46 protein-coding genes and 2 pseudogenes (1 of these 48 running past the window's edge) are annotated in these 57671 nt (G+C 46.3%); 38 read left to right on the top strand and 10 right to left on the bottom strand.

Features of this window, described 5'->3' with window-relative positions; genetic code table 11:
• A protein-coding gene (fabZ, locus tag A4U59_RS17040) for a 3-hydroxyacyl-ACP dehydratase FabZ (protein WP_066174958.1) crosses the window boundary here: on the top strand, positions 1 to 27 show its final stretch. 396 nt of this gene lie to the left of the window's left edge; only the last 27 of its 423 coding nucleotides appear in the window; the start codon falls outside the window, past its left edge; it ends in the stop codon at positions 25 to 27.
• Positions 28 to 220: 193 nt separating this feature from the next.
• On the opposite strand, the gene A4U59_RS17035 is transcribed toward fabZ, so the two are convergent.
• Entirely contained in the window at positions 221 to 1246 is a 1026-nt protein-coding gene (locus tag A4U59_RS17035) for a LacI family DNA-binding transcriptional regulator (protein WP_066174956.1), read from the bottom strand.
• A gap of 384 nt (positions 1247 to 1630) precedes the next feature.
• Between A4U59_RS17035 and A4U59_RS17030 the strand changes: the two genes are divergently transcribed.
• The 24 genes and pseudogenes from A4U59_RS17030 to A4U59_RS16925 all read left to right on the top strand — a co-directional run bounded on the left by A4U59_RS17030 (position 1631) and on the right by A4U59_RS16925 (position 32071).
• Entirely contained in the window at positions 1631 to 2917 is a 1287-nt protein-coding gene (locus A4U59_RS17030) for an ABC transporter substrate-binding protein (RefSeq protein WP_066174955.1), read from the top strand.
• 78 nt (positions 2918 to 2995) lie between these two features.
• Positions 2996 to 3880 (top strand): carbohydrate ABC transporter permease, encoded by an 885-nt coding sequence (locus tag A4U59_RS17025; RefSeq protein ID WP_066174953.1) that lies wholly within the window; start codon positions 2996 to 2998, stop codon positions 3878 to 3880.
• The gene (locus A4U59_RS17020) at positions 3880 to 4704 is read left to right on the top strand and encodes a carbohydrate ABC transporter permease (RefSeq protein ID WP_066174951.1); all 825 of its coding nucleotides are present in this window, start codon (positions 3880 to 3882) and stop codon (positions 4702 to 4704) included. The genes A4U59_RS17025 and A4U59_RS17020 overlap by 1 nt, the downstream gene beginning before the upstream one ends.
• On the top strand, positions 4704 to 6377 hold the full coding sequence (locus tag A4U59_RS17015) for a glycoside hydrolase family 13 protein (RefSeq protein WP_066174949.1): 1674 nt from the start codon (positions 4704 to 4706) through the stop codon (positions 6375 to 6377). The genes A4U59_RS17020 and A4U59_RS17015 overlap by 1 nt, the downstream gene beginning before the upstream one ends.
• Before the next feature lie 47 nt (positions 6378 to 6424).
• Positions 6425 to 8524, top strand: a complete 2100-nt coding sequence (locus A4U59_RS17010) for a Sip1-related alpha-galactosidase (RefSeq protein ID WP_066174947.1) — start codon at positions 6425 to 6427, stop codon at positions 8522 to 8524.
• A gap of 35 nt (positions 8525 to 8559) precedes the next feature.
• Positions 8560 to 10044, top strand: a complete 1485-nt coding sequence (locus A4U59_RS17005; RefSeq protein WP_066174944.1) for a glycoside hydrolase family 32 protein — start codon at positions 8560 to 8562, stop codon at positions 10042 to 10044.
• A gap of 120 nt (positions 10045 to 10164) precedes the next feature.
• Complete coding sequence (locus A4U59_RS21895; protein ID WP_169823997.1) at positions 10165 to 10338, top strand: hypothetical protein; 174 nt, start codon at positions 10165 to 10167, stop codon at positions 10336 to 10338.
• Between the two features lie 357 nt (positions 10339 to 10695).
• Positions 10696 to 10986, top strand: coding sequence for a hypothetical protein (locus A4U59_RS17000; protein WP_066174942.1), 291 nt, complete (start codon positions 10696 to 10698; stop codon positions 10984 to 10986).
• A gap of 419 nt (positions 10987 to 11405) precedes the next feature.
• The gene (locus A4U59_RS16995; RefSeq protein WP_066174940.1) at positions 11406 to 12383 is read left to right on the top strand and encodes a carbohydrate kinase family protein; all 978 of its coding nucleotides are present in this window, start codon (positions 11406 to 11408) and stop codon (positions 12381 to 12383) included.
• Complete coding sequence (gene gtfA, locus A4U59_RS16990; RefSeq protein ID WP_066174938.1) at positions 12374 to 13843, top strand: sucrose phosphorylase; 1470 nt, start codon at positions 12374 to 12376, stop codon at positions 13841 to 13843. Before A4U59_RS16995 ends, gtfA begins: the two co-directional genes overlap by 10 nt.
• Before the next feature lie 110 nt (positions 13844 to 13953).
• On the top strand, positions 13954 to 15654 hold the full coding sequence (locus A4U59_RS16985; RefSeq protein ID WP_066174936.1) for a glycoside hydrolase family 13 protein: 1701 nt from the start codon (positions 13954 to 13956) through the stop codon (positions 15652 to 15654).
• Between the two features lie 288 nt (positions 15655 to 15942).
• Positions 15943 to 17124 (top strand): galactokinase, encoded by a 1182-nt coding sequence (locus tag A4U59_RS16980; protein WP_066174934.1) that lies wholly within the window; start codon positions 15943 to 15945, stop codon positions 17122 to 17124.
• A complete protein-coding gene (gene galE, locus A4U59_RS16975) occupies positions 17121 to 18125 on the top strand; it encodes a UDP-glucose 4-epimerase GalE (protein WP_066174932.1) in 1005 nt (334 codons plus the stop codon). The genes A4U59_RS16980 and galE (A4U59_RS16975) overlap by 4 nt, the downstream gene beginning before the upstream one ends.
• Position 18126: 1 nt before the next feature.
• The gene (gene galT / locus A4U59_RS16970; protein ID WP_083270922.1) at positions 18127 to 19620 is read left to right on the top strand and encodes a UDP-glucose--hexose-1-phosphate uridylyltransferase; all 1494 of its coding nucleotides are present in this window, start codon (positions 18127 to 18129) and stop codon (positions 19618 to 19620) included.
• Positions 19621 to 19645: 25 nt separating this feature from the next.
• Complete coding sequence (locus A4U59_RS16965; protein WP_066174929.1) at positions 19646 to 20725, top strand: aldose epimerase family protein; 1080 nt, start codon at positions 19646 to 19648, stop codon at positions 20723 to 20725.
• On the top strand, positions 20713 to 21708 hold the full coding sequence (locus A4U59_RS16960) for a LacI family DNA-binding transcriptional regulator (RefSeq protein ID WP_066174927.1): 996 nt from the start codon (positions 20713 to 20715) through the stop codon (positions 21706 to 21708). Before A4U59_RS16965 ends, A4U59_RS16960 begins: the two co-directional genes overlap by 13 nt.
• Positions 21709 to 21884: 176 nt before the next feature.
• Positions 21885 to 22350 (top strand): annotated as a pseudogene (locus A4U59_RS22510) (MFS transporter).
• Between the two features lie 93 nt (positions 22351 to 22443).
• Positions 22444 to 23043: pseudogene (locus tag A4U59_RS22270) on the top strand (MFS transporter).
• Positions 23044 to 23331: 288 nt separating this feature from the next.
• The gene (locus tag A4U59_RS16950; protein WP_066174925.1) at positions 23332 to 25428 is read left to right on the top strand and encodes a M6 family metallopeptidase; all 2097 of its coding nucleotides are present in this window, start codon (positions 23332 to 23334) and stop codon (positions 25426 to 25428) included.
• A 450-nt stretch (positions 25429 to 25878) separates the two neighbouring features.
• The gene (locus A4U59_RS16945) at positions 25879 to 27153 is read left to right on the top strand and encodes an ABC transporter substrate-binding protein (RefSeq protein WP_066174923.1); all 1275 of its coding nucleotides are present in this window, start codon (positions 25879 to 25881) and stop codon (positions 27151 to 27153) included.
• A 179-nt stretch (positions 27154 to 27332) separates the two neighbouring features.
• On the top strand, positions 27333 to 28184 hold the full coding sequence (locus A4U59_RS16940; protein WP_066174919.1) for a carbohydrate ABC transporter permease: 852 nt from the start codon (positions 27333 to 27335) through the stop codon (positions 28182 to 28184).
• A 1-nt stretch (position 28185) separates the two neighbouring features.
• Positions 28186 to 29025, top strand: coding sequence for a carbohydrate ABC transporter permease (locus tag A4U59_RS16935; protein ID WP_245680581.1), 840 nt, complete (start codon positions 28186 to 28188; stop codon positions 29023 to 29025).
• 33 nt (positions 29026 to 29058) lie between these two features.
• Positions 29059 to 31149 carry a beta-galactosidase gene (locus A4U59_RS16930; RefSeq protein ID WP_066174917.1) on the top strand — a complete coding sequence of 697 codons (2091 nt, stop codon included), beginning with the start codon at positions 29059 to 29061 and terminating at the stop codon, positions 31147 to 31149.
• A 91-nt stretch (positions 31150 to 31240) separates the two neighbouring features.
• Entirely contained in the window at positions 31241 to 32071 is an 831-nt protein-coding gene (locus tag A4U59_RS16925) for an AraC family transcriptional regulator (protein WP_066174915.1), read from the top strand.
• Between the two features lie 45 nt (positions 32072 to 32116).
• Here A4U59_RS16925 and A4U59_RS16920 read toward each other — a convergent pair whose 3' ends face one another.
• Positions 32117 to 32452: a hypothetical protein gene (locus tag A4U59_RS16920; RefSeq protein ID WP_066174913.1), complete on the bottom strand. Its 336-nt coding sequence runs from the start codon at positions 32450 to 32452 to the stop codon at positions 32117 to 32119.
• A gap of 210 nt (positions 32453 to 32662) precedes the next feature.
• Between A4U59_RS16920 and A4U59_RS16915 the strand changes: the two genes are divergently transcribed.
• From A4U59_RS16915 to A4U59_RS16865, 11 genes are all read left to right on the top strand, one after another.
• Positions 32663 to 33835: an MFS transporter gene (locus tag A4U59_RS16915; protein ID WP_066174911.1), complete on the top strand. Its 1173-nt coding sequence runs from the start codon at positions 32663 to 32665 to the stop codon at positions 33833 to 33835.
• Between the two features lie 178 nt (positions 33836 to 34013).
• Positions 34014 to 35027 (top strand): sugar-binding protein, encoded by a 1014-nt coding sequence (locus A4U59_RS16910; RefSeq protein WP_245680580.1) that lies wholly within the window; start codon positions 34014 to 34016, stop codon positions 35025 to 35027.
• The gene (locus tag A4U59_RS16905) at positions 35024 to 36490 is read left to right on the top strand and encodes a sensor histidine kinase (protein WP_083270918.1); all 1467 of its coding nucleotides are present in this window, start codon (positions 35024 to 35026) and stop codon (positions 36488 to 36490) included. The genes A4U59_RS16910 and A4U59_RS16905 overlap by 4 nt, the downstream gene beginning before the upstream one ends.
• Positions 36487 to 38067 (top strand): response regulator, encoded by a 1581-nt coding sequence (locus A4U59_RS16900; RefSeq protein WP_066174909.1) that lies wholly within the window; start codon positions 36487 to 36489, stop codon positions 38065 to 38067. The genes A4U59_RS16905 and A4U59_RS16900 overlap by 4 nt, the downstream gene beginning before the upstream one ends.
• Before the next feature lie 318 nt (positions 38068 to 38385).
• A complete protein-coding gene (locus tag A4U59_RS16895) occupies positions 38386 to 39651 on the top strand; it encodes an ABC transporter substrate-binding protein (protein WP_066174980.1) in 1266 nt (421 codons plus the stop codon).
• 176 nt (positions 39652 to 39827) lie between these two features.
• Complete coding sequence (locus A4U59_RS16890) at positions 39828 to 40802, top strand: carbohydrate ABC transporter permease (protein WP_066174908.1); 975 nt, start codon at positions 39828 to 39830, stop codon at positions 40800 to 40802.
• Positions 40802 to 41623, top strand: coding sequence for a carbohydrate ABC transporter permease (locus tag A4U59_RS16885; RefSeq protein ID WP_066174904.1), 822 nt, complete (start codon positions 40802 to 40804; stop codon positions 41621 to 41623). The genes A4U59_RS16890 and A4U59_RS16885 overlap by 1 nt, the downstream gene beginning before the upstream one ends.
• A gap of 84 nt (positions 41624 to 41707) precedes the next feature.
• Positions 41708 to 42706 carry a Gfo/Idh/MocA family protein gene (locus A4U59_RS16880; protein WP_066174902.1) on the top strand — a complete coding sequence of 333 codons (999 nt, stop codon included), beginning with the start codon at positions 41708 to 41710 and terminating at the stop codon, positions 42704 to 42706.
• Positions 42707 to 42733: 27 nt separating this feature from the next.
• On the top strand, positions 42734 to 43459 hold the full coding sequence (locus A4U59_RS16875) for an SDR family oxidoreductase (RefSeq protein WP_066174900.1): 726 nt from the start codon (positions 42734 to 42736) through the stop codon (positions 43457 to 43459).
• 35 nt (positions 43460 to 43494) lie between these two features.
• Positions 43495 to 44403: an ROK family protein gene (locus tag A4U59_RS16870; protein ID WP_245680579.1), complete on the top strand. Its 909-nt coding sequence runs from the start codon at positions 43495 to 43497 to the stop codon at positions 44401 to 44403.
• Between the two features lie 372 nt (positions 44404 to 44775).
• On the top strand, positions 44776 to 45630 hold the full coding sequence (locus A4U59_RS16865) for a glycerophosphodiester phosphodiesterase (RefSeq protein ID WP_066174899.1): 855 nt from the start codon (positions 44776 to 44778) through the stop codon (positions 45628 to 45630).
• 518 nt (positions 45631 to 46148) lie between these two features.
• On the opposite strand, the gene A4U59_RS16860 is transcribed toward A4U59_RS16865, so the two are convergent.
• Entirely contained in the window at positions 46149 to 46790 is a 642-nt protein-coding gene (locus A4U59_RS16860; protein ID WP_083270917.1) for a hypothetical protein, read from the bottom strand.
• A gap of 632 nt (positions 46791 to 47422) precedes the next feature.
• Here A4U59_RS16860 and A4U59_RS16855 point away from each other — a divergent pair.
• Entirely contained in the window at positions 47423 to 48265 is an 843-nt protein-coding gene (locus A4U59_RS16855) for a nuclease-related domain-containing protein (protein ID WP_157888214.1), read from the top strand.
• Positions 48266 to 49060: 795 nt separating this feature from the next.
• On the opposite strand, the gene A4U59_RS16850 is transcribed toward A4U59_RS16855, so the two are convergent.
• Genes A4U59_RS16850 through A4U59_RS16820 form a run of 7 tightly spaced genes read right to left on the bottom strand, consistent with a single transcriptional unit; the run spans position 49061 to position 56135 of the window.
• A complete protein-coding gene (locus tag A4U59_RS16850; protein WP_066174896.1) occupies positions 49061 to 50047 on the bottom strand; it encodes an ABC transporter ATP-binding protein in 987 nt (328 codons plus the stop codon).
• Positions 50010 to 51023 (bottom strand): ABC transporter ATP-binding protein, encoded by a 1014-nt coding sequence (locus A4U59_RS16845; RefSeq protein WP_066174895.1) that lies wholly within the window; start codon positions 51021 to 51023, stop codon positions 50010 to 50012. The genes A4U59_RS16850 and A4U59_RS16845 overlap by 38 nt, the downstream gene beginning before the upstream one ends.
• Before the next feature lie 17 nt (positions 51024 to 51040).
• A complete protein-coding gene (locus A4U59_RS16840; protein WP_066174893.1) occupies positions 51041 to 51859 on the bottom strand; it encodes a creatininase family protein in 819 nt (272 codons plus the stop codon).
• 14 nt (positions 51860 to 51873) lie between these two features.
• Entirely contained in the window at positions 51874 to 52740 is an 867-nt protein-coding gene (locus A4U59_RS16835) for an ABC transporter permease (RefSeq protein WP_066174890.1), read from the bottom strand.
• 6 nt (positions 52741 to 52746) lie between these two features.
• Positions 52747 to 53697, bottom strand: coding sequence for an ABC transporter permease (locus A4U59_RS16830; RefSeq protein ID WP_066174889.1), 951 nt, complete (start codon positions 53695 to 53697; stop codon positions 52747 to 52749).
• Positions 53698 to 53746: 49 nt separating this feature from the next.
• Complete coding sequence (locus tag A4U59_RS16825) at positions 53747 to 55342, bottom strand: ABC transporter substrate-binding protein (RefSeq protein WP_066174887.1); 1596 nt, start codon at positions 55340 to 55342, stop codon at positions 53747 to 53749.
• A gap of 19 nt (positions 55343 to 55361) precedes the next feature.
• On the bottom strand, positions 55362 to 56135 hold the full coding sequence (locus A4U59_RS16820; protein ID WP_066174885.1) for an IclR family transcriptional regulator: 774 nt from the start codon (positions 56133 to 56135) through the stop codon (positions 55362 to 55364).
• A gap of 480 nt (positions 56136 to 56615) precedes the next feature.
• Here A4U59_RS16820 and galE (A4U59_RS16815) point away from each other — a divergent pair, with 480 nt between their 5' ends.
• On the top strand, positions 56616 to 57629 hold the full coding sequence (galE, locus tag A4U59_RS16815) for a UDP-glucose 4-epimerase GalE (RefSeq protein WP_066174883.1): 1014 nt from the start codon (positions 56616 to 56618) through the stop codon (positions 57627 to 57629).
• Positions 57630 to 57671: the final 42 nt, after the last annotated feature.

The following is a 57671-nucleotide window of genomic DNA, read 5'->3' as shown; positions in this document are numbered from 1 at the left end:
GCGGAGATTATGTTTGCGCTGCAGTAAAGAAATATAGGTGAAAAAGGGCAGCCCCAGTTATTGCTGGAGCTGCCCTTTTTACTGTTACAGGCGAGAAACTTCCACCCGAAGTAAGGCATGGCGGAGGAAGGTTAAGGCCAGATGATGTGTCAACGGTTTCCCGAAGTAATTGCCGGTGTAGGGCTTGTTTTTCATAAGTCACACCGGCGTATAATCTCAATCAGCCAGTTGTTTCTGCTGTTTGAACTGACAGTGGCCTCGTAGTATCCCCCTGAATCAAACTGACATCGATAATGGTATTGTTAATCGTTTCAGTGTCTTCCTTTTCAATTATTTTAATCAATGTGTTCGATAATACTTTACCGATGCGGTCAGTCGGCTGGCTGATTGTTGTCAGCCTCGGAGTTTGCAGCATCCTGGTGAAACTGTGATTGTCATATCCGACGATCTGTAAGTCTTCCGGCACTTTGATGCCGTTTTTTATTGCATAAATATAGAGGGCGTAAGCTACCGTGTCATTGCTGCAAAAAACGCCGTCTATATCGCGGAGATATTTGGAAACTTCCTTATTGATGAAATCCCAAAAATAGTCGAAGGTCAATTTGTTAAGGGCACCTTCCACTATCGTGAAGGGGATGTCATGTTTCATGCAGGTAAGTTTAAATGCATCTGTCCGCCGGTTAGGAAGTGAGTCAAGTTCTGACGGCCCGGAAATATGGAGCAGATTTTTACACCCGTTTTCAATCAGGTGCCGAGTAGCCAGTTCACCGCCCAAAAAGTTGTCTGACCCTACATAGGGAATATTATTGGACAAAATCCTGTCGAATGAAACGATCGGCAGGTTCGCTTTTTTATATTGCTCAACCTGCAGGGTATGGCTGCACATGATTATCCCGTCAACACGGTTTTGCCTCAGCATGCTGATGTAATTGGCTTCTTTTTCAGCATCTCCAAGTGAATTGCAGAGCAGTATCTTGTAATTTTTTTCACTTGCGTACATCTCAATATATTTAACAAGATCAGAGAAGAAGGGATGGTTGGAGTCTGGAACAATGACTCCAATCAAGTAGGACTGGCTTTTCTGGAGGGCTCTTGCAATTTGGTTCGGTTGATAGTCAACTTCCTCCATTGCTTTCATGACTTTTTCTCTGGTTTCCTTGCTGATATATCCTCTATTATTAAAGACCCTTGAAACGGTTGTTACGGAGACACCGGCCTTCTGGGCCACATCTTTGATATTTGTCATAACAGATCTCCCTTAGATCAATTCGTCGTTCTTTAAGGGGTTCACCGTTGGAACTCCTGAACATGTAAACGTTATCATACCTTATGATATACGAAAGGTAAAGAATAATGCAAGGAAAAGTAAACAATATCTCTGATTATATGTGGAAACCTTATCATATATATAGGTGAAATACAGAATAAATAAGGGCTGGATGGTTAATTACCAGAGGATAGAAACAAGAAAAAGGCTTGTAGGTCAAGCGTTTCAGAAAATAACTGGCAGGAGACAACATTTTTTCATGAAATAATTTATATGAAAACGTTTGACATATATGTGGAACACAGAGTAGAATGTCAATGTAAGCACTTACGAAAAACAAAGTGAAAAGGGGAGGCAATCAAAGTGCGCAAAATAGTATCATTGTTTCTTGTATTTTTGTTAACGGTTTCATTGCTGGCAGCTTGCGGCGGGTCTGAAGGAAGTTCAGGGTCTTCTAAAGATAAAACAAAGATTTCTGTTCTGATCGGTAAGCCGGAAGTTATCGGCCAGTTTGAAGATATGGTAAAAGAATTTAATTCGACTCATGATATCGAGGTATCTGTCATTCCGCTAGCGGGGCAGAACTCTTATGAAAAAATGACGTCGCTTTATTCTTCCAATAATGCGCCGACAATCATGATGATGGCGTCGGAGTTTGAAGAGTTCGGGGACAAGCTTCTTGATCTGTCCGACCAGGAATGGGTTGAGCATGCACAGCCCGGTTCACTTGAGTTTATGAAAAAAGATGATAAATACTATGGTATGCCTGTAACGGTTGAAGCTTTTGGCTACATCTACAATCAACAAGTTCTTGATGAAGCAGTCGGAAGCGAATTTGATCCGGCTACTGTGAAGACACGTGATGAACTGAAGGATCTATTCGATAAAGTGGCTGCACTTGATGGAAAAGAAGCCATTCATGTTTCACCGATGGATTGGTCACTTGGTGCGCACTTAACGAACATTCCGTTTGCGACCCAGTCAACAGAACTTGAGGAGCGTCACCAGTTCCTGCAGGATGCCAAGGATGGAAACGTTGAGTTTGCGAACAATGACAAATTCAACGGCTGGATGGACACTTTCGATTTGATGAAAGAGTATAACTCAACAAAAGATGCTCCGCTGGCACCGCAATATGATGAAGGTCCTCTTTCCCTTGCGAGTGGTGAAGTGGGACTCTGGTTCATGGGTAACTGGGCATATCCGCAAATCAAAGAAGTTGACCCAGAAGGAGAATACGGATTCTTGCCTGTACCGATCAGCAATAATGCAGAGGATTACGGCAACAGCGAAATCTCTGTAGGTGTCCCTTCTTATTGGACAGTCGATGAATCGCAGTCAACTGAAGAAGAGCAGCAAGCTGCACTTGAGTTCCTGGATTGGATGGTATTCGGAGAAGGCCAGGATGCTTACGTGAACGAACTGAATTTTATTCCGGTCTATGACAACATCGATGCAGCTCCGCAAGATACACTTTCACAATCAATTGTGGACTATATGGATGCTGGAAAGACGCTTGAGTGGGTAAACCTTTATTACCCGGCTGATGCATGGCCTGCAATGGGAGCGCCTATGCAGAAGTACCTGGCTGATGAAATCGACCGTGAAGGATTGTTCAAAGAGTTCAATGATTACTGGTCCAGTAAATAAGTAAATGGTATGGAAGGTGGGATAAGCGGCTAAGCTTATCCCACTCTCCTTAAGTAAGTCGTTTTGGAGGTAAAAGATATGTATAATCAGCAAAGTTTTTCCGAAAAACTGAAGGTTTTTTCCATGTTTGCCCTAGTTCCTCTCTTTGCTTTCTTCGTAGTGGTGATTGCTCCTTTCCTCCTGGGGATATTCATGACATTTACCAATTCGACAGGTTCCACTTTGTCTTTCGAATTCACAGGTTTCAGCAATTACGTGAGTGCATTTACTGATGCGAACTTCTGGCACTCGCTTGGCATCACGTTTAAATATACGTTCTACACATTGGTGTTGACGAACGTGATTGCGTTTGGATTGGCTTTGCTCGTGACGAGCGGCATGAAAGGCCAAAATGGTTTCAGGATGGGCTTTTTCACGCCTAACCTGATTGGCGGGATCATTCTTGGTTTCATCTGGCAGTTTATTTTTTCCCGTGTAATCGTTCACTTCGGAGATATGTTCAATATGCCGATTTTTTCAAGTTCATGGCTTGCGGATCCGGATAAAGCGTTCTGGTCCCTTGTTATTGTAGGTGTATGGCAATCATCCGGTTATATGATGCTTATTTACATTGCGGGATTGATGGGAATTCAAAAATCGTTGCTTGAGGCAGCAACGCTGGATGGGGCATCCGTTTGGCAGCAGCTTTTGAGAATCAAGATTCCGTTAATGATCCCTTCGTTTACGATTTCGTTGTTCTTAACGCTGCAGCGGAGCTTCATGGTGTATGACACGAACCTCTCCCTGACAAGAGGCGGCCCGTTCCGTTCAACGGAATTGATTGCAATGCATGTTTACAACGAGGCGTTCTTGTACCAAAACTTTGGCCCGGGACAGGCTAAAGCATTAATTTTATTCCTTGTTGTAGCCGTTATTGCCATTGGCCAGGTTGCAGTCATGAAGAAGATGGAGGTGGAATCATAATGTTGAAGAAAAAATTGAAGCCATATGCGATGTTTGCCATTTCATCCATACTTTTCGTCATGTACATTTTTCCCTTCATTCTGATTATCATGAACTCCTTTAAAGAGCGGCTTCCGATTATCAAAGACCCATTAGGTTTACCGGAAAAGTGGAGCTTCGACAACTATATCGAAGCGTTTGAGACGATGAAGTTCGCTTCGGCCTTTTGGAACTCGCTCGTGATTACGGTTGTATCCGTCACGCTGATCATTATTTTTGGCTCTATGCTGGCCTACTTCCTGGTCAGATGGAAATGGAAAATGAATAAATATATTTTGCTGATCCTGGTTGCGTCGATGATCATCCCATTCCAGGCACTGATGATTCCGTTCGTGAAAATTTACGGCGGGCTTGATATGCTTAACAGCAAATGGACCCTTTCGTTTTTCTACCTGGGCTTTGGTGTCAGTCTTGCCACCTTCATGTTCCATGGTTTCATTAAGAACATTCCGCTGGAACTTGAAGAAGCGGCACTCATTGACGGCGCGTCCCGATTCCAGGTGTTTTGGAAGGTTGTCTTTCCGATGCTGAAACCGATCACAACCACCATCGCAATTTTGGATGTACTTTGGATCTGGAATGACTTCCTGCTGCCATCCCTTGTGCTCGTTTCTGAAGAGACCAGGACGATTCCGCTGTCGACATTCTATTTCTTTGGAAAATATACATCTAACTATGGTTCAGCAATGGCGGCACTTGTGCTGGCAATCATTCCGGTATTGATCTTCTACTTCATTGCCCAGAAACAAATCATTAAAGGGGTAATCGAAGGGGCGATCAAATAATGGAACCACAGTGGTGGAAAAATTCGGTCGTATATCAAATTTATCCAAAAAGCTTCTACGATTCGAATAACGATGGAATCGGTGATTTGCCGGGGATTATTGAAAAACTGGATTACCTGAAGAATCTGGGAATCGACCTCATCTGGTTAAGCCCTGTCTATCAGTCGCCGATGGATGACAACGGATACGATATTTCCGACTATTATGCGATAGCGGAGCAATTCGGAACGATGGAAGATATGGAAAAAGTCATTGAAGAAGCTGGCAGGAGGAACATCAACATCATGATGGACCTTGTTGTCAACCACACATCCGACGAACACGAGTGGTTTATCGAATCACGCAGTTCAAAGGCCAGTGAAAAAAGAGACTGGTACATTTGGAAAGACCCGAAACATGACGGCTCGCCGCCGAATAATTGGCGGTCCATTTTTGGCGGGCCGGCCTGGGAATACGACGAAAAGACGAATCAATATTACCTCCATGTTTTTTCCAAAAAACAGCCTGACTTGAATTGGGAAAATCAAGATGTGAGGCAGGCTGTATACGGAATGGTTAATTGGTGGCTTGAAAAGGGGATTGCCGGCTTTCGCGTTGACGCCATCACCTTTATCAAGAAAAGAGCCGATTTCTCCAGCTTGCCTGCCGATGATAACGATGGTTTGGTGCAAGTTCAGGAGGGGAGCTTAAATCAGCCTGGAATTCACCCTCTTTTACGTGAATTGAAAGAGGAGACATTTGAAAAATACGAAATTGTTACGGTCGCTGAGGCACCCGGGGTGAAGGCTTCCGAACTGCCTCGATTTGTCGGGCCTGAAGGCCATTTTAATATGTTATTTGAATTTGACCATGTGGACCTCGACCTTGGCAAAGAAGGGAAATGGACCAGGCCTGTGAATTGGAGTCTGCTGGATTTGAAGCGGACCATCAATCAAAGCCAGCAAGTATTGAATGAGTCCGGATGGGGTGCCCTTTATATTGAGAATCACGATCATCCCCGTTCGCTGAACAAGTTTCTCCGGGAGCAAGGGGCTGGCGTGAAAGCCCAAAAAATGCTGGCGGCAATGTACTTTTTACTAAGAGGAACACCATTCATTTATCAAGGACAGGAAATCGGAATGACAAATGCCGATTACGGTTCGATTGACCGTTATGATGATATCAGCACCCACAATCAATATGCTCTGGCAATGAGAGATGGCTTCAGTGAAAAGGAAGCGCTTGATGCCGCAGGACGCAGAAGCAGGGACCATGCCAGGACCCCGATGCAGTGGAATGATTCAAAGAATGCGGGATTCACTGAAGGCGTGCCGTGGCTCGATGTAAACGAAAACGTGAAAGAGGTAAATGTCCAGAATGCCCTTAATGATTCTGATTCCTTATATTTCTTTTATAAGCGATTGATTTCTTTGCGGAAGGACAGTCCTTATTCAAATTGCATTGTTTTCGGAAAATATGAGCAGCTTGATGAGGATAATCCAGCCGTATTTGCTTATAAACGGTTCGATCATGATAAGACGATTGTCGTGGCATGCAATTTCACCAATGAGGAAGAAGCAGTGCAAATCGATTTGCCTGTCCAAAACGTCATCCTTTCAAATGATGTACTTTCTAAAACTGGACAGCGGCCGGTAAAACTTAAACCGTATGAAGCAATGGTTTACGAAGCTTGATCACGTGCTGCTGGAATCGATTACACGGAAAGGGGTTGAGGGGACACATGACATATCCTGCGTTATATTCACTAGATAAACATAATGTAAAGAATCAGATTAAAGTCAACGTTAAGCTTGATGACGGCAAAGTTTTCTCCCTGCCGGCCTCGAAAATAACCGGGGAATCAAGCGGGGACACCATTTTACATTGTATAGATGATGAGGCGGGAATCCTCGTAAAAGTGAAGCTCCAAATCTCTGCACGTTCCGTTACGGGATGGATTGAGGCGGCCATTGAACAGGAAGAGGTGTTTTTCTCGCAGAAATCTTTCGCTTCTGTTGATGCGGTAACAATTGAGATTAGTGAGGTTTTCCAGCCGGAAAGCCTTCTTGCTTTTTACCACTTCAATGATTGGTGGACACGGCCGGTATTTTCATCGTCGTTTACCGATTTGCCTGAACGGACCCAATCGGTTCTATGGCGGGAAAATGGGCTGTACACTTATTTGGTTCCGGCTGTAACGATGGACTGCAAGGCGGAATTGTCGGGCGGCGGTACGGGATTGATGATGCATCTTTCCCCTTATACGGAGGGGTGCGATAAACTTGATTCGTTCGTGTTTGCTCTAGTTTCCGGTGAAGATCCGTTTCGTCTGGTGACAGAAGCGACTGATATGGTCAGCGGCCATCTGGATGTGCCGGTCCGCAAAAGGGATGAACGCAATTATCCCGAAGTTTTCGAATATCTGGGCTGGTGCAGCTGGGATGCTTTTTATCATGAAGTGAGCGAAACGAAGCTCCTGGAGAAAATGGCTGAGTTGAACCGGCACGGCCTTCCGGTAAAATGGGTGATGATCGATGACGGATGGCAGGATACAGATAATAAAACATTACGGTCTTTTCAGGCGGATGAGCGTAAATTCCCGGAGGGCCTGTCTGCCGCCGTCAACCGCTTGAAAACAGAGCATGATGTAAACTGGGTCGGGGTATGGCATACGCTGTTTGGGTATTGGGGAGGCATCAGCCCGGACAGCGAGCTGGCCTCGGATTTAAAGAAGCACCTGTACAAGACCAATAACGGCAAGCTGCTGCCGGCACCAGACGGACCGGCCGGGTTTGGCTTTTGGAACCATTTTTATGAAACACTAAGGAATGCGGGCGTCGATTTTGTGAAAGTGGACAGCCAGAGTGCGGTCAATAACTTTTTCCGTCACCATTTTCCGGCCGGGAAAAGTGCGTATGGGACCCATACGGCAATTGAAGCGGCAGCAGGAAACCACTTTCGCCATGCGATGATCAATTGTATGGGTATGGCTTCCGAAAATATATGGTACCGGCCGGTGTCGGGTGTGTCCCGGAATAGTGATGATTTTGTGCCGGGAAAAGAGATCAGCTTTAAAGAGCATGCGCTGCAAAATGCATATAACAGCTTGTTCCATAGTCAGTTTTACTGGGGCGATTGGGATATGTTCTGGACGAACCACGATGAAGACGTACCGAATGCTGTCCTGAGGGCGGTGAGCGGCGGACCGGTATATTTCAGTGACCGGATCGGCGCAACGGACCCGGATAAGGTATGGCCGCTTATTTTGAAAGATGGCCGGGTGCTCCGCGCCGATCAGCCGGGATTGCCGACAGCTGATATGCTGTTTGTCAACCCCAATAAAGACAAAGTGCCGATCAAAGTTTGGAATAAACTTGGTGAAGCGGCAGCACTGGCGCTCTTTAACATTGATGAAGAAGGGGATACGTGTGCGGGCAGCTTTAAACCTGCTGATATTCCGCACCTTGAGAGCGGTACGTACGCTTTATTCAACTTCTTCACAAAAGAAGCCGAATTGATTGAGTTTGATGAGGAGAAAAGAGTCAGCCTTGCGAAAGACAAGGCTTTACTATATACCCTGGTTCCGTTTTCGGGCATCGCACCGCTGGGCCTCGTTGATAAGTACCTTGGGCCGCTGACAGTCGAGATACTGCTTCAGGAAGAAAACACGGCGGTATTTAAACTCATGGAAGGCGGAACGTTTGGATTCGTTTCCGGGAAAACACCTCAGGCAGTTTACGTGAATGGAATGGAAACTGAGGCGGCGAAGCAGGAAGGGAAGTATTATGAAGTGGACTGCAGCGGCATTGATACAGAACTTATCATAACGATTGAGTACTGAGAAATCGGCAACAGGAATAGTTGGAGTGATACGCAATGAAAAACCATGAAGAGTTACTGGAAAAGGCGCAACAATCTGTTCAAAAGGGAAAGGAAACAGCGGAAAAGAGCTACTGGAAGCCCCTTTATCACATAACGCCGCCGGCATACTGGATGAATGACCCGAACGGTTTCAGTTTCTTCAACGGGGAATACCACCTGTTTTATCAGCACCATCCTTATTCTGCGGAATGGGGGCCGATGCACTGGGGCCATGCCAAAAGCAAGGATTTAGCCGTATGGGAACACCTTCCGATCGCCCTTGCCCCCAGTGAAGAATATGACCGGGATGGCTGCTTTTCAGGGAGTGCCATCGAAAAAGACGGGAAGCTCTTTCTCATGTATACCGGCCATAAATGGACAGGGGATAATCCTGACATCGACCTCGAACAGGTTCAGTGCCTTGCAGTCAGCCGTGATGGCATCCATTTTGAAAAAATTGCGGGCAATCCGGTCATAGAGGCTGCGCCTGTAGGAGATGTCCATCCGGACCATTTTCGGGATCCGAAAGTATGGGAGCATGATGGAACCTATTATTGCGTGATCGGTTCGAAGACGAAAAATGATGCCGGCCAGGTTCTGTTATACCGGTCCGCTGACCTGGAAAATTGGGAATTTGTCAATATCCCGGCAAAAGGAGCGGGTAATGCAGGTTTTATGTGGGAATGTCCCGACCTTTTTAACCTTGGCGGGCATGATGTGCTGGTATTATCGCCTCAGGGGGTCAAGCCGGAAGGGTATCTTTATCAGAATGTGCACCAGGCGGGTTACCGGGTCGGTGAGTTGGATTATGAGACGGGTGTGTTCGAGCATGGCGATTTTCAGCTGCTTGATTATGGGTTTGATTTCTATGCCCCTCAGACCATGACAGACGATGAAGGCCGCAGGATCATGATTGCCTGGATGACGATGTGGGAAAACGATCTGCCTGAACAAGAATTTGGCTGGGCAGGTGCGATGACTGTGCCGCGTGAATTATCGATTGAGGATGGGCGCATGTACAGCAGGCCGGTTCCGGAGCTGCAAACGTTAAGGGGAAACGAGGTTGCCTATCAACAGGTAACCATTGATGGTGAGAAAGAACTCGAAGGGATAGCGGGCGACTGCTATGAATTGGAATTGGCTGTCGATATGACACAAAGCGCCGCGTTCACCTTGAAACTGAGGACAGACACCGCCGGAACTGAAGAAACGATTCTTTCCTTTGATAAAGAGGAAGGGTTCCTGACGTTTGACCGGACCAAATCGGGACAAGGTCCCCGCGGAATCCGGAAAGCACCGGTCGAACTGGAAAAAGGGAAACTGCATTTACATGTGTTTGTCGACCGTTCCTCTATTGAAGTGTTCATTAACAATGGCGAAAAAGTGATGACAGGCCGCATTTATCCGAAAGAAAGCTCGACTGGATTGCGCATGTCGGCTGAAGGGACAGCCATGGTCGATTCTCTGCGGAAATGGGAGTTGAAACAGGCGATTTCCTGATGGCTGATAAATAAGATTTTGGTTTTTGATCAAATCAAAGCCGGTTCCGTATACAGGGACCGGCTTTTTGTTTTATAGGAAAGTGTTAATTTCAAGCTGGGAAGCTTCGCCTATGTCTACTTGAAGACATACGAAGAGATGTGTGCTGGCGTGAAAGTGGGGACTTATGGCACGAAACAGTGGAGTTTCGGCGTGAATGGCGGGGTTTGGCGCGAAAGACTCGGTTCAAGGCGTGAAAAAGGGTCTGGTTGGCGTGAAAGTCTGGTTGTTCGGCGTGAATTACCCTGGATATAGCGTGAAAAGAGAATTCTTATTCCTATATGATGGGTTCTGCCGCTGAAATGAACCAGAGTCTTCTGTGAGAGTTGCAAATATCACGGCAAAAGACCTGTTTTGAGAGATGGAAACCGGTTTTTTATTCAGGGGATGTCTAAAAGGCAGCGGGTTCGATTAAGACGAATAGTTGTTTATTTGTGGTGCGGTTGCCCTTCCCCGCCTTTTACTTCATTTATAGCAAGTGATTTTGGGTGTGAAGCACCTCTAATCGGAGGAATAATGTATATTGCGTTCACCTCCTGAGAATACTACCTCTCGACTCCTGCGCTTACCAAACCGTTAGGAGGAGTCTACATAGAAAGGAGGCTATACACAATGGAAAAGAAATGGCTGCTGCGTATTTCCGCTTCTCTTCTTGCAGCGATGCTCATCACTGGCTGTGCGGATAACGCTGATCCTGCAGAAGAAGAAAACGGTGGCACAGAAGAACAAGCTCCTGAAGATGATACGATGGATGAAGGAACGGATGCTACAGAAGAAGGTACCGGAGTGGGCACTGATGAAGGTAACGGTGATGAAGGTGCAGATATGCAAGAAGGCGAGGGTACTGACGAAGGCACTGATGAAGATGCCGGCATGAATGGTGATAAAGAAGAGGAAGAATAATAAAATTGGCCGGGAGAAGGCGGGATGCCAAAATTGCCTTCCCGTTGATTTCCTATTGCCAGGCAATTGCCAGGCAATGACCAAGATGTAAGCCTGCGTTTTTACGAGCGCAGGCTATTTGTTTGGCTAAAAAGACATTTTGTATGAAAACCTTACCATATTAAAATACCGCGCCTGAATTATTGGGTTAATCATCAAAATAACCTTGTAAAATAAGGATATTAGATAGATGATGTAAATGGTTATCTTACACTTCTGTATGTCAAAATGATTTTAAATAGCACATGGATATGAAAACGTTTGACATATATATGACAGCATAGTATCATTCATTTGAAAGCACTTACAGGTGAGATATTTTATTTGGAGGCTGGAAGCTTTTTATTGCCGTACCTCCAAATGGCAGAGGAGTAACGGAGATGCTGAACTTTGAAGACAAATTTGAATTTCAAGAGAAAGAGAACGATATTTTAACGGTCGGTGAACTTCTGATTGATATGATATCTGATGCTTACGGAGAAAATTATGAGTGTGATTCATACAAACGTTATTTCGGCGGATCGCCTTCAAATATTGCAATGAATGTGAAGAGGCTGGGTATCAACTCCCTGGTTGCTTCAGCAGTCGGCCAGGACGGTTTGGGGACATACTTAATCAACCATTTGGACCGGGTCGGCATAGATACGAAGTGTGTGCAGCGGGTCGATTATTCAACAAGCATGGTGCTGGTGAACAAGAGCAAGCGGAGCCCGATTCCGATTTTTTACCGTGACGCCGACTATCATCTCGCTTATACGCCTGAACTTGAAAACGCGCTCACGCATTCGAAGATTGTCCACTTCTCCTGCTGGCCGATCTCCAGAAAACCTGTGCGCGAAACAATCGAAAAAGTCATTGCCCAAGCAAAAGAACATAACCTTCTCATCGGTTTCGATCCGAACTATCATCCGATGATCTGGGAAAAAGGGGAAAATGGCGCAGAGTATGTGAAGGATATCATCAGGAAGGTTGATATCGTGAAGCCGTCTGAAGATGATGCTGAAAGATTGTTCGGAAAAGACACCCATGAAAATCAAATCGCCAGGTTCCTGGAGCTTGGTCCGAAGCTTGTGATCATGACGCTGGGCGAAGAAGGGGCAATCGTCTCGAATGGGAAGGAAACCCTCCGTTTCAATACGTTTGCAACAGATGTGGTTGATACGACGGGGGCTGGAGATGCTTTCTGGTCCGGCTTTTATTCAGCCTTAATTAAAGGGCGTACCATAAAAGAAGCGCTTGAACTGGGCTTTATGGTCAGTGCGTATAAATTGAAATACACAGGTGCGGTTGTTGACTTGCCGTCACTTGAAACCATCGAACAACAATATAAAGCAGCGGGGGGACAGGCATGGCAGTGAAAAATAAAGTCCAACTTATCACGTACCCGGACTCAATGGGCGGTGACTTAAAGACGCTTAACAAGGTGCTCATGGAACACTTCTCTGATATATTCAAAGGCGGCATCCACATCCTTCCGCCTTTCCCTTCCTCAGGGGACCGCGGATTTGCACCGCTTACGTACCTTGAGATTGAGCCGGAATTCGGGACATGGGAAGATATCCGTAAAATAGGGGAGAATTTTGATATTTTGGTAGATCTGATGGTGAATCATATTTCGAAACAATCCCCGTATTTTCAGGATTTTCTCAAGAAGGGACGGAACTCGGAGCATGCGGACTTGTTCCTAACCCTGGATAAAATCTGGGAAGATGGTGAACCCGTTCAAGAAGATATTGATAAAATGTTCCTGCGCCGAAAAGTGCCGTATTCCACATTCACCATCGAAGATACCGGTGAAGAAGAAAGGGTCTGGACGACGTTCGGAAAAACGGACCCTTCCGAGCAAATTGATTTTGATGTCCATTCAGAGAAAGTGAAACAGCTTTTCACCGATTTCTTCATGAATTTCAAAGAGCAAAACATCAAGATTGTCAGGCTGGATGCGGTTGGCTATGTCATAAAAAAACTGGGCACAAGCTGTTTCTTTGTTGAACCTGACATTTTCAAGTTCATGGATTGGATTAAAGAACTGGCGGATTCCCTTGACATCGAACTGCTCCCGGAAATCCATTCCCACTTTTCCATTCAATATAAGCTTGCGGAAAAAGGCTACTGGATCTATGACTTTATCCTGCCGTACCGGATTTTAGAGACGCTGACAAATGGGTCCAGTGAAGCGCTTGTTTCCTACTTAAAGGACCGGCCGGAAAAACAGTTCACGATGCTTGACTGCCATGACGGCATTCCCGTCAAACCGGATCTGGATGATTTGATTGACACAAAAGAAGCACAGGTATTGGTGGATGTCTGTGTCGACAGAGGTTCCAACCTGAGCCTGATTTTATCAGATGAGCATAAGGCGGAAGACGGTTTTGATGTCCATCAAATCAGAGGCACCTACTACTCTGTGCTTGGCCGGGATGACGATGCGTACTTATCAGCCCGGGCTATTCAATTTTTCGCGCCGGGCGTCCCGCAGGTCTATTATGTCGGTCTTTTAGCCGGTGAAAATGATGAAGAAAAAATGAAAGAAACCGGTGACGGCCGTGAAATTAACCGCCATAATTTCAGCCTCGGAGAAATTGAGCAATCGCTTGGCAAAGACGTCGTTCAACGGCTGCTGAAGCTGATTCGATTCAGGAATGAATATGATGCATTTGATGGCGATTTTACCGTACTGGATTCCGCAAAAAATGAAGTCCGGCTTGCCTGGACGAAAGGTGAAAAACACTGTACATTAGTTGTTGATTTGAAGACGAATAAGTCTGTGATCGACTATGTTGATGAAAATGGGGAAACGGCCAGGTATTCGGTATAGGCCCTAATCAGTTGGCTTTCCTGGAATCAAATGAGAATGAACCCGCTTTTAAGGCGGGTTTCTGCTTTTCGGATATAGAAACATTCATAGAAGAGTTGGAGGAGATGCATATGGCAAACCAGTGGTGGAAAGAATCTGTCATCTATCAAATTTATCCGCGCAGCTTCCAAGATTCAAACGGAGACGGAATCGGCGACCTGCAGGGGATCATTTCCAGGCTTGATTACTTGAAAGACCTTGGCATCGATGTTGTATGGCTGTCGCCCGTTTATAAATCGCCGAATGATGATAATGGATATGACATCAGCGATTACCGCGGCATCATGGAAGAATTCGGGACACTTGAAGACTGGGACGAATTGATTGCTGAAATGCATAAAAGAGGCATCAAGCTTGTCATGGATCTCGTTGTGAATCATTCTTCGGATGAACATGAATGGTTTGTCGAATCCCGAAAATCCAGCGATAATCCTTACCGGGACTATTATATTTGGCGCAAAGGAAAAGAGGGCAAAGAACCGAACAACTGGGCCTCCTTTTTCAGCGGGCCGGCGTGGCAGTATGATGAACAGACGGGTGAATACTACCTGCATCTTTTTACAAAAAAACAGCCGGATCTAAACTGGGAAAACCCGGTGTTGCGCGGTGAAGTTTATGACATGATGAAATGGTGGCTTGACCGCGGCGTCGACGGGTTCAGGATGGACGTTATAAACATGATTTCCAAAGTCCCCGGTCTGCCGGATGCACCGGTTCAATCGGAAAATGACAACTATCAGCCGGGCACAGATTATTTCATCAACGGCCCGAAGCTGATGGACTACCTCGGCGAAATGAAGGAAACTGTATTTAACAGCTATGACATGATGACAGTCGGTGAAACACCTGGCGTCACGCCGGAGGATGCGGCCCGGTTCACGAATGAAGAAACGGGTGTCATGAGCATGCTGTTCCAATTTGAGCACATGGATGTGGACATCGACCCTGAGGGGGATAACGGCAAATGGTCCGTGCAGCCATGGAAACTGTCTGATCTGAAAGAAATCATGTCCAAGTGGCAAACAGGATTGTACGGAAAAGGATGGAATAGCCTTTACCTGGAAAACCATGACCAGCCGCGCTCGGTTTCCCGCTTTGGTGATGATGGCGAATATCATGTCGAAAGTGCCAAGATGCTGGCGACGTGGCTCCATATGATGCAGGGGACGCCTTACATCTATCAGGGGCAGGAAATCGGCATGACAAACGTGGCCTTTGAGTCGGTCGAAGAGTACCGGGATGTTGAAATTCACAATATGTACCGCGAACAAGTCGGGGAAAAAGGGAAAGACGCAAATGACATTTTAAAGGCGATCCATTACCGAAGCCGTGACAATGCCCGGACACCGATGCAGTGGGATGACAGTGAAAATGCCGGTTTTACAGCAGGTACTCCGTGGATCAATGTGAACCCTGCCTATAAACAGATCAATGTTAAAGAAGCGGTTGCGGATGAGAACTCTGTTTATCATTATTATAAAAAACTTATCAGGCTGCGCAAGGACTACCCGGTCGTTGTCCATGGGAAATACGAGTTGATTCTAGAGGATCATCCTCAGCTTTATGCGTACACGAGAAACGGTGAAAACGAAACATTGCTCGTCATCACCAATTTTTCAAAAGCTGAAGCGGGCTTCACGCTTCCAGATCACCTGAAAAATGTCAGCGGCAAGCAGCTGTTAATCGGAAACTATAAAGATGGGGATGCGGATCTTAAGAGCCAAATGACGATGAAGCCATACGAAGCAAGGATTTACTTGCTGCAGAAATAATCGATTCTGAATTTAAAGATCATACATTCAAAAGGGGCTGACCGGATTTTACTTTCCGGGGTCCCTTTTTTGTTGTACATAAGGCAAACTGCTTAGTAAAATTTTTAGTAAAATTTATTGACGTATTTTTACTCCTCCTTTATCATTAAGGTACGAAAACACTTTTGAAAAGTGGGGTTGAATCAATGGAACTACCTGTTGCATTGATAATAAGGCCCTCCAACAACGATACGTCATCAATGAGCGGACGGTAGAGAGGAGCGGGCCGTTCAGACTGGAGGAATAACATTGAATCTTCAACAGCTTTCAGAAAAATTCACTGATATTTTTGGTGCAAAAGATTTCCGGACCTTCTTTGCGCCCGGACGAATCAACTTAATCGGTGAACACACCGACTATAACGGCGGCAATGTGTTTCCGTGCGCGATCACCTTTGGGACATATGCCGTTGCCCGAAAACGCAGGGACGGCCTCGTTCGGATGTACTCGATGAATTTCGAAGAAAAAGGAATAATCGAGTTCGAGCTCACCAGCCTAAATTTTGATGAAGAGCATGACTGGGCCAACTATCCAAAAGGGATGATTCGCTTCTTGAAGGATTCCGGACACATGATCGACTCGGGCCTTGATGTCCTGTTTTACGGCAATATCCCAAATGGCGCCGGCCTGTCATCATCGGCATCAATCGAGTTTGTGACAGGGGTCATGCTTGAGAGGCTGTTCAACTTGGCGGTTGATCGGATTGATTTAATCAAAATCGGCAAACAAGTAGAAAACGAGTTCATCGGCGTCAACAGCGGCATCATGGACCAATTTGCCATCGGTATGGGTAAAAAAGGTGCAGGGATTTTGTTGGATACCCAGACACTCCGGTTTGAATATGCGCCAATTGATCTCGAAGACCATAAAATCATCATTATGAACACAAACAAACGCCGGGAACTGGCCGGGTCAAAATATAACGAACGGAGGCAGGAATGCGAAAATGCTCTTGCAAGCCTGCAACAAGTGACAGATATCAGCTCGCTTGGCGATTTGACAGAAGAGGAGTTTGAAAAACACAAACACGCCATCGAAAACGACACCGAACGGAAACGGGCAAAGCATGCTGTTTATGAAAACAGGCGCACCCTTAAGGCGCTCGAAGCGTTGAAGGGCGGCAACCTGGGTGAGTTTGGCCGGCTGATGAACGAATCCCACGTTTCACTCCGGGACGATTATGAAGTGACCGGAAAAGAACTTGATACCCTTGCCGAAGCGGCCTGGAAGCAGCCGGGTGTCATCGGTGCCAGGATGACTGGTGCCGGCTTTGGCGGCTGTGCAATTGCGATTGTCGAGAAAAATGAAGTAGATAACTTTGTAGAAAATGTCGGCGAATCATACAAGGGTTCAGTTGGTTATGAGGCAGATTTCTATGTGGCAAGCATCGGTGACGGTGCGAAAGAATTGGAAACGGAGATGATCGAATGAGCGTGTTAGTGCTTGGCGGAGCGGGATATATCGGATCACATGCAGTTTATCAGCTGATCGAGCGGGGCTACCGGACAATTGTTGCCGATAATCTGCAAACCGGACACAGGGATGCCATCCATAAGGATGCCGTATTCTACAACGGCGATATTCGCGATAAAGCCTTTTTGCGGACGGTTTTTGAAAAAGAAGAAATTGAAGGTGTCATCCATTTTGCCGCCAATTCACTTGTCGGCGAATCAATGGAAGTTCCACTGAAATACTTTGACAACAATGTATATGGCACCCAGGTCTTGCTTGAAGTCATGCAGGAATTTGGCGTAAAAAACATCGTTTTTTCTTCAACTGCCGCAACGTACGGCGAGCCGGATGAAGTCCCGATTACAGAAGATATGCCGACAAAACCTACGAATGCTTATGGCGAGACGAAGCTGGCGATGGAAAAAATGATGAAGTGGTGTGATTCCGCGTACGGCATCAAGTTTGTTTCCCTTCGTTACTTCAATGTAGCGGGAGCGCGGAGTAGCGGGGAAATCGGTGAAGATCACCATCCTGAAACGCATCTTGTCCCTATCATTCTTCAGGTCGCACTCGGCCAGCGTGAACATATCACTATTTTCGGCGATGATTATGACACGCCTGATGGCACATGCATCCGTGATTACATTCACGTCGAGGATTTGATTGATGCACACATCCTCGCATTAAGATACTTGAAAAACGGCGGGGACAGCAATATTTTCAACCTCGGCAGCAGCCAGGGCTTTTCGGTGAAAGAGATGGTTGATGCCGCCAGGGAAGTGACGGGACACCCGATTCCCGCCCAAATCGGGTCAAGGCGGGCCGGTGATCCGAGCAAACTGATCGCTTCATCCCGGAAGGCAAAGGAGACATTGCTGTGGAAGCCGGCGCGGACGTCCATCCGTGAAATTATCGCTGATGCCTGGAACTGGCACCAATCCCATCCGGAAGGGTATGCAGATGGAAAGGCAGGGGAGTGAAATGAGTGTTTATCAGACAGTTGATGCCCTTATTTTAAAAGGGCTTGAAGCCGGCCTGATTGAACATGAAGATGAGATATACACGCGCAACCGTGTTCTCGCCCTGCTGCAGCTTGAAGATTATCGGCCTGCAGAAACGGAGAAAGAGGAAAGCGGGGGAATTCCCGATCTCCTTGAGAAGCTGACGGAATACGCTGTTGAAAAAGGCATCACTGAAGACGTTCTCGACGCCAAAGAAATCTTTTCTGCGGCGGTCATGGACTGCTTTGTCGCGCGGCCTTCAGTCATAAACAAAACCTTTTTCGATTTATATGAAGAAAATCCGCATAAGGCTACAGACTACTTTTACAAGCTGAGCCGGGACAGCAACTACATCCAAACGAAACGGATCAGCAAAAATATCAGCTATAAAGCGGCTACAGAATACGGTGATATGGACATCACCATCAATCTATCCAAGCCGGAAAAAGACCCGAAGCAAATTGCGATGGAGCGGGCGATGCCGAAGCAGGATAACAAATACCCGGAATGCCTGCTTTGTGCGGAAAATGAAGGATATGCCGGGCGGATCGGGCATCCAGCGAGAGCAAATCACCGCGTCATCCGCCTTACTCTTGACGGGGAGAAGTGGATGCTGCAATACTCGCCGTATGTTTACTATAATGAACATTGCATCATATTGTCAGAGGACCACCGGCCGATGGAAATCAACCGCAGCGGCTTCAAGCGCCTGCTGGAGTTTGTCCGCCAGTTCCCGCACTATTTTGCCGGCTCGAATGCGGATTTGCCGATTGTCGGCGGTTCGATCCTTTCGCATGACCACTATCAGGGCGGAAATTATGAATTTGCAATGGCAAAAGCCGGGAAAGAATACGAGTTTACGATGGAAGCGTTCCCTGCCGTTGAAGCCGGAATTGTCAAGTGGCCGATGTCGGTTATCCGGCTGAGCAGCACGGATATCGACACACTTGTCGATGCGGCAGATCATATACTCAAAAACTGGAAAACATACACCGACGAAGGTGTCGGAATCCTTGCTTTCAGCGGAGACACGCCGCACAATACAATCACGCCGATTGCGCGCGTACGGAACGGCAAATATGAGTTGGACCTCGTCCTCCGCAACAATCGCACGAGCGACGAGCATCCGTACGGCATTTTCCATCCGCATGAAGATGTTCATCATATCAAAAAAGAAAACATCGGCCTGATTGAAGTGATGGGGCTGGCCGTCCTGCCGGCACGTTTGATGGATGAACTGAAGGAAGTGGAAAAAGCGCTGCTCGGCCAAAAACACGAGGCGGAAGCTCACCACCAGCCATGGATTGAAGAACTGAAGGATAAATATCAAAGCGATTTGAACGCGAATGAAGTCAGTGACATTGTACAGAAAGAAGTCGGCTTGAAATTTTCGCGTGTCCTTGAGGATGCCGGTGTGTTCAAACGCGATGATAAAGGGATCAAGGCGTTCAAGGCGTTCGTTTCAGGACTGTAATTTTAACAGATCGGGGCTGAAGAAAATGAAGATAACCAAAAGGCCGTTTGGCGAACTGGATGGAACCAGTGTAGAAGCATATACCCTTACAAACGATAACGGGATTGAACTCACATTCATCACATACGGCGGCACGATTACGAGAATCGTAACTCCCGACCGGGACGGCAAGATGGAGAATATCGTTCTCGGCTTTGACACCCTTGAAGAATACGTGCAGCATACCCATTTTTTCGGAGCGCTGATCGGCAGGACAGCCGGACGTATCGGCAAGGGGCGTTACCGATATAATGGACAAGACATTCAGCTGTCACAAAATGACGGCGAAAATAACCTGCACGGAGGGCCCATGGGTTTTGACAGGGTCATCTGGAAGGCGGAACCTCTAGAAGCTGCGGAAGACACGGTAAGTGTAAAACTTTTTTATAGAAGCGAGGATGGCGAGGAAGGGTATCCGGGCAATCTGGATACCATTGTTACTTACACGCTCACCAACGAAAATGAATTCCGTATCGATTATCTTGCCGAAGCCGATGAAGACACGCCTGTTACGATGACGAACCACAGTTATTTCAACTTGAGCGGCAATCTGAAAGAGGACATCCTTGATCACACCCTCACTATGAAAGCCGGCAGGTTCCTCGAACTTTCCGGCGATATGATTCCGACAGGGAAGGCAGAGGCAGTGGAAGGAACACCGTTTGATTTCCGGGACGGACAAAAAATAGCGGCCGGGGCTGCATCATCCCTTCCGCAAAATGTGATGGTTGGAAATGGATACGACCATCCGTTTGTACTGAGCGAAAACGGCAATCGGGAAATCATCCTTTCCCATGAAAAAAGCGGCCGTGGATTGACGATTGAAACCGACCAGAATGCCGTCATCCTCTATACCGGTAATCACCTGACAGCTGACCTTGATATCAGGGGGGTGCCTGCCCGCAAACATCTCGGTCTGTGCCTGGAAACACAAGGATATCCGGATGCGGTGAACCATCCGCACTTTCCGTCTGTGATGCTGAAAAAAGGTGATGTGTACAAAGCATCCACAACATACAGCTTTCATGCAGATAAGGAACAGGGGCGAAATGAATGGCAACGATAAAAGATATCGCAAAAAAAGCCGGCGTTTCGATTTCCACCGTTTCCAGGGTGCTCAATTATGATGCCAGCTTATCTGTAGCGGATAAAACGAAACAGAAAATTTTTGAAATCGCCGAGGAACTCGATTATAAAAAGAAAACGGCCCGGAAATCCCTGGATTCCCGCATCGCCGTTTTCAACTGGTATACGGAAAAAGAGGAACTCGACGACCTTTACTATATGTCAATCAGGCTCGGTGCTGAACAGCGCTGTCAGTATTACGGCCTGAACCTGGTGAAATATTTTCAAAATGACTTTGCCGAAATGAAAAAAGAAGAGGTCGACGGCATCATCGCGATCGGAAAATTCAGTGCCAAACAGGTGCAGGAACTGAGTCAAATCACGAACAACATCGTCTTTGCCGATTACAGCCCGGAAGGCGAAGCATACGATTCTGTCGTGACTGATTTTGCAAAAGCTACAGAAAAAGTCCTGGATCATTTCATTGAAAAAGGGCATGCGGCCATCGGCTATATCGGAGGCAAGGAAAAATTCAAAGGGGAGAGCGGCGAGTGGGTGCCTGATGACCGGGAAGAAACCTATCGAACATATCTTGGCGGGAAAGGCATGCTAAATGAAGAGGCAATGTACACGGGGGCCTTCACCGTAGACGATGGGTACAAGCTGATGGAAAAGGCACTTGACGAGCATGGAGACAACCTGCCGACCGCCTTCTTGTGCGGGAACGACTCGCTCGCGATCGGCGCACTCCGGGCCCTCCATGCCGCCGGCATCGCCGTACCTGACCGTGTCAGCATCATCGGCATGAACGACATCAGTGTCGCCAAATATGTCTTTCCAGCCTTGAGTACCATCAGGGTCCATACCGAACTAATGGGTGAAACGGCCGTAGACTTCCTGATGAAACGATTGAACGACGACCGGAAAATCAGCCGGAAGGTGCTGGTTTCTACGGAGCTTGTGATGAGGCAGAGCAGTCTCTGAGTTATACTTTTTAATGCCCGTGAACTACCTGGCAAATGCCAGGCAATTCACGGGCAGTTTATTTCCCCGATATTTCGTCAATCCCATGAAACTCCAATTTCATACAATAAACCAATCGCAAAATACGCTATACTCAAATAAGCGAACAAGTCCGTACAACTAAAGGGATCCTTGCCATGGTAACCAAACAATCAATTTTCTCCCTTAAAGCATTCCTATATTTCTTCAACTCTACCGTCACACTTATCATCAGCTTTCTGCCAATCTATTTCAGTGACAAGGGCCTCACAACTGCCCAAATTGGCATGCTTCTGTCAATCGGGCCTTTTGCCGCATTGCTGGTACAGCCGCTATCAGGCTATTTGAGTGATAAATTCAAAACTGTCAAAAAGGTGCTTATTGCCTGCCTTATCGGTGTGCACCATTCTCTTTCAAATGGAATCATACGTACCAATTATCATCATGGTCGCTGTGTTCTACACGTTTATGGGGCCAATCGGCGCCCTGGCCGACAGTCTTAGTCAGCGGGTCGCGAATATTGCCGGTGTTCCGTTCGGCAGTATCCGCATGTGGGGTTCGGTCGGCTTTGCCGTAACTTCACTCATCGGCGGCATGATTCTTGAAAAAAATCGTCATCAGTAATTTGATGTTCCATATTTGGTCCTGGCGGCAAGTGCGCTTGTCGCCGCTTTTCTCGTACGGTATGTGACCGTTTCAGCCACTCCCGTTACCCTGATGGACGCCTCGAAACTGCTGAAAAAACCTGAACTATTCATTTTCCTTGCCCTCATCATCTTCATTACCGTTGCTCACCGCACGAACGACTCGTTCATTGGTCTTTATATAGAAAGTCTCGGAGGCAAGGAGTCGATGATCGGTTGGGCATGGTTCATCGGTGTGGCGACTGAAGCTCTTGTGTTTGCAACAAGCGGCTTATGGTTCAAAAAATTTCACGAGCTGACATTCATCATGATTGCCGGCGTTATTTACGGGTTCCGCTTCATCTCAATGTCGCTCATCACCGACCCGGTGTTTGTCCTGTACCTGTAGCCGCTCCACGGTTTCACGTTCGGGCTGTTTTATACAGCTTCATTCCAATACGTGACCAAAATACTGCCTGAGCATTTGCTCGGAACCGGACACCTGCTGCTTGTCGCGACGTTTTTTAACGTCTCAGGTATCATTTCATCACTGGCAGGAGGTATCCTTTTTGACTGGGCCGGAGGGGATGCGCTGTATTGCCTGATCGGCATCAGTGCTTTGCTGGGAACAGTAAGTTTGTTTATTTATAAGCAGACGATGAGGCCGGTAAAAAAAACAGTGTTTGAGAGATAATCCAGCCCTACTGCTAAATATTAGGTAATGAGTCCGTACTATCAAAGTCCGGGCTTGTTTATTATCTCTTATTACTGCTTTAAACTAGTAAATTAGCAACATCAAAAATTACTTAATTAGTGAAAAAGTGCGATATCCAACAAACAAAGACATAAAATGCAGGTTGAGATATTCAAATTATGACAAAATTCAGATAAATATTCTGGTATCTTTTAAGAGAACGGTATACATAGAAGAGGGACAAGTCTAAATGCCTGTTCAAACAAAGACGGGAAGGGAGCAAATTTCGTGAAAAGAAAATGGATATCAGCACTATCTGCGGGGGTATTGTCTCTATCTTTGCTGGTGGGGGCAGCAGGAACGCCGAAAACGGAAGCGGCCGCTCAGGATTGGAATGCATCCCGGTATGGTGATACCCTTGATCTGAGTCATCAACTTCGTTTAAAAGAGCAGGATGGAGCGTATCAGAAAAAAGTGGAGGAGCAAATTCGGGAGGCGGCTGAAAAAGCGGACTTCGATAACCATGAATCATCAGGAAGTGAAGAAGGGGATAGTAATTTTACGGTCAACGAAGGAACAAAACTTTTCCTTGGCTATGATAACGGAGGCTATTATTTTAAAGAGTTTACTCTTAGAAGTATAGGCGAAAATGTAGAAGTATGGGTTGCCAATGATCTTTCTTTTCCGGAAGGTGATGACCGGCCAGCCCATGTTGTAACTCAGGAACAAGTAGATAAATTACGCGATGTATTCGATGAGAAAATCTATCCGATTGACACAGAGTTCTTTGGAATGCCTGATTTCCATGACGGCACACATTCACTTCTTGAAGCATGGGAATATGTCCCGAAAGGTTATTACGGATCTGAAGACGGTAAGAATATTATGCTTGTTGATAATGTGAGAGATGAAAACTATTATGACCCGGAATACCCATTCTTTATCGCCGGGTTTTATTCATCTACTTATGAGGCATATTTTGATCGTAATATCATCAACATCGACACAAATAATTGGGAAGAACGGCTCGAATCCACTTTCTTCGGCACTGTTGCCCATGAATACCAGCATCTGATCCATGACGACCTTGACAGCGATGAATCCAACTGGATCAATGAAGGGATGTCCGATCTGGCGGAATTACTGGTCTTTGACGAGCACCCAATGGGCCATGTAAATTTCTTCCTTGATCATCCGGAAAACTCCCTTGTAGAATGGGATGAATACTATACAGCTGAAACCGGACCGGAAACGCTGGCTGATTATGGACAAGCATACTTGATGATCCTTTATTTGATGGAACAATATGGACCGGAGTTTATCCAAACACTTGCAGCAGATGAAGAAAACAGCACCTTAAGTGTTGAAAAAGTGCTTGCTGAGTACAATGCGGATACAACCGACTTTAATGAAATTTTCAAGCGATTCTCCCTGGCAGTAGCCATGGATACACCTGATCTTGATGGAGGCATCTATAACTTCGACTCCATTGATCTCAATGTGAATTGGGAGTCAGCTGCCGCCACAGATAAAGACGGAGTTCCGGCATGGGGTGCAGATTACCTTGAATTGAAAGACGCAAAGAAAATCGAGAATATCACTTTTGATGGCGTTGATTTCCTGCCTACGCCTTGGAAAATTGTTGATGACCCGTCAGGTAGCGGCGATCAGGTTTACTGGGGCAATGAAGGCAACGAGAAAGACAACGGCCTTGTCCTCATGGCTGATTTAACAGGAGTGGAATCTCCGGAACTGACATTCGAAAACTTCATTGACATTGAAGAGAATTGGGATTTTGGAATTGTCCAGGTATCCACTGACGGTGGAGAAACATGGAAAAGTTTAAGCAATGAAAATACCACAGATGAAATTGTTCCAGAAGGCTATCCAAAGATCAAAGAAAACCTTCCAGGCTTCACAGGATATTATGAAGACTGGCAAACAGAAACCTTTGATCTTTCCGACTATGCTGGCGAGAAAATTATGGTCGCCTTCCGCTACATGACGGACTGGGGTTATAATGACACAGGCTGGTTCATTGATGATATTGCGATCACTGGAACGGATGTTACGTATGATGGATCCAGCATGGACGGCCTTAACAGCCTGGATGAAGTAACGAAGACATATGTGGATTACAACGTTTCATTTATCAATGAAAAATCGCTCGGTAAAGGGAACAACCAGCAAAATTATCAGGTCCTTAACATCGATCCGTTTAATGTAACCGAAGCGGATTCAATTCGGTTGAAAGAATTCTTGAGCGGAGGAAATAACTACATGGTAATCTGGTATTCTTCTCCTGAAGGCAAGCCGGGTGTTGTACCATATAGCTATGAAATCCAAACGAAGAGTGAAGCGAATAAGAAAAAAGGGAAGAAGTAAGAAAAAAGGTGCCTAATAAAAGTGACAGGCACCTGTCGAATAATCTTTATCATTACAACTGAATAAGCACCTATTAAAGCAGAGCCGCCGCGGCTCTGCTTTTTTGTGCTCTTCTGCCGTGGGCAACACATAGAGTTTAGATGGAGGAATCTTAAAACTGAACGCAGTTTTTTTGCAGCAACAGCCCTTTTTTATAAACAGCATTCAGGCAGTTTAAGGAAAAAAGAAGAAAATAAATTATATTGGTTTCTTAAATGTTTGCTCCTGGGATATTATCCCTCATAAATTACTTTCATATTTTTATATAAATTCAGCATTTTATTATATTTAAACTGATATGAAACCGCTTTATAATGGATTTGTAAATAAAAAAAGAGAGATTTGGTCTTTTTGAAAAAAGAGAATAAATCTTATTTTTTTTATAATCTACAGGAGAGGGCGGGTATTTAGATGAAAAAGTATTTACATGTGCTTAGTTATTTTTTGATTGCGACTCTTATATTGGCAGGTTGCGGAAATGAATCTTCAGGAGGCGAATCTGATGGTAAGGAAGGCAACGAACTGACCGTATGGGCAACGAACATCAATGTTCCAGTTCTTGAACAAGCGGCTGAGTTATATAAAGAGGAACATCCTGATTTCAAACTGAATGTTGTCGAAATGAATAATACCGATATTGATAAAAAGCTGAAAATCGGATTGCAGGCCGGCGGGAAAGGGTTGCCGGATGTGATGCTGAACGTTGATGATGGATTGTCAGGACTGTTCAACAATTTCCCGAATGCGTTTGTGAATCTTTCAGAGAAAGGGTTCGATGAGCATAAGGAAAATTTCCCTTCTTACAAGATGGACAGCGTGTCCTATGAAGGTGATGTATATGCTGTGCCATTTGATGCAGGTCCGGTAGGTTTATTTTATCGAACAGATCTGTTCAAAGAAGCTGGCGTCAATGCAGACCAAATCAAGACCTGGCAGGATTACATTGAAGCCGGCAAAAAAATTAAAGAAAAAACCGGTGTCAATATGTTGAGCTATGACTCGAATGAATCAACGGTTTACACCATTTTATTGAGCCAGCAAGGCAAAGGGTATTTTACGGAAGACGGTGAAGTCACGTTAGGTTCAAAAGAAGCGGAGAATGCTTCAAAATTAATGCAGGATTTATCCCAAAATGACATTCTGCTCGGTGCTAACGGCTGGAGCGCGTGGGTTACGTCACTTGCTGACGGACAGACGGCAACAGCTATGGCCGGTGCATGGCTGATTGGTACACTTCAGCAGCAGGTTCCGGATTCAGCCGGCAACTGGGGTGTTATGGCACTTCCTGCTTTTGGAGGGGAAGGATCTGGAGCGGCCAACCAGGGCGGAAGCTCATTCACAATAAATGCAAAGAGTGAAAATATTGATCTGGCCTATGATTTCCTTGAATACTTTGCAACTTCATTTGACGTTCAGGAAATTGCGATGGAAGGCGGCTTGTTCCCTACGTATGCGCCAGTATATGAATCGGAACTGTTCAGTGAGGAGGTAGAATACTTCGGCGGCCAAAAAGTGTGGAGCTTCTTTGCTGATCAGATGTCTAAAATCCCGGCAGTCCATTACACGGAGAACGATGTAGTGGCACGTGAGGAAGCCATCAAAGCCCAGGCGGAAGTCGTCAATGGCGCTGATGTTGAAAAATCACTGCAAGATGCGAAAAACCGGGTGCAAACAAGGTTGAAATAACACCAAAAGCTATTAGTGAAAATTCCGGCTGTATGAAGCTGGTGATGGCTGTCAGACAAAGCCGGCATACGTTCTCTTTCAAACAGGGGATGCCGGCTTTACTCTTTTCAGCCAGTCAAAGCCTGACATGAAAATTCAGCTTTGAACGTCAACTCATGTATGTAATGGAGGCAGACAGTATGTCATACAACAAATACACTCCTTTTTTGTTTTTAGCTCCAGCAGTCCTATTATTCTTACTCTTCACTGCCTATCCCATCATCTCTTCTTTAATGCTTAGTTTCCAAAAGCTGGAGGGCGGCGAATACGTATTTGCCGGGCTGTCAAACTATACACGGTTACTGCAGGATACGGTGTTTTTTGAGGCATTGAAGAACACATTCATCTTCTTGTTGATCCAGGTTCCGATCATGCTGTTCCTTGCGCTGGTGTTGGCCAATGCCCTCAATAGCCAGCTGTTGAAATTCAGGGGGCTATTCCGGGTCGGTTTCTTCATGCCGGCGGTCACATCCCTAGTTGCCTATGCGATCTTGTTTTCCATCATGCTGCAGGATACCGGCCTGATCAATCAGTTCCTGGGGATGATCGGCATCGGCCCGGTCAAGTGGCTGTCCGATCCGTTCTGGGCGAAGGTATCGATCATCATGTCGATGACATGGAGATGGACAGGCTACAACATGGTCATTTATTTGGCCGCCATGCAAAATATCCCGGATGAACTGTATGAAGCGGCTTCACTTGACGGTGCCGGCAAGTTCAGGCAGTTCATCAGCATTACGATTCCACAGCTGAAGCCGGTCATCGTTTTCACGGCCATCATCTCGACGATTTCAACGCTGCAGCTGTTTGACGAACCATACAACCTGACAAGGGGCGGCCCTGCCGACGCGACATTGACGCTTGGCCTGTATATCTACAGGGTCGGCTTCAGCTACTTTGAATTCGGCTATGCCTCGGCTATCGCGTATGTGATTGTGCTCATTGTAGCCGTCCTATCAATCCTTCAATTAAAGCTAACAGGAGATGAGTAGAATGGCAGAAAAGATTCGGAAAAATAAATGGCTGAAAAAGCTGGTGTTATATGGTTCATTGCTGATCTTTTTGTTCATTTCGATCTTCCCGTTTTATTGGATGTTCGTCGGTTCAACGAACCATACAAGTAAAATGTTCACCAATCCGCCGACACTCAAGATGGGCGACCAGTTTATGACCAATCTGAAAAACTTGAATGAAGCGATCGGAATTGACCGGGTCGTGTTCAACTCCCTGTTCGTTTCGCTCGTATATGTCGTCCTTGCCTTGCTTGTCAGTACGTTTGCCGCTTATGCGCTGTCGAAATACAAGTTCAGGGGCCGGAACACAATCTTTCTAATCTTTATGCTTTCGATGATGATTCCTTATCAGGCGACTATTATCCCGTTGTTCCGGATGATGACGGAGTTTGACTTGCTCAACACCTATTTTGCACTGATTGCACCGCAGCTGAGCTTTCCGTTTGCGATTTTCCTGATGAGGCAGAACTTCCTGGCTTTTCCCGATTCGCTGATCGAGTCTGCACGCATTGACGGGGCAGGGGAATTCAAGATTTTCTGGACGATTGTCCTTCCGTCTATGAAACCGGCACTGGCCGCCACATCAATCTATTTGTTCATGATGCAATGGAACAACTTCATGTGGCCGCTTGTCGCGACCACATCGCAGGATATGTACACCTTGCCGGTGGCCCTGTCCAGTTTGATCGGCATTTCCATGATCGACTACGGCCAGATCATGGTCGGCATCACAATTGCGACGATTCCGATCATCATTTTTTTCCTGCTGCTGCAAAGGCACTTCATTTCCGGCATGCTCGGCAGTGCAATCAAAGAATAATTGGGTAAAAAACACACAAGGAGACATGCACTTATGAAAAAAACATATCCAACTATACAAAAACACGTGAAGGGGTTCATGCATGGCGGAGATTATAACCCTGACCAGTGGCTCCGTTATCCTGACATCATAAAAGAAGATTTCCGCTTGATGAAACTGGCGAACACGAATACCTTTTCCGTAAACATTTTTGGCTGGAGCGCGATTGAGCCGGAAGAAGAAAAGTACCAGTTTGAATGGCTGGACCAGATCATGGATGAGATGGCAGCACGGGGCATGCACGTCATTTTGGCGACCCCAAGCGGCGCCCGGCCTGCCTGGCTGTCCCAAAAGTATCCCGAGGTGCTGCGGGTTGAAGCAAACCGCCAAAGAAATTTGCACGGTTTGCGGCATAATCACTGTTTCACCTCGCCTGTTTACCGCGAAAAAACGGAAAAACTGAACAGGGTGCTGGCGGAACGGTACAAGGATCATCCGGCCCTCATCATGTGGCATGTATCCAATGAATACGGCGGCGAATGCCATTGCGATTTGTGCCAGGACTCATTCCGGAACTGGCTGAAGGAAAGATACAACAACAACCTGGATGAGCTGAATCATGCCTGGTGGACAGGCTTCTGGAGCCATACGTTCAATGACTGGTCCCAGATCGAGTCGCCCGCCCCGCATGGCGAACACCTTGTTCACGGACACAATCTCGATTGGAGACGGTTCGTGACCGACCAGACGATCGACTTTTATAAAAACGAAATCGGCCCGCTGAAGGAAATCACTCCGGATATCCCGGTTACGACGAATTTCATGGGAGGTTATCCGCATATGAAGCCATATCTCGGATTGAACTATGACAAGTTCGCGAAAGAAGTCGATGTGGTTTCATGGGACAGCTACCCGGCATGGCATGGGAAGTACCAGGAAACATGGGAGCTGGCTGCAGATGTCGGTTTCGTTCACGATCTTTTCCGTTCACTAAAAGACGGGCAGCCATTTATGCTGATTGAATCCACGCCGAGCCTTGTCAACTGGCACGAAGTTAACAAACCGAAGCGGCCGGGCATGCATTTTCTATCATCGATGCAAGCTATTGCCCATGGCTCTAATTCCGTCATGTATTTCCAGTGGCGGAAAGGCCGGGGAGGTTCTGAAAAGTTCCACGGAGCGGTTGTCGACCATGCCGGCCATGAACATAACCGCGTCTTCCGGGAAGTGGCGGAACTGGGTGAAGCACTGGACCGGATCGGGGAAGTCACGCCAACAACGGTCGATGCGGATGTGGCGGTTATTTTCGACTGGGAAAACGATTGGGCAATCAATGATGCCCAGGCGCTGAAAAACGGGAACAAGGGCTACAGCAAAGCATGCCAGGACCATTACAAAGCCTTCTGGAAAAAGGGCATTCCGGTGGATGTCATTTCCATGGAGAAGGATTTTTCAAAATATAAACTGCTGATTGCCCCAATGCTGTATATGGTGCGGCCTGGCGTGGCTGAACGGATCGAGAAGTTCGTGGCAGACGGCGGCACGTTTGTTGCCACGTACTGGAGCGGAATTGCGGATGAACATGACCTTGCCTTCCTGGGCGGTTTCCCGGGCCCGCTCCGCAATGTACTGGGAATTTGGTCGGAGGAAATTGATACGTTATATGGAAATGAATATAATGAAGTGAGTTTTGATTCAGACAATGGTCCGGGTTTGTGCGGCAAATACAAGGCAACAGACTACTGTGAGGTCATCCATCCCGAAAGCGCCCGGGCGATTGCCAATTACGAGCATGATTTTTATAAAGGCACTCCTGCTGTAACCGAGAACGAATTCGGAGAAGGAAAAGCCTACTACATCGCTTCTAATAATGAACAGGCATTCCATGATGAGTTTTATGGAAAGCTCATTAAGCACATGTCCATAAAGCAGGGGCTTGTTGAGGAATTGCCTGAGGCGGTCAGTGTGCAGACGCGTACAGACGGAACGAACACGTACTATTTTGTCATGAACTTCAGTGAAGGAAACAAAACGGTTCAGCTTGAAGAAGGCCGGACTTATGATGAGTTGGTTTCCAGAAAGAAAATCGAGAATAGCATGGAACTCGAAGCATATGGAGTACGGATTTTAAAGGAGACAACGTAAGGACATAGGGAGGAGGTAAGGACTTGATGCCGATCAGGTTCTTGCTTTCTTTCATTTTTTCCTGGACTGTTTCGGTATATGGGAGGACGCTATGGAAAATGCCAAAATACGCTACACCTTTTCTTCTTTTGAAAAAACCCTGCCTTTGTTTATCGAAAGCATCGGTTATAATCCGCAAGAAGAAGACTTTGCCAGGCCGGAAGGATATCCGTATTTCCACTGGCTGCAAACAGTCCGCGGGGAGGGGACGTTTTCTTATATGGGGGAAAAACACATCTTGGGCCCTAAACAAGGAATCTTGCTGACACCCTTCACTCCGCATTCCTATACATCCAACAACTCTGAATGGTCAACCTTATATATCACTTTTGCCGGTTCCGCAGCGGAATCGATTCTGGACTCCCTCGGAATCAACCACAATGCGCTTTATTACGAATCGGCCGACCTGCCGTTTTCAACCATAATCCTGGATATGCTCAGGGTGATGGAACAGGATCCGGAATACTCTAATTTAGAGCTGTCTGAGTACCTTTATTCGTTTATCATCCTATTGAAAAAATACCAGAAACAGAAAAGCCAAAAGACATCAAGCAATGACAAAATCAGGTCCATCGCAAAATGGCTGGAAGAAGTGTATCACGAAAACATCGGGTTAAAGGAAATCGCCGAAAAAGCAAATATGAGCTCTCAAAACTTAAGCGCCCTTTTCAGGCGAACTTTCGGCACAAGCCCATACTCTTTCCTCATTCATTTGCGGCTGCGCGAAGCCAAGAAAAGACTTGTCGAATACCCGGAACTCCCATTACGGGAAATTGCACAATCAACAGGATTCAATGACCTGAGCCACTTTGTCGCCACCTTCCGGAAGGTCGAAGGGATCACACCGAAAAAGTATAGGAATTTATTTAACGAAAAGTCGTGAGGTGACTAGGCACCTGTCGAAAAATCTTTACGCCTGCTCTTGCCGCTATTCCTGGCGGATCCGCTTGATTTGCATGATTTTTGTACTGATCAAGTTCATGCAGTTTGGAAGATGACGCTTGAGGAATGGCATGATCTCTTCGGTATATTCTTCTACAGGTTTGTTCGGATCCGCTTCGGGAATCGTCAAAATGAATGTTGCCAGCACATCTGATTGCAGGGTTCTGGAATCTCCAGTTAGCTGCGGACTGGAAATCATGATAATCTTATCCACAATAACTTTACCATCCAAACCCTGGAGTTGATCGGTGATGATTTGTTCATACCTGTTCTCTGTATCTACTTTTATTAGAAACTCAGCATGAGTAATAACTTCAATCATTCTGATACGGCCTCCCTATGACAGTTTGTATGTTTCATTATAGTGGAGGTGACAGGCACCTGTCGAAAAATCTTTATCCCGTGCCGCCGCATTCCTCGGTCCCAAATCCCACAATCCCATGAATTCCCACCTCCACACAACAAATCTTCGCAAAAATAAGCTATACTCAAAAAACAAACATAAAACGTACCAGCCAAAGGAGTCCTCATCATGGTAAACAAACAATCCATATTCTCACTAAAAGCATTTCTATTCTTTTTCAACTCAACGGTAACGCTCATCATCAGCTTCCTGCCGCTCTATTTCCGCAACAACGGTCTAACCGCGGCGGAAATCGGCGCGCTGCTGTCGATCGGGCCGTTCGCGGCTTTGCTCGTCCAGCCGCTGTCCGGTTACTTGAGTGATAAATTCAAAACGGTGAAAAAAGTGCTGATCGCCTGCTTGATCGGCGTCATACTTGCGAGCACGGTGCTTTTCCAGATGGAATCCTATGTAATGATCATCATGATGGTCGCCATATTCTACACGTTCATGGGTCCAATCGGCGCGCTTGCCGACAGCCTGAGCCAGCGGGTCGCCGGCATTGCGGGTGTGCCGTTCGGTAGCATCCGCATGTGGGGGTCGGTCGGGTTTGCGGTCACTTCGCTTATTGGCGGGATTGTTCTTGAAAAAATCGGCATCGGCAACTTGATGTACCCTTACCTGGTCCTCGCTGCGGCGGCGCTTGCCGCTGCCTTTCTCGTCCGTGATGTGACGGTCTCGAGCACCCCCGTCACACTGAAAGATGCCTCAAGGCTGCTGAAAAAGCCGGAACTGTCCATTTTCCTGGCGCTCATCATTTTTATCACGGTTGCACACCGGACGAACGACTCGTTCATCGGCCTGTACATCGAAAGCCTCGGCGGCAAGGAATCATTGGTCGGCTGGGCATGGTTCATCGGGGTGGCGACGGAGGCGTTCGTGTTTGCGACGAGCGGCATATGGTTCCGCAAATATCACGAACTGACCTTCATCATGATTGCCGGTGTCATTTACGGTCTCCGTTTTATCGCCATGTCGCTCATCACCGACCCGGTTTTCATATTGTACCTGCAGCCGCTGCACGGTTTCACGTTCGGATTGTTTTATACGGCGTCATTCCAGTATGTGACGAAGATTCTGCCGAAGCACTTGCTCGGCACCGGGCACCTGCTGCTTGTCGCCACGTTTTTCAATGTTTCAGGCATCATTTCGTCACTTGCCGGCGGCATCATTTTCGACATGGCCGGAGGCGATATGCTGTATCGGCTGATCGGCATCAGTGCTGTGCTTGGGACAATCAGTTTATTCATTTACAAGCAGACCATGAGGCCGCCTGCAGCTGAAACAATCGTGGAGCAATAATAAGCGGCCGCCGTTTTTCTGAAAAAATGAAATCCTTCGGTGCGAGAGTCTGGCCTATGTGCCGGACTCTTTTTTTGGCGATTAATATTCTGATATGCCCCTGCTTACAAATAATAGGCATTAAGGTATAATTTTAAGATAAAAGAAAACCGAACAAAACGGCAAGGGGGAAATACCAATGGAGCACCGACAGCGCCGTTTAACATGGGGAACCTTCACATACATTCTTACGGTCATTGCGTTTTGTGTGATGATGGGCCTATCCATATATTTTTTCATGAAAGCGTTTTATTTCGACAGGGATGTCAAGGCGGATGCTGTTCCGGAGCCGGAATATCATTTCGTGCTCATCCCGGAGGAAATGAATAATGACTACTGGCGCCTCGTTGAGCAGGGTGCACGGGATGCCGCTGAGAAGTACGGTGTTTCCGTTGAATACACCGGCCCGCAGCAGGCCGATCTGGAGGAGCATATCGAATCTCTCGAAATGGCTGCCGCCGCAAAGGTGGACGGCATTTTGACACAGGGGCTGAAAAAGGAAGAGTTCACGCCGCTCATCAACAAGATCACCGCCAAAGGGATTCCGGTTGTGACTGTCGACACCGACGCACCCGGCAGTAACCGGGCCGCATATGTCGGCACCGACAATTATTATTCCGGTTATCTTGCCGGACAGGAGCTGATCGAGGATACCGGCGGACATGCGAAAGTTGCCATTATCACCGGCCGCCTTGATGCCTCCCACCAGAAACTCCGCGTCCAGGGCTTCAAGGATGCGGTCGCCAAAGCTCCGGGCATAGAAGTTGTGGCCGTTGAAGAATCGAATATCACACGGATCCAGGCGGCAGAAAAAACGTATAAAATTTTAAAGGAACATCCGGAAGTTACAGCCTTTTTCGGGACGAGCGCGCTTGACGGCATCGGCATCGCAAGTGTCGTGAAAAGCATGGACAGGAAGGGTGACCTTTACATCCTCGCGTTTGACACCTTGCCGGAAACGCTGCAGCTGATCCGGGAAGGCATCATTAACGGAACGGTCGTCCAGAGGCCGTATGAAATGGGCTATATGAGCGTAAAAATCATGCTCGATCTTTTAGAAGGAAAAACGGTGGAGGAGCAGAATTTCACCGAAACGAAGGTCCTCAATAAAGAGAATTTGAGCGAAAACGGAATCGGGGTGCTTGGCCCGTGATCCGAATCAGGACGAAACTCCTCATCTATTTTTCGATTCTCGTCATTCTCGCCAACGCCATTGCGCTGTTTCTGTTCTGGAGCAGCCAGAAAACGGTGAACGATTATCATGAAAGCCTTGAACGGTTCCTGCTGCTCAATGACATCACCCAGATGACGAGCGATGTCGATGAATCGCTTAATGCTTATATTATTGAAAAAGATCCGCGGCTCCTTGAAAAATTCCACGAGGACAGGGCCCGTCTCGCAGCCGAACAGGAGCGGATTTCGGCTGAACTTTCCACCGGGGAAAACTATTTGACGGTCGCCAATTACACAAATATGATCACCAGCTTTCTTGAGGAAGCGGACGAAACGATCACCGCTTTCCGGGAAAATGAAATCAATGCATACTCACAACATTTAAATGAAGCATCGAAAATCGCCGGCTTCATTCATGAAACAACGTTGACACTCATCAATAATGACTTGACCGCCTATCAGCAATATTACGAGAAACTGGCCGAACGGAATAAATATTTCCGGCTCATGTTCATCACTCTGTTCACCGCGATGCTTTTCCTTGGCCTGCTGCTTGCGGCCTGGTTTTCGCGCGGGGTCACAAGGCCGATTTCAAGCCTGTCGAAAGCGGCACGGGAAATTGCTGCCGGTGACTTTGCCGGGCAGGACGTCCAGGTCCGCACGAAAGATGAACTGCAGTTTCTTGCCGGCGCTTTCAACCAGATGCGGGCCAATATCCGTGAGCTTGTCACCGAAATCCAGGAGCAATCCGAATTGGATAAGCTTTTGAAGGAAATGGAACTGAAGACGCTCCAGAGCCAAATCAATCCGCACTTCCTCTTCAACACGCTGAACACAATCTCAAGAATGGCGTTTATTGAAGGTGCACATAAATCTTCGGAGCTCATCGAGTCGATTGCGGCGCTGCTCCGCTATAACCTTGGCAACCTCGACCGGCCGGTGACCGTAGCCGATGAGGTGTCGATCGTAAAGGAATACTTTTTCATTCAACAAACAAGGTTCGGCGACCGGGTTAAGTTTGAGGCAGAGATTGATGAAGGTGCCGAATCGATTCAGATCCCAAGCCTCACCCTTCAGCCGATCATAGAAAATGCCTTTATTCATGGGATAGAAGAAATGGAGTCGGATGCCTTATTGAAACTGCGTGTATGTTGCACAGAGAAGCAGGCCGTCATTGAAGTCATCGATAATGGCCGGGGAATGACAGCTGATGTGATCGCATCGATTTTCAAGGAAGCGGACAGGGAGAATGCGGACCTTGAAGAGCTGGTGCACCGAAAAAAGAGCGGCCACTCGACCGGAATCGGCCTGAAAAACGTCATCAGGCGGCTGCGGCTTTTTTATAAAAAGGAAGATGTCATGGAAATCGATTCAGAGCCGGGAACCGGAACGACGGTGCGGTTATTGCTTCCAATAAACGAAAAGGGGGATGGGGTGCAATGATTTCGATTCTGATTGTGGACGATGAAGCGATTGAACGGCAGGCGCTGCAAATGATACTTGGCGGCTTGCCAGATATCCGGATAGCCGGGAGCGCCCAAAATGGCAGAGTCGCGGTCGAAAAAGCGGCGGAGCTTGAACCTGACCTTGTCCTGATGGATATCAAAATGCCCGCCCTTGATGGAGTTGAAGCCGTAAAAGTAATTAAAAAAACACGTCCGCAGACAAGGTTCATCATGGTGACCGCGTTCGACACGTTCGAATACGCCCGGGAAGTCATGCAGCAAGGTGTAAAAGAGTACTTGCTGAAGCCGTCAAAACGGCAGGATGTCCTTGAGGCGGTCGGCAGGATGAAAGAGGAAATCCTGGCTGAGCGGGAGGCCGAACAAGAACAGGAACGGATCAGGAAAGAGTATGAACGTGCGCTCGTGTTCGGGCAGACCGAGTGGGTGTCGTCGCTGCTGATGGACCATATCCAGGCTGCCGACTTCGAGGAATGGAGCAGGCTGCTCGGCATCGATGTGAACGAAGGGCACACTGTCGTGTTCTCGTTCGGGAAAGACGGGGGTGTTCTTCCAAAAGACACGCGGCGCTGGCTGTATGGAAGACTCAGGGACCTGCTTGCGAAACATGCCGGCAGCCTGCACGTCATGCCGGGCCCGGCCACCGGCAACCAGGTGCCTGTCCTATGCCTGTTCGACCGCGAAAGCGTTTTGCCTGCTGAAGCGAAGGCCTCAGTCATCCAGCTCGTCAGAATAACAATCGAGTCGTTTAAGGCATCAAAGGAAAGCGTCCGCCTTTATGCGGGAATCGGCAATGCCTATCAATCGATTGATGAACTTGCAAGGTCCTATCATGAAGCGATTAGTGCGCTGCAGGGTGTCTCGGCTGAGGGGCCGGTTTCTTATGCCTACTCAGCGAACGAAGCGGCGGCTGCAGTTGATACGGGGCCAGCGTTTGCAGCTGAAAAAAAGCTTCTTGATGACATACACAGCGGTGACGCAAGCCGGTCCATCCAGCAGTTTGACGTGTATTTCACTGAATTGGAAGCAAGAAGCGCGGGGAAACCAGAAAAGATGAAGAGTGAGCTGGCCGAACTGGCGGTGTTGATGAAGCGCTTAACCGCAGAAATCGGAATCGAGGCCCATTACAGCCCCTGGTTCGCTGCAGCGGGAACGAAAGAAGAACTGCACGCCGCCGGAAAAGCATTTATCAAACAGATCTCAGAAAATGTGAAACGCTGGCGGGCCGACCGCTCCCACAATGTCCTTATCCAGGCGAAAGAATATATTCTCGAACACTTCCGCCAGCCGGTCACGCTGGAAGAAGTGGCCGACCATATCGATATGAACCCGTTTTACGTCAGCAAAACGTTTAAAGAGCGGTTTGGCTTATCGTTCATCGATTACGTCACCGACCTCCGCATCAATGAAGCAAGGAAACTGATGCTCGATACCCGGAAAAGCCTGAAGGAAATCTGCTTCGAAGTCGGCTACAAAGACCCGAACTACTTCAGCCGCGTCTTTAAGAAAAAAGTCGGCCAATCCCCGCGTGAATACCGCGGACAGGAACAGGGATGAAAACCCGCCAATCCTCACCACAAAAAAAAGCCAGGACCAGGGCAGCAGCCGGCTCCTGGCTTTTTTGTTTGCCGACTAATATTGACAAATACCGACGGGTGCCTGTCACCTGTCGTTCCTTGACAAACATCGACAAAAGTCGACGGGTGGCAGGCACCCTCGATACCACCCACCCCAAAAATCTGCAGGTATTAACAAAAAAGTGCTAGTAATCGCCGCGTTGTTTTCAGAACATTCATGTTACATTTGTTACTGATAACGCTTTCATACAAAACAAAGGGGGTCTTTTCATTGTTACGAAAGGGCAAATTGATTTTAATGCTGATGCTTGCATCTGTGCTTGTGCTGGCAACGGCCTGCTCCGATTCCACTGGCGGTGACGGCGGCGGAGATTCGGCTTCGGGCGGCGGCGAGAAGCTTGATATTTTCAGCTGGTGGACAGGCGCTGGTGAGGAAGACGGCTTGAAAGCATTGATTGAATTATTCAAAGAGAAACATCCTGATATTGAAGTGGAAAACGCTGCGGTTGCAGGCGGTGCCGGCACAAATGCGAAAGCTGTCCTGGCGAGCCGCATGCAGGGCGATGATCCGCCAGCGACATTTCAGGTACACGGAGGCGCCGAGTTGAACGAAGGCTGGGTGGCAGCCGACAAGATGGAGCCGCTCAATGATTTATACGAAGAGCAAGGCTGGAATGACAAGTTCCCAAAAGAACTGATCGACATGGTCAGCAAAGACGGAAACATCTATTCCGTGCCGGTTAACATCCACCGCGGAAATGTGCTCTGGTACAACAAAAAAGTGTTTGAAGAAAACGGCGTAGAACCGCCGACAACATTCGATGAGTTTTTTCAGGTGGCTGACAAGCTCCAGGAAAACGGCGTAACACCGCTAGCACTTGGAGATAAAGAACCATGGACGGCAACTCATTTATTCGAGACGGTATTGCTCGGCGAACTCGGCCCGGATGATTACAACAAGCTCTGGACAGGCGAGCTTTCTTTCAAGGATGACAAAGTGGTTGAGGCAGTCGAAACGTTCAAGAAAATGCTTGGCTACATCAACAAAGATCACAGCTCCCGCAATTGGCAGGACGCTTCCCAGCTTGTCGCAAACGGCGATGCTGCCATGAACGTGATGGGTGACTGGGCAAAAGGCTATTTCGTCAATGACTTGAACCTGAAAGTGAACGAAGACTTTGGGTATGTCCCGACACCGAATACAGAAGGCACCTTCATGGTCATCACTGATACATTCGGCCTTCCGAAGGGCGTAAGCAACCCGGATGATGTCAAAAAGTTCCTTGCAGTACTTGGTTCAGTTGAAGGGCAGGATGCGTTCAACCCATTGAAAGGTTCCATCCCGGCCCGTAAAGATGCTGATGTCTCTAAATACGACCAGTATGGCAAAGACACAATCGAAGACTTCCAGAATGCTTCCCTGACTCCGAGCGTAGCGCACGGTTCTGCTGCTCCGGAAGGATTCCTGACAAAGCTTAACCAGGCGATCAACATCTTTGTGACACAGCAGAATGTCGATCAATTCGTTGACACGCTTGATCAGGCTTCAGGCGAATTGAAGTAAGCAAGTATAGAGAAAAGGGAGGAGGAAACCGCTCCCCCTTTTCTTTTTTTAAGAACGATTCTCATAAAAATTGGAAACCCGCAGAACGCTTCCCCGGCTTCGGGGGATCTGCTGATCCGATTTCACAACAAGGGAGCCGGGCATCGAATGCCGCGCCCAATTAAGGAGGGAATGCAATGGCAGAGCCGCAAACACAAACGGGAGTCAATCCGAATAAGAACATCATCATTCCCAAAAAGAAAAAACGGGTGACGAAGGATAACATCACCGCCATTTTATTTTTGATTCCTTCCGTCGTCATGATTGCCATTTTTGTATACGGATTCATCGGATGGACAGGGTATGTGTCTTTGAGCAACTGGAACTCGCTCGTGCCCGACTTTTCATTTGCCGGTTTTGATAACTATAAGTACCTGTTCAATGATTTCAGGTTCCAGGCTGATTTGCGCAATACGATCGTCTTCACAGTCCTTTTCATCGGAGCGGTCATCTTGCTTGGCCAGTTCCTCGCTGTCATGCTTGACCAGAAGCTCAAGACGGAATCGCTGTTCCGCAACATTTTCTTTTTCCCGATGGCTATTTCGTTCGTCGTCACCGGTGTAGTGTGGCAATGGCTGTTGAACCCGTCAACAGGCGTGAATCTGTTTCTGGAAAAATTCGGCCTGCAGCCGTCCTGGTACACAGACACGACTGTCGTACCATCGATAGCACTCGGTAAAATCGAATTCGGCATCCCGCTGGCCCTCATCGCCGTTGTGATAGCGGCCGCCTGGCAGATGACCGGCTTTTCGGTTGCGATGTACCTTGCCGGGCTGCGCGGAATCCCGGAGGAACTGAAGGAAGCGGCCCGCATCGACGGTGCGACCGAGTTCCAGGTGTACCGGAAAGTCATTTTTCCGATGCTGCGCCCGATCACTGTCAGTGTCGTCATCATCATGGCGCACATTTCATTGAAAATATTTGACCTGATCTACGCGATGACAGGCCCAGGCGCCAACTTTGTCACGGACGTGCCGGGCGTGTACATGTTTGAAACGACGTTCCGAGGCAACTATTACGCCAACGGTGCGGCGATTGCAATCATCATGCTGCTGTCCGTCGCAATATTCATCGTTCCGTACTTAATCAACAGCAGAAAGGGTGATGCATGATGACGATGAAGGCAATCTCACGGCCGCTGATATACCTTGTTCTGATTTTACTGAGCCTGTTTTACCTGATGCCGATCTATGTCATGCTGATCACCAGCCTGAAGCCGCTTGACCAGGTTACGCTCGCAAAAATGTGGGAACTCCCGCAGGCACTTGATTTTTCAAGCTACCAAATCGCATTTGAAAAGTTGGCGCCGAACTTCATCAACACCCTTTACCTTGTCATCCCGGCGACGATTCTTTCGGCGCTGCTCGGTTCGATGAACGGCTATGTGCTGTCAAAGTGGAAGTTCAAAGGGGCGGACATGCTGTTCACGATGATTCTGTTCGGCATGTTCATCCCGTACCAGAGCATCCTGATCCCGCTGATCCAGTTCCTCAGAGGCATCGGGCTATACAACACGATTCCGGGCCTGATCTTTGTGCATGTCGTGTACGGGATCCCAATTACAACGCTCATGTTCCGCAACTTTTACGCGAACATCCCGATGGAAATGGTCGAAAGCGCCAAGATTGACGGGGCCGGGTTCCTCGGCATTTACCGCCATATCATCTTCCCGCTGTCGATCATCGGCTTTGTCGTCGTCGGCATCTGGCAATTCACGAACATCTGGAACGAATTCCTGTTTGCCGTCACGATCACGACATCGAACCAGCAGCCGGTCATGGTTGCGCTCCAGAACCTTTCCGGAAGCCAGATCGTCCAGTGGAACGTGCAGATGGCCGGGGCCCTGCTAGCCGCACTCCCGACCTTGCTCGTCTATATTTTCCTCGGCAAGTTTTTCGTGAGGGGGCTTCTGGCCGGCTCGGTAAAAGGCTAACATTCATCTACAGAAAAAAGGCAGCCGGAAACATGCAGCAATTCTTTCCGCCTGCCTTTTTATAAATAAAAAAGAGGTGGAACCATGCAAGAAACCGTAAAATGGGGAATTTTAAGCACCGCCAGAATCGCCCGCACCCAGCTGATCCCGGCAATCAAAAACGCACAAAACGCGGAAGTGTACGGGATTGCGAGTGAGAGCGGAAAGGCGGGGGAAGCAGCGGAAACGCTCGGCATCCCGCACGCCTACGGCAGCTACACCGAATTGCTCGATGATGAAAACATTAATGCCGTCTACATCCCGCTTCCGAACAGCCTGCATGCAAAATGGACGATCGAAGCGGCCAAACGCAGCAAGCATGTGCTCGTTGAAAAACCGGCGAGCGTGAATGTGTCGGAAATGGAAGAGATGGCAGCGGCGTGCCGGGAACATGACGTCATTTTCATGGAGGCGTTCATGTACCAATTCCATCCGCAGCACATGCGCGTAAAAGAAATCGTTGCTGCCGGAGAAATCGGGGACATCAAGCTGATGCGGTCCACATTCTCGTTCCAGCTTGACCTGACAGGGAAAAATATCCGCCTTGAGCGCGGCCTTGGCGGCGGCAGTTTGTATGATGTCGGCAGCTATTGCATCCATGCAAGCCGCAACATTCTTGGCGGTGAGCCGGCAAGCATCTATGCGGCGGCCGCAATTCATCCGGATCATGGCATCGACACGTCTGTGAGCGGCGTCATGACATTCGGAAATGTCCTGGCCGAGTTTGACTGCAGCTTCGAACAGCCGCAGCGCGACAGCTACGAAGTCGTCGGCACAAAAGGAACGATCGAGGTGCCGTACGCATTCCGGCCGGATAAAAATCCGGACGGCGGAGAAGGCAAACTCATCATCAGGAACGAAGCGGGCGAGCGGGTTGAAACGTTTGCTGCTGACCAGTATGTGATCCAGGTCGAGCATTTTTCCGATTGTGTGAAAACCGGCAGGAAACCGGAGTATCCAGCCGAAGCAGCAATCCAAAACATGAAAGTGATCGAAGCGTGTTATACATCCATTGAAAATGCCATGCCTGTCAAGATCGACTAAAATAGTACGAAGCGGAGGAATCAAACGATGGAATTACAGGGAAAAACAGCGATTATAACCGGAGCAAGCAAAGGTGTCGGCAAAGCGGCCGCACTGAAACTCGCCGATGAAGGCTGCAACATCGTCCTGGCTGCCCGTTCGGAAAACCTTCTGCAGGAACTGGCCGGCCAGATTGAAGAGAAAGGGGTAAAAGCCCTATCGCTTCCGCTCGACATTTCAAAAGAAGAAGACGTCCGTTCACTCGTCGATAAAACGATCAGCACGTTCGGCAGCATCGACATCCTGATCAACAATGCCGGTGTCGGCGTCTACGGTCCGATTGAGGAGATCACGGTAGAAGACTACGACAACATGATGAACATCAACATGCGCGGCACGTTCCTGTGCTCAAAATTCATCCTGCCGGAGATGAAAAAACAGAGATCCGGCCATATCCTGAACGTCGCATCCGTCGCCGGCCTGCGCGGCCTGCCGAATGAAGCGGTCTACTGTGCAACCAAACATGCCCAGCGCGGCTTCGCCCAGTCACTCGACTACGAAGCACGCCCGCACGGCATCAAAGTGAGCTCCGTCTCACCGGGCGGCATCAACACCGAATTCGCCATCGGAACAGGCCGGACAAAAGGCGATCCGGAGCTTGAAAAATTCCTCACTGCGGATGAAGTGGCCGATGTCATTCTTTATACGTTAAAACAACCGGAAAACTCACGTATCATAGAAGTGACAATGCGCCCGATGTCGGAACCGCTCTAAGACTTTGCTTGATTCCCTGAAAGGGGGATTGGAAAATGATGAAGAACAAACTAAGTATCGGCGTCGACATCGGCGGCACAAATGTGAGAGCCGCCCTTGTCGATGAAAAAGGAACCATCATAAAAGAAGTGAACCGCAAAACGGAATCCAGCAAGGGGCCTGACTTCATACTGGATAAGATTGCAGACATGATCCGTGAAGTGAAACAGGCACATCCTATCACCGGAATCGGCATCGGCTCCCCGGGCCCGCTTGATCCGTTTTCGGGCATAATCCTTGATCCGCCCAACTTGCCTGCCTTACATAACACCGAGATTACGAGCATCTTTGAAAAGGAATTCGCTGTCCCGGTCATTCTGGATAATGACGCCAACGCAGCTGCACTCGCTGAAGCGAAAGCCGGGGCGGGGCAAGGGCATGACAGTGTCGTCTATATCACGGTCAGTACCGGCATCGGCGCCGGAATTGTCCTGGACGGCAAAGTCGTACGCGGTGCACAGGGGAATGCCGGGGAAATCGGGAATATGATTGTGCTGCCCGGCGGCCTGAAGCAGTCGAACTTGAATGCCGGTTCCCTTGAAGCCATGTCGTCAGGCACTGCCATTGCCCGGGAAGGGAAAAACCGGCTCGGTCTCACTGGCGGTGCGGAGGAAGTGTTTGAGCTTGCCAGACAGGGCAATAACCAGGCAACCGAAATTATCGGGGAAGCGATGAACTATCTTTCCATCGGGATCGCCAACGTCATGCATACGGTAAACCCGGACATCTTTGTGCTTGGCGGCGGGGTGATGGAGCAGAAGGATATGGTGCTGCCGATGGTGCGTGAACAAACTGCGGAGTATCTTTATGCGAGTATGCAAGTCGACTTGAAAATTGAACATGCCGCACTTGGGACGAAGGCCGGTGTGATTGGGGCCGGGTTACTGGTTTTTGAGGGCATATAATGTGGAAATAGGATTCTGATATCCGTGTAAACTATCATAGATATCAGAATCCTTTATATATGTTGGAAAGCCGAAATAATTCAATTTTAGAGAACAAGTTTACTGATGAACGAGTAGAAGCGGCTTTTAGAAGCATGGTTTCCTATTTTCTCTTTCTTCAACAAAGGAACTCGCAAATTCATCCACAAAAGAACCAGGGCTTACTTAAATCTGAATACATTTACCTGGAAATTTACATATCTTCAAAAGTGACCAGGCACAAATCCCTCTTATTATTTAGAATAATTTACCATCCCTTTAAACTCGCTTAACACCTTGCCCCTATTATGATAGATGAAAGCTTTCCAATCTATCAAAAAGGGAGATGAACGGATGTTTGCGGTTGATCTTAAAAAAATGGTGATGACGGCAACAGTGGCAACAGGACTCATGACGGGTGTAGTATCAGGTCATCCTGCTCATGCGGAAGGATCGGAAATGGGAGCAGAATCATCTTACCGGGTTGAGACAGTGGCGCACCGGGGAGCCTCAGGCTATGCGCCGGAAAACACGATGGCAGCCTTTGAGAAAGCGGTCGAAATGAAGACCGACTACATCGAAATTGATGTCCAGATGAGCAAAGACGGAGAACTGGTGGTCATCCACGATACAACGGTAGACCGGACAACAGATGGCACCGGCAAAGTCGGCGGTCTCACAATGGAGGAATTGAAAGCCCTTGATGCAGGCAGCTGGTTTGCGGAGGGATTTGCCGGTGAACCGATTCCGACGTTTGAAGAAGTACTTGATACATACAGGGGGAAAACCGGCATCCTGATAGAATTGAAAGCGCCGTGGCTTTATCCGGGGATTGAAGAAAAGGTGGCCGCGGAACTGCAGGAGCGCCAGATGGACAAGCCAAACAATGAAAAGATCATTTTGCAATCCTTCGATTTCAACTCGATGAAAAAGATGAATGAACTGCTGCCCGATGTGCCGATCGGGGTTCTGACGTGGAAAGCACAGGATTTAACAGATGTATCGCTTGCAAACTTTGCAGATTATGCAGATTACGTGAATCCGAGTTACGGACATGTGGATCGTGACCTTGTCAACCGGGTGCATGAGTTAGGGATGGGAGTTATGACCTGGACAGTCAGGGATGTGTCTTTGACAGCCCCGCTTCTAGAAGCAAAGGTAGATGGGATAATTACGGATTATCCGGATTATGTACCGATGAATAAGTAGGTAAAAGAAGAAAGCATGTAAGGCGGCCGGAGGGTCGCCTGATTTTTTGCAATAAACTACTGTATTGTATCGCCAGGCGATATGTTCCATGCTGTTCGCTTAGTAACGGTTTAACCAATACCGCATGCGATCCGGAATTTCCGGCAAGATGTTCCCCTGGATAAACCGGTTTCTTCAACGTATCGGGGGGCGATACAGGACGTTATTGTAACCAGGTAAAGCGGTAGGGCAGTCTGAGATACCCCTCTATTCATCATTAATCTATGTCAGCCTGGCAGAAAGTATCTTGCCCGCCGATATGAATCGGACAAACAACATCCTTTACCAAATGCTAATGTGTATCGTCACCCGATATGCATTTTTACAGCGCATAACATAGCTTAATGATTTAAGGGGGATTAATGCGGATGAGTAGATGTTAGCAAAGGTGAGGCATTGTACAGGGGAAAAAAGTAGAAAGCATTTAAAGGGGAAATAAAAAAGCGGCTCAAGAATATTTCTCAGGGAAACTTCCAAAATCAAGAGCCGATCTGTTTCTTAAGCCGTTCAATATCCATATCATGCCTGCTCGTCTGATTGCGCAAATAGTCGATATCAAAAGCGATATGGTCGATTTTCTTTTGTGTGCTTTTCAGAATAACAACAACATCTTCCTGCTGGGCCTTTTCCATTCGATCAAGTTGCTTGGACAAATCCCTTATTTGGTGGTTGACAGATTTGAACTGACCATCCATGGAGTCGAAACGCTTATCTACATCTGAAAATTTGTTATCGATTTGAACAAACTGTTTATCAACAGATTCAAATCTGTTATCGACTTGATCAAAACGCTCATCAATAGCAGCAAACCTATTATCAATCTGATCAAAACGCTCATCAACGACAGCAAACCTATTATCAATCTGATCAAAACGCTCATCGATGACAGCAAACCTATTATCAATCTGATTAAAACGCTCATCAACGACAGCAAACCTACTATCGATCTGGTCAAAACGCTCATCAACGGCAGCAAACCTACTATCAATCTGATCAATACGTTTTTCCATTGTACTGAATTTACTGTCCATCTCATCGAATCGTCTATCAATGGCCTCAAACCGTGTATCCATTTTCCCGAACTGTTCGGTTAAAAACTGCATCAGTTCTGTTTTTTCCATGGCGTTTTCACCTCCTTTTTGAAAAATGGTTGTTGTTTTTAATTATAAAGGACGAGTCCCGTGTTTAAAAGAAAAGTCATCAAGTTTGTAGATTTGACTAATAGTGAATCTGGATATTGATTGGGCAGTCGGTAATGAATCCCTACTAGGACCGATACTGAAGCCAAAGTGGAAGGAACTATAACGGGTTTTTATAATTATGTAACGTAACCAGGGTGAAAGGGAACTGAAACGTTGTGTTGCATCGGCCGGCAATACATGGTCGGAAACAATGTGAATACCTTTTGAAAGTGGTAAGATCAACGGGATTCATAGATACATATTCGGTACATAATAATGTAAAGCTTGTTGCATATCGGATAGGTAAACTTATTCCTTGCGACATATCGGTGGGCGATATGAATGCAATGCAGAGGGGAACTGGTTTAAGAAAAGGGCATCAACTATATATCTGGATGCTATTCTTTTAGTTTGTATGTAAAATCGCCACATCGTGGTGCTGAGTTGTGGTGCCTGACCCCCGGCGCGTTAACGCGCCGGGGGTCAGGCACCTTTTTGCACGCAAAAGGTAAAAAACACCAAAATTCTACCGATAAAAAATGTACCGATACTTATATATGGAGGCGATCAACATGTCCGGAATAAACAAGATGCTTATAGCAGCAGCAATCATATTTTTAATTATACCGATAATCTTAATCGCACCTGCTCTATTTGCATTCATCATTCTAGCCGGAATTATATATCTAAGAATAAAATACCCGGAAATCAAAGGAGCAGTAGCGGAAAGGTATGTTAATCGAATATTAAGCAATCTTGGTCCAAACTATACACTGTATCAGGACCTTTATGTACCCAATGGAAAAGGAGGGACCACTCAGGCCGATCACGTGGTCACATCACCATTTGGCATCTTTGTTATCGAAACCAAGCATTATAAGGGATGGATTTTCGGCAACGAAAAGCAGAAGTACTGGACCCAGGTAATATATAAACGGAAAGAGAAATTATATAATCCCATCTGGCAAAACTATGGCCACATCCAGTCCTTGAAGAACTATCTGGGGAATGAAGACAGTGAATCTATTCATTCCATTATTGCGTTTTCCAATCAGTCAACTTTTAAGTTTAAGGAAGAGTTCAAATCGGCAAGAGTCGTCCAGTTTCCGCAATTGCTACACGTCATCCAAGAACAGAACACCCATAAAATAAGTGGCCAAAAACTTAGAGAAATCAACCGAAAATTAGACCGTTTAGTTATAAAAGATAAGAAAGAAAAGAGACGGGTCAGTAAGTTACACGTAGAATCAATCAAATCCAGCCAATCAGAAAAAGTAAGACAAATAAATGATTCCCGAGATCGGAACATATGCCCGAAATGTGGTGGATCATTATCATTGAAGAAAGGGAATTTCGGTTCGTTTTATGGGTGCAGTAACTATCCTAAGTGCAGGTATACAAAGACGGTTTCTTGATCAAACAGAAAAGATGCCTGATCTTAGACACTTCAGAAAACAGTCTCCCATATAAAATGCAATACCATATCGCCACCCGATATGGTACTCCAAATTAACATATAACAAGCTACTGCTCAATGTACTTAAGGAGAGTATTACCAAAGAGGATTTTGATGGTAAGCGGATGTATCGACTGGCGATATAACAAAAGAATGAAGTCAATTGAATCTACTCAGCTTTGGAAAGTTTAGTCTATCAGAAAGGCTGACGCCTTGTTATAAAACGTATCGCGGGGCGATATGGGTGATAGTCACTACATATCGGTTTAAAAAAAGGGTATCGCCTTCATTTTTGGCAAACGATTCGTTTCGGTTTGTATGTAACAATGTATATCGCCTGCCGATATGCCTCATATTGAATTGCCTGCACCGGATCTTTAACGTGCAGGGGTCATGCACCTTTTTCGGACATCCACTATTACTGGAGAAAAAGAGCTGGATAATCGTTTGTGACATTGCCAGGGACGTCTTTGTGAAGACGGGTGGCAGTGAATAAGGTGCCTGAGCGGCTTTAGAGCAGCAGAGGCACCTTATTTCTATAGTGGATATCAATTCACAAATAAATATAGTATACAAATGAAAAAGATTCTTTCTGATAAAATCTATATAGTGACTTTGGATGCTACAACAGGCAGATTCATCCTACTTCCCTCTGTGCTTCTTAAAAGAAAGGTATGCAAGGTGAATTACAAAAAAGGAATGCCTTTTTCGAAATCAACACTAGCGTTTAACACAGCCTTTCTTTAATAACTTTTCATGCAAAGTGACAAGCAACCTTGTGGCCGCTCTTTTTAAACTCAAGATTAGGTGATTCAACTTTACAAATATCTTCCGCGATAGGACACCTTGTGTGAAATTTACATCCGTTTGGCGGGTTGCTCGGACTGGGAAGTTCACCCTTCAACTTGATTCGGTCTTTCTTTTCATTTGGATGTTCTTTAGGTATGGAGGAAAGCAGTGCCTGTGTGTACGGGTGAAGCGGCTCGGCGAAAATTTCCCTTTTGGGTGCGACTTCCACAATATTACCGAGATACATGACAGCGATCCGATCACTTATATGCTTTACAACTCCTAAATCATGGGCGATAAACAAATATGAAATTCCCAAATCTTTTTGCAGATCTTTCAGCAAGTTGATGATTTGTGATTGGATCGATACATCCAGTGCTGAAACCGGTTCATCACACACAATCAATTTTGGTTCCAAGGCGACAGCTCTGGCGATGCCAATCCGTTGTCTTTGACCGCCGCTAAATTGGTGGGGGAATCTTGATGCGTGGTCCGGGCTAAGTCCAACACGTTCAATCAAATTCATTGCGATTTCATTTTTTTCTTTATTGGATAAAGAAGGACGGTGGATCGTTAATGGTTCTTTAAGTATGTCGATGACTTTTTGCCTTGGGTTTAGAGAAGAATAGGGGTCCTGGAAAATCATTTGAACGTTTTTGGAATACTCTTTTTCGGCATTGCGTTTAAAGTCGCTAATGTTTTTTCCATAAAAGGTTATTTCTCCAGAAGTAGGTTTAAGTAAGTTTACGACCATGCGGCCCAATGTGCTTTTTCCGCAGCCGCTTTCTCCTACTAGTCCGTATGTTTCCCGTTCACTTAATTCCAGGTTCACTCCGTCGACAGCTCTAAGGGATTTATGGTTTTTTTTCAATAAGCCCTGATTAATAGGGAAGTGTTTTTTGATTTGTTTGATTTCAAGCAAAGGTTCCAATGTTTTCACCACTCTTTTCATTCATCACCTGTTTATAATGCCAGCATTTTACTGAATGACTCTCGTTTATTTTTTCTACACCAGGTTCTTCTGAAATACATTTATCAGTTGCAAACTGGCATCTGGGATGGAAACGGCACCCAGCCGGCATTTCTTCGGGGGAAGGGACATTGCCGGGAATGGAGAAGAGGTTGGATTTGTCATCACCTATTTTTGGCACGGACTCCAGTAATCCTATCGTATAGGGGTGAGCACTTGTGTCAAAAAGTTCTACTACACTTGCCTCTTCAACAATCTGTCCTGCATACATGACCACAACTCTGTCACACATTTCAGCTACAACGCCGATGTCGTGGGTGATCAACATTATGGAAGTTTGCATATTTTCTTTTAATTCTTTCATAAGGTCCATAATCTGCGCTTGAACCGTTACATCTAAAGCAGTCGTAGGCTCATCAGCAATTAAAAGGTTAGGGCTGCATGCAAGGGCTATGGCTATTACTACTCTTTGTCTCATCCCGCCGGAAAGTTCATGAGGGTATTGCCTGTATCGCTCTTCAGCGCTTGGTATGCCTACTGATTGCAATAAATGAATAGACTTTGCCCTGACTTGTTCATCAGACATATTTGTGTGCAGCTTCAAAATTTCATCAAGCTGATAGCCGATGGTAAAAGCGGGATCTAGTGAGCTCATAGGGTCCTGGAAGATCATTGAAATATCTTTTCCTCTGATTGCCCGTAATTTCTTCTCACTTAATTCTACAAGGTTTTGATCTTTAAATAATATTTTTCCTTCAGGTATTTTCCCCGAAGGAGAGGGGATAAGCCCCATGATAGCCAGGGATGTGACACTTTTTCCACAGCCGCTCTCTCCGACGACACCAAGGGTTTCCCCATTTTTTATGAAGAAATTGATATTGGAAACAACTCTGTTTGTTTTTTTACCGTTTGAAAATTCGATTGAAAGATTTTGCACTTCCAGAAGGTTGTTTGTCATGTGAAAGGCCCCCTTTATCACAAGTGATGATTGACTCTTGGATTAAGGCTTCGGTCTTTGAATATCTTGATAAATTCAATTAGGCCCTCTACTGCAGCATTTAAAATTTTTTCGCCTTTTTCCTTTGTTGAAGGTGTAGGATCGCCCAGGGTGCCGGTTTCTGAAATTGTACTCCAGTAAGGCATCATTGCGACGATGCGCCCATCCCCTTTTCCAACTAAATCGAGCCAGAAATATTTAGAGGTTTTAAATTTATCAAGATCTCTTACGGCCTTATCCATTTGGACAAGGTCTTCTTTAATTGCCAGGTACATGGAAGTTTCCAATTCTCCTGCATGATTTATTCCGCCAGGATTTTCAGAATCGCGGATTTCTTCCATTAAATCGATAACAGGCTGTAAATCCCAATGGGAAAGAGAGGCACATTGCACGTCTGGGTATTTAAGATTAACCTGTCTGGCAGCTACTTGAAGTAAGGAGACATTACTGCCATGTCCGTTAAAAAATAAGATTCTTTTATAACCTTGATGTGCGAGGCTGATACCAACATCCACGATGTAATTTATAAAAGTGGAACTGCTTATCGAAATAACACCGGGAAAATCCATTTGGTGCGGAGCATAACCGTGATTTACGGGTGGAACTACGACCACTTTATCTGAGAGCTCTTTTCCCGCTCTCACACAAACTTCGTTTGCAAGGATTACATCGGTTTCAACAGGGAGATGGTGGCCGTGTTCTTCTATCATTCCGATGGGAACGATAGCAACTCGTTCCTCTTCAACTGTTTCTTTGATTTCCGGCCAGGTCATTTCGCCAAATAAATATTTTTTCATTCTAAACCCTCCAATTAATCTATTTTGGGATCCAAATAATCTCTGAGTCCGTCTCCCAGCAGATTAAGTCCCAAAACGGTTATCATAATCGCTAATCCTGGAAAAATGGTAATCCACGGGGAGTCAATCATATATTGTCTTCCATCATACAAGATGTTTCCCCAGCTTGGATTCGGCTGTGGAACTCCAAGGCCAAGGAAGCTTAATGCAGCTTCTGCCAGGATTGCATATGCAAAATATGTAGTCATTTGAATCAGTAATGGCGACATGCAGTTGGGGAGGATGTGCTTGAATAAAATTCTTGCCCTGGAACCTCCCATTACTTTGATTGCATCGACATATTCTCGCTCCTTAACAGACAGAACCGTCCCCCTTATTAACCTTGCAAACATAGGGGTATAAACAATAGCCAGGGAAAGAATAATGTTTTGTGTGCTTGTTCCCAGTGCGGCCATTAATGCAATGGCAAATAAGATAGGCGGAAAGGACATTAATCCGTCGACAATCCTCATTAAAATGCTATCTGTAATTCCACCCAGGTATCCGGATATCAACCCCATCATGACACCAATCGTTGCCGATATTAAAATCGTGGTGAAGGAGATAGACACTGAAACTCTGGCTCCATATAGTACCCGGCTGAAGATATCTCTCCCGTATTCATCTGTGCCAAATAAATGCTCAGAACTGGGCGCGGCATTCAGCTTGGAGTAGTTGACATCATCTATGGGGTGATAGGGAGCAATCAAGGGTGCGAATAAAGCAATCAATACGACTGTTCCTATTATGATGAGCCCGATTACACCTTGCTTTTGCCTGGAGAACCCTTTCCAAACGGTTATTGCTAAACTGTTTTCTTTTTGTGCAACTTTACCATCCAATCTTTATCACCCCTTACTGTAATTGATTTTTGGGTCAAAATAGGTGTAAAGAAGGTCGACGATCAACGTAATAAACACATAAATGGTGGCAATGACTAAGATGATTCCTTGAATGACAGGGTAATCCCGGTTCAATACAGACTGAATCATCAGTTGGCCGATGCCTGGGATGCTGAAAATAGATTCCACCACAACAGTGCCGCCCAGCAATAGGCCAAAATTAATTCCGATAATGGTGATGATTGGCACCATGGCGTTTTTTAAACCGTGTCTGAAAATCACTCTAAATGGAGGCGCTCCTTTGGCTTTTACCATTCTAATGTAATCTTGTCTCAAAACATCAAGCATACTTGACCTTGTCATCCTGGTGATGATGCCGGCCTGGATAAAGCCAAGAGAAAATGCAGGCAGAGCCAGGTGTTGAATGTTTTGGAAAAAATTTTCTGTAAACGAAATGTATCCCGTAGATGGGAACAGGCCAAGGTTAAGGGAAAAGACCATAATAAGGATCAATGCTGCCCAAAAGTTAGGTATTGAAATACCGATAAGCGCTACAAGCATAGATGCAAAGTCCACACTGGAATTGTGTTTGACCGCAGCCAGCACTCCAAGAGGAATCGCAATCAATATGGAAATGGTGATGGCGTATATAATCAAATTCAGTGTGGCTGGAAGCCGGTCTGCAATTAAAGAAAGAACAGTTTGGCCGGACACCAATGAAGTTCCCAGATCACCTTTAATCATATTCATGAACCATATGGAGAACTGGACAAGTAATGGTTCATTCAGCCCCATTTCCTGCCTCATCACTTCAAGTTGTTCAGAAGTGGCCTGTGAACCTAGCATGACTGCTGCAGGGTCTCCTGGAATGAAATGAATAATCAGAAAGACTACTATAGAAACAGTAAGTAAAACGGGAATTAATGATAAGAGCCTTTTTACTATATAGCTCGCCATCTATGCGTTACCTCCTATCAAAACAGGAGGGAAATCTCCCTCCTGTATGTTAATCATTCAACCAAACATTCCACAACCGGGGATAACCGGCACTCCACGTTTCATATCCCTGGACTTTTGGTGAGTACGCTTCTATCACTGGATAGAAATACAGGGACATGAAAGAAAGATCCTCTTGTAATAGACTTTGGACTTCTTCGTAAATTTCTTTTCTTTTTGCTAAATCGGTTTCCGTTATGCCTTTTTCCAGTAGAGCATCCATTTCTTCACTCTTATATCCGTTATAGCTTGAACTGCTGTGCAAGTAAGCATAATAGATTTGGTTCGGATCCGGCCTGGGAGTAATATGGCCGTTTAACAGATGGTAATCACCCGTTACCCACTTATCGGAAATGAAAGATGCCCATTCCACAGCGTCCACTTTAACGTTCAGCCCGATTTTTTTAAGCTGTGACTGCATGACGAGGGCGGTTTTCTCATGATGGTCGTAGGCAGTACTCGTGGAAATCGTGATTGGTTCACCATTATAACCTGCTTCTTTGACCAGTTTTTTTGCTTTTTCAATGTCCTGTTTGTAATCTGTTTGATGTACATCTGAAGACCATTCTGTTCCCGGGAATACCGGGGAAGGTGCAGGTTCCCCCAATTTCCGTGTTGCAACGTTTACAATCTCTTGTTTATTGAGAGCATAAGCAACTGCCTTCCTCATTTTTGGATCATCAAAAGGCGGTTTTTTCATTCCAAATTGCAGCATGCCCCAGTTCATGGATGGTTTCATAGATACTTGAAGGTTTTGTTTTTGTTTTAGACGATCATAGTCTTTCGGCAGGATATCAAGGACCAGATCAACTTCACCCGTTTCTAACGCAGTTAATCTGACAGAGGCTTCGGAAATCGGCTTAAAGATCACCTCGTCAACGTACGCTGTCTTCTTTCCGCCAAACCCTGATGCTTCACTATCTATTGGTTGATAATCTTCAAATTTCTTAAGAACAAGCTGTTTTCCCTGTTCCCATTTTTCAAATTTAAATGGTCCTGTTCCAATAGGCTCTTTTATATCTTCGCCATTGGCCCCTGAACTTTTTGGAATGATCACTGCAGGATTGAACGGATTAGCAAGCGAACCAAGGAACACGCCAGAAGGGTTTTTTAAGTGAAAAGCAACCGTATAATCGTCTACTACTTCAATAGAGTCCACCATAGAGAATTCAGTTTTTCGCGGGGATACTTCAATAAATCTTTCAATTGAGTATTTTACATCTTCTGCCTTCATTTCATTTCCATTGTGAAATGGTACGCCTTCTCGAAGATTGAATGTAACCGTTTGGTTATCGTCACTTACTTCCCAATCTTTCGCAAGCATTGGAACCACTTTCATGTTTTCATCAATGGTTACCAGCATTTCCTGGACATGAAGTAGAGGGATTCGATCTGAAAGTACTGTGGATTTATGTAGGTCTAATATGGTTAAGTCAGCACCTGAAGCAACAGTGATAGTGCCGCCTTCTTGAGGTTCAGTGGAGTTTTGGCCTTGTGTTTTCCCGTTTTCTTGATTTTGAGAAGTTGAAGTTTCTTTAGATTGGCTGCAGCCTATGGTTAAAAGGACTAAAAACAATGAAACAAAAAAGATTTTCCATATTCGCATGTATTTCCCAGCTCCCTTTTTATATCATTTTTTTGAAACCCAACTCTTTAGATATCTCATCGGCAGTATTATTTAGTTCGTTTAAGAGGTTTTCTTCCATTTCTTCTTTAATAAAATAATCTGGACCTGAAATAGCAATTCCCCCTACCATTTTGTGTTCGTAGTTAAACAGGGGCTTAGCGAATGCTTTCACACCTAGTGAAAGTTCACCTTTTGACACGGAATATCCCCTTTCCTTGATTATGTTTAATTCATTCAATAAAACCTCCTTTTCAGCGATTGTGTTAGGTGTGAAAAGCTCCAGATCCTGAGAAATGATTTTTTCAATTTCTTGTTCAGGCAATGCTGCAAAAATTGCTTTGGACAGTGCGCCCGCATAAATGGGTAATCGCTGCCCGACTTTTATCTCATGCCCGAACCTGTGAAAGGATTCGATATTGATTAGACACAGAGCTTTACCCCGATCATAAACACTGAGATTGGTATTTAACTCAGTTGTTTTTGCCAATTTTTCCAGGAAGGGTGTGGCAATGGACACAACGTCAGTTGACTGGACTACAACTCCCCCTACACGCACAAATTCCATTCCTAATTTAAATTTGCCGGTTTTGCTGTCTTTTTCAATATAGCCGCGGTCGATCATTGTTTTTAAGGAACGGTGTACAGTGGCATTGGCAAGGCCTGTTTTTTCAGCAATTTCCACTAATGTCAACAAAGGTTCTTTGAATGAAAAGGATTCAATAATATCGAAAGCTCGGTCTAAAGCACGAATACTGTTTTTTTCAATTGCCATTACTACGATCAAACTCCTTTAGTTTTCATCTAGTGAAAACAGTATTTCATTTTACGCTTTTAATACTAACACATAATTCTGAAAATTCAATACTTTATTTTGATTTAAATCCATCCATATCCAGTTAACCCCTACCTTAATATACATAAATTCCCAATATATCAATGAGAGGTTGTTTGCGGTTGATTCAGACAATATGAAGGCGGCAGCAGTCGTAAAAGGACTCATGACAGGGGTGTAGTGCCCTTTAGAATAAGACAAGATAAACGGGATTTTGTTAGGAAAAGAACTGGACAACTAGTGCCAATTTAAAATAGAAGTAAAACTTCCTGGAAGCGGCAGTGGCGCTTATCTGCAGATACCCCCTCACCTCTGGGGTGTTGCGTTCAGATCACTTCCAGCCCGTAATTGTAAAACAAACGCAAACTATATATACTGGAATAGAGTATTTAACTAAAACGCAACCCTGGAGGTATCACAATGCCAATCTTAGTGACAGGCGGGGCCGGTTATATCGGGAGCCACACGGTTGTGGAGCTGCTGAATAACGGTTACGAAGTTATCATTGTCGATAATCTATCAAACAGCAAGGAAGAGGTCCTTGACCGGATTCGCGACATTACCGGCAAGCCGTTTACCTTTTATAAAGTGGACCTTCTTGATAAAGATATGCTTGATGAAGTGTTTGCCGGCCATGAGATTGAAGCTGTCATTCACTTTGCCGGTTTGAAGGCGGTTGGCGAGTCAGTGGCAATGCCGCTAAAGTATTATCACAATAACGTTACCGGAACCCTTATGCTGACCGAAGTGATGGCGAAACATAACGTGAAGAAGATCGTCTTCAGTTCTTCGGCGACGGTGTATGGGATGCCGGAAGAAATGCCGATTTCAGAAAACTTTCCGCTCGGTGCCATCAACCCTTATGGCCGCACAAAACAGATGATTGAAGAAATTCTCAAGGATCTCTATACGGCCGATAGCGAGTGGGGCATTGCACTGCTTCGTTATTTCAATCCAATTGGGGCGCATCATAGCGGAAAAATCGGTGAGGATCCGAATGGAATTCCAAATAACCTTCTGCCATATATCGCACAGGTAGCTGTCGGGAAACTTGATGAACTAAGTGTGTTCGGAGCGGATTACCCTACGAAAGACGGCACGGGCATCAGAGATTATATCCATGTAGTGGACCTGGCAAAGGGGCATTTGAAAGCACTTGAAAAAATCGCTGATACTACTGGAGCTGAAGCGTATAACCTTGGAACAGGAAATGGCTACAGTGTGCTTGAAATGGTGAAGGCATTTGAGGAAGCATCAGGAAGGAGTGTTCCATATAAAGTGGGTGACCGCCGTCCGGGTGATGCGGCTGTTTCCTATGCGGACCCGTCAAAAGCGAAAGAAGAGCTGGACTGGGAAGCTGAAAAAGGCCTGAAAGAAATGTGTGAAGACTCCTGGAGATGGCAGTCGAACAACCCACATGGATACAGTAATTGACACAAAAGGCGGAACGCATGTGCGTTCCGCCTTTTTGAGGTA

The sequence above is a fragment of the Bacillus marinisedimentorum genome, from assembly GCF_001644195.2.
Taxonomy (GTDB): Bacteria; Bacillota; Bacilli; order Bacillales; family Bacillaceae_O; genus Bacillus_BL; species Bacillus_BL marinisedimentorum.
This window is presented reverse-complemented; position numbering and strand designations above follow the sequence as displayed.

Coding starts and splice junctions, on each gene's coding strand:
- A4U59_RS16935 (WP_245680581.1), top strand. CDS start 28,186: ATGGCAGAAAAGATTCGGAAAAATAAATGGCTGAAAAAGCTGGTGTTA.
- A4U59_RS17005 (WP_066174944.1), top strand. CDS start 8,560: ATGAAAAACCATGAAGAGTTACTGGAAAAGGCGCAACAATCTGTTCAA.
- A4U59_RS16900 (WP_066174909.1), top strand. CDS start 36,487: ATGATTTCGATTCTGATTGTGGACGATGAAGCGATTGAACGGCAGGCG.
- A4U59_RS16885 (WP_066174904.1), top strand. CDS start 40,802: ATGACGATGAAGGCAATCTCACGGCCGCTGATATACCTTGTTCTGATT.
- gtfA (WP_066174938.1), top strand. CDS start 12,374: ATGGCAGTGAAAAATAAAGTCCAACTTATCACGTACCCGGACTCAATG.
- A4U59_RS16910 (WP_245680580.1), top strand. CDS start 34,014: ATGGAGCACCGACAGCGCCGTTTAACATGGGGAACCTTCACATACATT.
- A4U59_RS16845 (WP_066174895.1), bottom strand. CDS start 51,023: ATGACAAACAACCTTCTGGAAGTGCAAAATCTTTCAATCGAATTTTCA.
- A4U59_RS17010 (WP_066174947.1), top strand. CDS start 6,425: ATGACATATCCTGCGTTATATTCACTAGATAAACATAATGTAAAGAAT.
- A4U59_RS16940 (WP_066174919.1), top strand. CDS start 27,333: ATGTCATACAACAAATACACTCCTTTTTTGTTTTTAGCTCCAGCAGTC.
- A4U59_RS16880 (WP_066174902.1), top strand. CDS start 41,708: ATGCAAGAAACCGTAAAATGGGGAATTTTAAGCACCGCCAGAATCGCC.
- galE (WP_066174932.1), top strand. CDS start 17,121: ATGAGCGTGTTAGTGCTTGGCGGAGCGGGATATATCGGATCACATGCA.
- A4U59_RS16995 (WP_066174940.1), top strand. CDS start 11,406: ATGCTGAACTTTGAAGACAAATTTGAATTTCAAGAGAAAGAGAACGAT.
- A4U59_RS16985 (WP_066174936.1), top strand. CDS start 13,954: ATGGCAAACCAGTGGTGGAAAGAATCTGTCATCTATCAAATTTATCCG.
- A4U59_RS16945 (WP_066174923.1), top strand. CDS start 25,879: ATGAAAAAGTATTTACATGTGCTTAGTTATTTTTTGATTGCGACTCTT.
- A4U59_RS16920 (WP_066174913.1), bottom strand. CDS start 32,452: ATGATTGAAGTTATTACTCATGCTGAGTTTCTAATAAAAGTAGATACA.
- A4U59_RS16825 (WP_066174887.1), bottom strand. CDS start 55,342: ATGCGAATATGGAAAATCTTTTTTGTTTCATTGTTTTTAGTCCTTTTA.
- A4U59_RS16925 (WP_066174915.1), top strand. CDS start 31,241: ATGGAAAATGCCAAAATACGCTACACCTTTTCTTCTTTTGAAAAAACC.
- A4U59_RS16860 (WP_083270917.1), bottom strand. CDS start 46,790: ATGGAAAAAACAGAACTGATGCAGTTTTTAACCGAACAGTTCGGGAAA.
- A4U59_RS16855 (WP_157888214.1), top strand. CDS start 47,423: ATGTCCGGAATAAACAAGATGCTTATAGCAGCAGCAATCATATTTTTA.
- A4U59_RS16840 (WP_066174893.1), bottom strand. CDS start 51,859: ATGAAAAAATATTTATTTGGCGAAATGACCTGGCCGGAAATCAAAGAA.
- A4U59_RS16965 (WP_066174929.1), top strand. CDS start 19,646: ATGAAGATAACCAAAAGGCCGTTTGGCGAACTGGATGGAACCAGTGTA.
- A4U59_RS17015 (WP_066174949.1), top strand. CDS start 4,704: ATGGAACCACAGTGGTGGAAAAATTCGGTCGTATATCAAATTTATCCA.
- A4U59_RS17020 (WP_066174951.1), top strand. CDS start 3,880: ATGTTGAAGAAAAAATTGAAGCCATATGCGATGTTTGCCATTTCATCC.
- A4U59_RS16875 (WP_066174900.1), top strand. CDS start 42,734: ATGGAATTACAGGGAAAAACAGCGATTATAACCGGAGCAAGCAAAGGT.
- galE (WP_066174883.1), top strand. CDS start 56,616: ATGCCAATCTTAGTGACAGGCGGGGCCGGTTATATCGGGAGCCACACG.
- A4U59_RS16830 (WP_066174889.1), bottom strand. CDS start 53,697: ATGGCGAGCTATATAGTAAAAAGGCTCTTATCATTAATTCCCGTTTTA.
- A4U59_RS16850 (WP_066174896.1), bottom strand. CDS start 50,047: ATGAAAAGAGTGGTGAAAACATTGGAACCTTTGCTTGAAATCAAACAA.
- galT (WP_083270922.1), top strand. CDS start 18,127: ATGAGTGTTTATCAGACAGTTGATGCCCTTATTTTAAAAGGGCTTGAA.
- A4U59_RS16915 (WP_066174911.1), top strand. CDS start 32,663: ATGGTAAACAAACAATCCATATTCTCACTAAAAGCATTTCTATTCTTT.
- A4U59_RS16870 (WP_245680579.1), top strand. CDS start 43,495: ATGATGAAGAACAAACTAAGTATCGGCGTCGACATCGGCGGCACAAAT.
- A4U59_RS16895 (WP_066174980.1), top strand. CDS start 38,386: ATGCTGATGCTTGCATCTGTGCTTGTGCTGGCAACGGCCTGCTCCGAT.
- A4U59_RS16820 (WP_066174885.1), bottom strand. CDS start 56,135: ATGGCAATTGAAAAAAACAGTATTCGTGCTTTAGACCGAGCTTTCGAT.
- A4U59_RS16865 (WP_066174899.1), top strand. CDS start 44,776: ATGTTTGCGGTTGATCTTAAAAAAATGGTGATGACGGCAACAGTGGCA.
- A4U59_RS17000 (WP_066174942.1), top strand. CDS start 10,696: ATGGAAAAGAAATGGCTGCTGCGTATTTCCGCTTCTCTTCTTGCAGCG.
- A4U59_RS17035 (WP_066174956.1), bottom strand. CDS start 1,246: ATGACAAATATCAAAGATGTGGCCCAGAAGGCCGGTGTCTCCGTAACA.
- A4U59_RS16930 (WP_066174917.1), top strand. CDS start 29,059: ATGAAAAAAACATATCCAACTATACAAAAACACGTGAAGGGGTTCATG.
- A4U59_RS17025 (WP_066174953.1), top strand. CDS start 2,996: ATGTATAATCAGCAAAGTTTTTCCGAAAAACTGAAGGTTTTTTCCATG.
- A4U59_RS16960 (WP_066174927.1), top strand. CDS start 20,713: ATGGCAACGATAAAAGATATCGCAAAAAAAGCCGGCGTTTCGATTTCC.
- A4U59_RS16890 (WP_066174908.1), top strand. CDS start 39,828: ATGGCAGAGCCGCAAACACAAACGGGAGTCAATCCGAATAAGAACATC.